Origin of the sequence: Rhodococcus sp. MTM3W5.2 (assembly GCF_001984015.1) — a bacterium.
In the GTDB taxonomy this organism is placed as follows: Bacteria; Actinomycetota; Actinomycetes; order Mycobacteriales; family Mycobacteriaceae; genus Rhodococcus_G; species Rhodococcus_G oryzae.
Map to the genome: position 1 here is coordinate 4,546,178 of NZ_CP019572.1, position 56,077 is coordinate 4,602,254.

Below are 56,077 nucleotides of genomic sequence, written 5' to 3' on the forward strand. Positions count from 1 at the left end.
CCGGCTGGTGCGCCGGAGGGGCGGCGGGAGCCGCGACCGGCGGAGCGAAGACGGGGCCGGGATCAGTGGTGTACGAGCCCGGGTTCCCGGCGTCGTCGGCCTCGGGGACGGAGCCGGCCGACTCCTCCTGCCCACCGTCGCTGTTCACCACGTTTCCCTGCTTCACCTGCGGCGGCGCGCTCCGACCCCTGGCCCGGTGCGGGGACACCGTCGGTGCTGCTACCGCACGCCGACAGCGTGGCGATACCGGCGAGCGCGAACCCCGCCACGGCGAGTGCGGCGAGCGTATTGCGGGAAGTGATGTTGCGAGCGATGGAGTGCCTCCTGGGTGTCGGGGAGCTGGTGGGCTCCTACAACCAGCCTCCGGCACCACCCGCCGCCCAGATAGGCACCCAAGGGTCACCGCCACCCACCCTCGAGAACCGAGCGGGTGTTTCGAACGCGATCAGAGGACCGCCGGTTCAGACCGGCGGCAGGAGCTTGCTGAACTGGTCGTTGGCCTTCTGCATCACGAACTCGTACGGCGGGGCGAACTTGCGCGCCCACCAGTAGCCGAACCGGATGTCGTTCGAGGTGTAGACCAGGTAGCGGTCCTTCTTGATGCCGCGGACGATGCACTCCGCGACCTTCTCCGGCGAGACCGCGCGCTTCTCGAAGCGGTGCACCAGCTTTCGGATCCGCGGATCATCGCGGTCCACCCCGGCGATCTGGACGGTTCCGACCAGCGGGGTCTTCACTCCCCCCGGCACGACGAGGCTGACGCCGATGCCGTGCCGCTTGAGGTCGAAGCGCAGGACCTCCGAGACGCCGCGGAGACCGAACTTGCTGGCGCTGTAGGCGGCGTGCCACGGCAACGCGAGCAGGCCCGCAGCGGAGGAGACGTTGACCAGGTGCCCGCCGCGGCCTGCGCGCACCATCGGCGGCACGAAGTTCTCGATGATGTGGATGGGCCCCATCAGGTTGACGTCGACCATCGACTTCCAGTGCCGGTGTTCGAGGTTCTCCACGGTGCCCCAGGCGGAGATGCCCGCGACGTTCATCACCACGTCCATGGCGCCGTGCGCACCGTCGATCTCCGTCGCCCACGCGGTGACGGCGTCGTAGTCGGACACGTCCAGCGCCTTCGAGGCGGTCACCGCGCTTCCTGCCATGACCACCGTCTCGGCCAGACCGACCTCGTTGATGTCGGTGAGGAACAGCTCGGCGCCCTCCGCCGCGGCGGCAAGGGCCGTCGCCCGGCCGATCCCGCTACCGGCCCCGGTGATCAGGCACTTCTTCCCCGCAGGTCCTTCACGATGGCCTTCCCTCACGTCGTCCGGTCGCTCACGCGGAGTCTAACGACAACGGCGCCCCGCCCGGGAGATCCGGGGCGGGGCGCCGTCAGCTGTCAGCGATCAGGAACCGAAGTTCGGGAGCGAGCCGCCCCCGCCACCGGTAACCGGCTCGTCCTGGACGGTGACCGTCGTGGACGCCTCCGAACCGAGGTAGCCAGGCGCACCGGAGTACACCGCGCGCACGTCACGGACGCCACTGGTGGTGAACAGGTAGCTCAGGCTGGCCTGCCCGTCCTTCACCGTGGCGGGGTTGCCGAGCGGCTCGGCGCCGCTGAAGAACTGGACGGTGCCGCCGTTCGCCCTCGGTGCGACGTTGGCCCGCAGGAACACGAAAACACCCTTCTGCGCGATCGCCGGGACATTCAGAGTGGTCGTGGTCGCGACATCAGCCGCGCCCGGATCCGTGATGTTCAGGGTCTGGGCAACGGAGGTGGAGCCGGCGAACCCGGGGGCGCCGGAGAACACCGCGGTGATGGTCTTGTTGCCCGGCACCGTGAAGTTCTGGGTGACGCTGGCCTTGCCGTCGGCACCGACCGGAGCGGTCCCCAGCACGGTGAGGCCGTTCTTGAACGTGAGGGTGCCCGCGCCGGGGAACGGCGAAACCTGCGCCTCGATGATCACGTCGACGTTGATCGGGGACGAGCTCGGCATGATCAGGGTCGTCTGCGTGGTCTGATCGCCCGGGTCGACGGTGACCGACTGCACGGCGGACACCGACTCGGTCGCGAACGGCGTCGCGAGGAACTTCGCGGTCAGATCGTGCGGACCGGCCTGGTTGGCGGCAGGCTTCCACTTGAACGAGGCAGCCCCCGCGGCGTCAAGCGCGCCTGAGCCGATCTCGTTCGTGCCGGAGAAGAACTTCACGAGGTCGCCCGCGCGGCCGCCGAGCACCTTGGACTTCAGCGTCGACTCGACGCCCGCCTTGAGCGGGCCGACCGGCTCGAGCACGGTCGTGCTGACGTTCTTTGTCACCACGTACGCCGGACCGAGGGTGAGGTTCTCCCCGAGGACGCGACGGCGCCGTACTTGATGCCGGTGTTCAGCGCCACCTCCCTGGCGCAGTTGGCCCCGATGACGTACTGGAACTCGAAGGTCGGTGAGGTGGACGCGTCCCAGCTGCCCGCGACCCGCAGCAGGCCCGCACCGTTGCTCGCCAGGGGAACGGGGAGGCCGGCGACCTTCGCCGAGTCCTTCTTGTAGGTGAGGCAGGTGTTGCGGTGATCCTCGAACCAGTTGACGGTGTCGGTTCCGGCGATCGTGGTGGACACCGTGACCACCTCGCCCTCGGCCGGTGCGACGTTGCTGATCGTGCGGGTGAAGTTCTTACCCCCGTCCGCCCATGTGATCGTCGCGGGCGCGGCGCTCGCGCCACCCGCCCCCAGCGTCACCGCGAACCCCGCGGTGACCGCGAAAGCGCCTCCCATCGCAATGGTGCGGCGCACAGACCTCCCCGACATGCATTTCCTCCCAAAGACGAGGGCGCCCACACGTGTTGGGGTTGCCCTGTTGTGTCGTCACGGAATCCGACTCACCCGCAGCGGAGCCGTCGGCGTGCACAGAATCGAGCAGAAGTAGACCACGCCGGTCCCGCGCCCGATGTCGTTTTGGCAGAAGAAAGTGGACGGTTGTGCAAGTCATCGCGACCCGGTCGCGTACGGCGCCGAGCGGCCGCGAACGGGCGCTCGAACGGAACGCATCTGCGCAGCTAGGGCACGCGCGTCCCGCTCGCCACAGGCGTCACAGCCTGGTGGACATCTCGTCCTGGTAGTCCCGGATCGTCTTCTCGATGCTGTCGGCATCCTCCGGATCCCCATGGCGGCGGGCCTCGTCCGCGCGATCCCGCAACGTCCTGATCGCCTTGCGCAATTCGTTGTCGGTCATCCTGTGATCCATGTCACCAAGTGTGCCCGGCTCGGCGACTCGAGGCCAGTGCTGAATCCGGCGCGATGGGCGGTCGCGAGCCTTGACGCTCACGCCGCACGCGACGAGTGTTGATCACATGTATTCGGGGGCCTCGCGCCCCGATGGATGGGTCGCGAGGACATTCGCGAAGTCGCATACGCACGAACCGCGCAACGGCTCGTGCGGGCACCCTCTGACCCGCGTGGAGACCACCGGCTCCCGGGCAGTCCGCACCCGCCTCGAACGTGGCCTACGCCGTCTCGCCCGTGCTCCAGATCGACCGATGTGGCGAGTCCGGCCTTCTTCGCACGCAGAGAAGAGGCAGCCATGAAGAGCGATCTGCACTCAGCGCCCCACGCCACCGACTCGCCCATACCGATTCCCGAGGTGGTCGCGGCGCTGCGCGCGACATACGCCTCGGGTCGCACCAGGCCCGCGACGTGGCGCATCGAGCAGCTGCGCGGCATCGAGCGACTGCTGGACGAGCGTGAGGGTGAGATCGCGGCGGCGCTCGCCGAGGATCTCGGGCGCAGCGCCGTCGAGGCATGGCTGATCGACATCAGCAACCCCAAGGTCGAGGCGGCCTATGCGCGCAAACGGGTACGAAGGTGGATGCGCCGCCGACCACAGCCACTGCCGCTCAACCAACTTCCGGCGCTGGGGTGGGTGCAGTACGAGCCACTCGGGGTGGTGCTCGTGATCGCGCCATGGAACGCCCCGGTTGTCCTCGCTCTGAATCCGCTGGTCGCGGCGCTTGCTGCGGGGAACTGCGCGGTGGTCAAACCGTCCGAGCTCGCCCCGGCCACCTCGCGCCTGCTGGCCCGACTGATCCCCACTACCTCGACGACGAGGCAGTCGTGGTGGTCGAAGGCGACGGGCGCACGACGCAGGAACTCCTCGCCCAAGGGTTCGATCACGCGTTCTTCACCGGCGGCACCGAAATCGGCAAGAAGGTGATGGCCGGTGCCGCCGCGCACCTGACCCCGGTGACGCTCGAACTCGGCGGCAAGAGCCCGGCAATCGTCACGAGAGACGCGGATCTCGCCGTCACCGCTCGACGCATCGCCTGGACGAACCTGCTCAATTCCGGCCAGATCTGCATGGCACCGGACTACGTGCTGGTCGATCGCGCCATCCGGGACGAGCTCGTCGAGCGGATCGCCACAACCGTCACCGAAATCCGGGCGCAGGAGCCGTCTCCGGGCTTGCGAATAGTCAACGAGCGCCAGTTCGAGCGGCTGACCGGGTATCTCTCGACCACCGGAGCCACCGTTGCGCTCGGCGGCAGCTCCGACCGGGCTGCGCTGACGATCGAACCCACCGTGCTGGTGGAACCGAGCCACGACGAACCGGTGATGACCGAGGAGATCTTCGGGCCAATCCTGCCGGTACTTGCCGTCGATTCACTGAACGAGGCCATCACCTTCGTCAACTCCCGGCCCAAACCCCTTGCCGCGTATATCTTCACGGGGTCGCGTACCGACCGTCGCCGAATGCTGTCCGAGGTGAGCTCCGGTGGCGCGGTAGTCAACCATCTGATGTTTCAGTACGTACCGCCTCAACTCCCGTTCGGTGGGGTCGGCGCCAGTGGCATGGGCTCCTACAAGGGCAGGTGGGGGTTCGAGGCGCTTAGTCACCGAAAGTCCGTGCTGGTCAAGCCTTTCAAGCCAGACCCTCGCTACTTCTACCCGCCTTACACGGACCGTGCGATCAAGGTCATGCGCAGGTTTCTCTAGCCCTCGTTCGTCTCACCTCGAGGAGTTTCACGATGAACACGAGCAACGCGTCACCTCAGACACTGTGTGAGGCCTTCCAGACCACCGCCGCGACCTACCCGGACGCCGTCGCGCTCCGAACCCCCGGCGACGGCGTGGTGATCACCTGGCGCCTCTACGCCGAACGAGTCCGCCGGATCGCCGCGGGCCTGGCGAAACTCGGTGTCCGCCACCGCGACACCGTCGGGCTCATGCTGACCAACCGCCCCGAGTTCCACCTGCTCGACACCGCTGCGCTGCACGCGGGCGCGACCCCGTTCTCGGTGTACAACATGCTCGCCGCCGAGCAGCTGAACTACGTGCTGACGAACGCCGGAAACAAGGTCATGATCTGCGAAGAGCAGTTCCTGCCCGTCCTGCGCGACGCGATCGCGGGCACCGCCGTCGAGCGGATCGTCTGCGTGGACGGGGACGCCGAGGACACGACGAGCCTGCGGGATCTCGAGGCGAACGGCGACCGGGACTTCGACTTCGAGGCCTCCTGGCGGGCCGTCGAACCAGACGACCTGCTCACCATCATCTACACCTCGGGCACCACCGGGCCGCCGAAAGGTGTGGAGCTCACGCACGCGAACATCCTCGCCGAGTACGACGCGGTGAGGGACATCGCGAATCTGGGTCCGGCCGACCGGTACCTCTCCTATCTGCCCGACGCGCACATCGCGAACCGGCTTTTTCACTACGGCAGCCTCAAGGGCGGCATCCAGATCACCACGCTCGCGGACGCGAAGCAGGCGGTAACGGCCTTGCCGGACGTTCGGCCCACGGTGCTCCTGGCCGTGCCGCAGGTTTGGTACAAACTCAAGGCAGCGATCGAGCTGGCGCTCATCGACGAACCCAGCACTGCGAAGAGACGTCTGGCGGACTGGGCCATCGGGCTCGGTCGCCGCAAGGTCCGATTGGAATCCGACCAGGCTCCGGTGCCGCGGACCCTGCGCATCCAGCACGCGGTCGCCGACCGCCTCGTACTCGGCTCCGTCCGCGCGAAACTCGGGCTGGACCAGGTGCGCGTCGCGATTTCGGCGGCCGCCGCGCTGTCGCCGGACACGCTGGAGTTCGTGCTCGGGCTCGGCATACCGTGCGTCGAGGCATGGGGCCTGTCCGAGACCACCGGCGGCGTCACCGTCAACCGACCGGACGCCATTCGGATCGGCACCGTCGGGCGGGCCGTCAAGGGTGCGGTGCTCAGGCTGGCCGAGGACGGCGAACTGTTGGTTTCCGGTCCCGTCGTCATGAAGGGCTACCGAAACGACCCCGCCAAGACCGCCGAGGCCCTCGACCCCGACGGCTGGTTGCACACCGGCGACATCGCGACCATCGACGCCGACGGCTACGTCACGATCGTGGACCGGAAGAAGGAACTGATCATCAACGCCGGGGGAAAGAACATGTCGCCGTCGAACATCGAGGGCACCATCCGTGCCGCCAGCTCGCTGATCGGCGGCGCGGTGGTCATCGGCAACGACCGCCCCTACGTCGTCGCCCTGCTGACACTGGACCCCGACGCCGCGGCCGCCTTCGCCACCCGCAACGGCATCCACAACGGGTCCCCCGGCGACCTCGCCTCGAACCCCGTGGTGCGCGCGGAGATCGACAGCGCCATCGCATCGGCCAACGCGAAACTCTCTCGCGTCGAGCAGGTCAAGAAGTTCACGCTGCTGGCGGCGATCTGGGAGCCGGGTGGTGACGAGTTCACCCCGACCATGAAGCTGCGCCGCAAGCCCATCGACGCCAAGTACGCCCGCGAGATCGAGGAGCTGTACGCCGGCTGACACGACGAAGGCGGCCCCTGACGACTAATCGTCAGGGGCCGCCTTCGCAGGATCTAGATCAGGATCCGAAGATCGATCCGAGGCTGCCCGCACCACCGGGGGTGCCACCGCCGGTGCCCGTCACGACGACGGATTCCTGGTCGGCGGACGCGTTCACGGTGCCCGCACCGGAGTACTCAGCGGTGATGATGCGCTGACCCTCGTTCGCGGGAGTCCACGAGAGGCTGGCCTGGCCGCCCGCGTTCACCTGCGCGGTGCCGATGACGATGTCACCGTCCTTGAACGTGACCGTGCCACCCGCGTCGCCGGGCGTGACCTGCGCCGAGATCGTCTGCGCCGCGCCGACCTTGGGAGCGCCACCCAGGGTGAGCACCGTGGTCGAGTTGGTGTTGCCCGCCGGGGCCTCCGCCACGGTCACTGTCGCGTTGGCCGTCGACCCCGTGACGCCGGAGCGCCCGGAGAACGTCGCGGCGATCGAGTGGCTGCCCGCGGTCGACGGCACCCAGGTGTAGGTGGCCACGCCGTTGGCATCCACCGGCACGTCGGCCAGCGTCGCAGCGCCGTCCTTGAACGCGACGGTGCCGCCCGCGCCCGTGGGAGAGACGGTCGCCTTCAACACGGTGGACCGACCGACCTCAGCGCCCGAGATCGGGGCGAGCACGGTCGAGGACACCGCATCGGCCTGCGAGACCTGCACGGTCTGCACCGGCGACTGCGAGCCCTCGGCCCGCGGGGTCGCCAGGAACTTCGCGGACAGGCCGTGCGCGCCGCGGGTGGCGGGCGTCCAGTTGAACGTCGCCTCGCCTGCACCGTTCAGCGCGGCCTGACCGATCTTCACCGTGCCGTCGAAGAACTCGACGGGATTGCCCTCGGCGCCACCGGTCACGGTCGCCTTCAGCGGAACCGACTGGCCGACCTGCACGTTGGCCGGGGTGGCCAGAGCGGTCGTGGAGGTGTTGATCCGCACCGAGACCGTGGGGCCCTTGTCCTGGTAGGTGCCGGAACCGAGCGAGCCGCCGTAGTGCACCGTCGTCATCAGCGGGACGTTGCGGTCACAGTTCGCGCCGACCTTGTAGGAGAACTCGAACGTCCGCAGATTGGGGCTGATGTGCGGGTACAGCGGCCACTCGATGCTGCTGCCCTTGACCTTCGCGAAGTCCGCGCCCTGGCTGTCCAGTCCGCGCGGCGAGCCGTCCACCTTCGCCGAACCGTCCACGTACGTCAGGCAGGCCGGGTGGACATCCTTGACCTCGTAGATGTACTCGACGACGCCGCCGGTCCGGTCGAACTGGGTGGTCGAGGTGATGATGTCGCCCTCGGCGGGGGTGGTGTCGCTGATCGTGCGGGTGATCCGCTCGCTGCCGTCGTCCCAGGTCACGCTCGCAGGCGCCGCGCCCGCGACACCCGCGCCCACCGTTGCCGCGAACCCGGCCGACAAGGCCAGCACGCCAGCCCCGCCAACCACGCGACGAATGCTCTTGTCAGACATACATTTCCCCTCTATGCGGCAGACCGCGGACACAGAAAGACGTCCAGGCCGTCCAGATTCTTGTAATGACCAGCGCCCCTCCGTCGCACGGCGATGACGTCCCGGGCCGCTGAGGCGACATGAAGTAGATCACATCCGGCGTGCGCCGAATGTCTGTTTCGCGAATGACATGGACAGCTGTCCGACAGCCTGTCGACCCGAGCGTCTACGTGCGGGGTGCCACCGCGTGGTCGGTGCGGTGGGACGGTTCGATGTCACGCCGTTTCACCAACAGAATGATGGCCAGGATCGGGTAGGCGAGGATGGGGGCGAACGACCCGATGTAGCCGTGCTGGTCCAGCACGATGGCGGAACCGCTGAGCAGTGCAAAGTCGAAGAGTCCGTGCAACACGGAGTTGAGCGCGTTGCTGCCAGAGACCCGGCGAGTGAGATAGAAGAAGTACCCGGCGAGGCTGACCATGATCGCCTGAGGGATCGCGGAAACGCCATGTCCGAAGATGTTCGACAGGTGGACAGCGCCGAAGATGAGGCTGGACCACAGGGCAACCCGGCCCTCCCGGAGGCCGTGATTGCGCAGCATGGTCACACCGATGCCACGGAACATTCCTTCCTCGCCCCATCCGACGAACTGGGTGGCGACGAGGAGGGCGATGATGAACAGCCAACCCTTCTCCGAGAGCGCGCTGTAGTCGATGCCCAGCAGGATGGAGGCGAGCAGAATGACGGGCACGATCCATACCCAGCGGTTGACCGGGCGGTCGTCCTTGATGGCAGGCCGCCACCATCCCAGAGCCGCGATGACCCCGTACGTGAACGCCAGAGCGAGCCCGAGGGGGATCACCATCGTGAAGACGACCCCGCGGGTGGTGAGGGTGTCACCCTCGTCGCCCCAACCCGCGATGAGGTGGCCGCCGAACTGGATGATCGCCAGGTACACGATGACGACAACGGCGAAGGCAAGGTAGGAAAGATGCCGCCCGGTGATGCGGGGGGCGGCCTCATGTTCAGGTGCGTTCACCGCATCAAGATTAAGGCCCGGACAACGCAAAAGGCGCTCCTCCCGGAGGAGAAGCGCCTTTCGACTGGTGGAGCTGAGGGGAATCGAACCCCTGACCTCTTCGATGCGAACGAAGCGCGCTACCAACTGCGCCACAGCCCCGAACCACGCTCCCGTAGGAACGCTCGGCAACTGTAGCAGCCCGGCCCGCCACAGAAAAATCGCCCGGTCCGGAGGGGATTCACCTCGCATCGGCGGCGTTTCCGACCCCGGTGAACGCGGGTCACTCGGGGCCGGCGACGCCCGCGCGAGTGGTGTCCAGGATGGTCTGCCCCTCCGGGACGGCCCGCCATTGATCGAACGGCTGCTCCAGTGCGAACCGGCCGTCGGCCTGCCGCACCAGCGTCCGGGTCTCGGCATTGCCCGGGTTGTTCAGCGACTCGAAGTACTCGACCGACCAGTGGAACCAGCGCATGCAGAACAGCCGCATGGTCAGCCCGTGCGTCACTACGAGAGTGTTCGGAGGGAAACCGGGCTTGGCGCGGTGCCGGTACAGCGTCTCCATGAAGGTGCTCACGCGATCGAAGACGTCGGCGCCCGACTCACCCTCGTTGAACCGATAGAAGAAGTGCCCGTATGTGTTGCGCAGCCCGGTCTGCCTGGCGATCTCGTCCGGGTCCTGATAGTTCGCCCAGTCCTGCTCGCGCAGACGCGGTTCCTCGATCCGGCGCTCGATCAGATCGTCGATGCCGAGCGCCTCGAGGGTCTGGTAAGCCCGCAGGTACGGCGAGACGTACACACAGACCTTCTGCCCGTCGAACTGTTCGCGCAGTCGCTCCCCCGCGACCCTGGACTGCTCCACACCGCGCGCGGTCAACGGGATCCGGTAGTCGGGCACCCGCTCGTAGATCCCTGGATCGATGTTCGCCTCGGACTCGCCGTGCCGGAGCAGCACGATCCGCTCCGGCCCGGCTCCGTCCGCCATCCGCGTCAGGCTACTGACCGACGACCCGGCGCATCTCCTGAGGAGCCGCCTCCTCCTCGAACCGGACGTCGTAGTGCTCGAGGTGCTCGAACACCGGGTCCTCGTCGTCCACTTCGAGCACCACCGCCCCTGGCCTGCGCAGCCGCGACGGGATCAACCGCAGCTCGTCGTCCTCTCGGGACTCCACGCCGAGCCGGGAGCGGCTCAGGCGTGCCATACGGCGACGTCGGATCTCCTGCTCGAACTGAACCTGCCTGCGCATGTACGCCAGGTACCCACCGAGGCCGACAAAGGCGGCCGCGGCGACCCACCACAGCATCGGCGAGATGATGAGCGCGAGCGCGGCCGACATGATCGCCAGCAGGATCAGACCGAGGACGGCACGCTGCCGGAAGCCGTACCGCGCGGCCCGCGCGAGGGCATCGGCCTCGGGGTCGAACCCGCCGCGACCGCGGCGCTGCGGGACGTACTCACGAGCCTCGGCCCGCTCGTCGTCCAACTCGTCGACTTCTACCTGGGTGTCCATGCGGTCCTCCGCATACCTGGGGCGAGTGGGTTCGCGGCGCCAGTTCGGGTCGCTGCGGTGTCCTGAGGCGGGTCCGCGGTGCTGCTGACGCGCGAGCTGGTCGCGGTCGAGCACACGGGTCGCCAGTGCTGCATCGGTGGTCTGACGGATTCGGGGGCGACGTTTCACCTGCATGGGCAGCAGGACGAACAGCCACATCCCGACCAAGGCGATCCACAGGATCGAGTTCGGCATACCGGCGACCTCCCTCCCAGTCGTCTACCAGCACATATGACTCAATCAGCCCATTCAGGCTAATTGCCACGGCGCGCAGTTCCCCGCAGACGCGCCGACTCAACTTTCCCAACTGTCACAATAGTCACTCGCTCCAGTGGTGTTTTGCACTACCCGTCCCCAAGCGGATCCGCCCGGGTCAGGGGTCACCCCCAGGCTGCCTTGCCCGCCCGGACCAACCGGTCGCTGACGGTGCCCTCGACCTCCTCGATTGTCATCGCCACCAGCAGGTGATCGCGCCACGCACCGTCCACGTCCAGGTACCGGCGCAACAGTCCCTCCTCGCGGAACCCGACGTTGCGCAGCACCGCCTGACTCGCCAGGTTCTCCGGGCGAACGGTGGCCTCGACCCGATGCAACCCGAGCGCACCGAAGCTGTGGTCGAGCCCGAGCGCCACCGCGGCGGTGGCCACCCCCTGACCGCCCACCTCCCTGGTCACCCAGTAGCCGATCCATGCGGACCGCAGCGCCCCGCGCACGACGTTTCCGATCGTCAGCTGCCCACAGAACTTTCCGTCGAGTTCGATGACCAGCGGCACCATCCGGCCCTTGCGCGCCTCCGAGCGCAGCGAGGCGCACAGCCCGGGCCAGTTCCCGATGTGATGGCGGTCCTCCCACGGGCCCTCACCGGTCGGCTCCCAGGGTTCGAGATGCTCCTGGTCGCGAATTCGGATACGGCTCCAGGCAGCGGCGTCGCGCAGCCGGATCGGGCGCAGCGTCACCCGTCCGGCGCCCACCGTCAGCGGGCCCAGATGCGCCGGCCAACCCGGGTGAATCGAGTACTTGCGCAGCGATGTGCCCAACCCTCAGCCTCGCTGCGCAAGGAAGGCAACGTCGACCTCGTCGCCGGTCCGGACCTCGGTGACCTCCGGAGCGACCAGGACGAGACAGTTCGCCTCCGCCAGCGTCGCCAGGAGGTGCGAGGACGCGCCTGGCGCCCCGCCGAGCGCCTGCACCAGGTACTCCCCCGTCGACTCGTCGCGCATCAGCTGCCCACGCAGGAAACCCTTGCGGTTCTCGATCGAGGTGATCGGCGCCACCGTGCGCGCAGTCACCACCCGGCGCATCGGCTGCCTACGGCCGAGGGCGATCCGGATCAGCGGCCGGACCATCACCTCGAACACGACCAGCGCACTGACCGGGTTGGACGGCAACAGGAACGTCGGCACCTCGTCACGGCCGAGCTGACCGAATCCCTGCACCGAACCCGGGTGCATCGCCACCCGCTCCACCTCGAGGTCGCCGAGGTCGCGGAGCGCCTCGCGGACCTGATCGGAGGCCCCGCCGCCGACCGCCCCCGCGATGACCACGATCTCCGATCGGATCAGCTGACCCTCGACCACCTCGCGCAGCCGACGGGGATCGGTGCCTGCGATGCCCACCCGGTTCACGTCGGCGCCTGCGTCGCGCGCGGCCGCGGCGAGCGCGTACGAGTTCACGTCATAGACCTGACCGGGGCCGGGGGTGCGGTCGATGTCGACCAGCTCGCCGCCGACGGAGATGACCGACAGCCGCGGTCGGGGATGCACCAGCACCTTGTCGCGCCCCACCGCGGCGAGCAGACCGACCTGGGCCGCGCCGATGATGGTGCCCGCACGCACCGCGACGTCGCCGGGCTGCACATCGTCGCCGATGCGCCGGACGTAGTCACCGGAACGGACCGGCCAGAGCACCTTCACGCGGTTCAGGCCGCCATCGGTGCGGTCGAGCGGCAGGACCGCGTCGGCGAGGGTCGGCAGCGGCGCCCCGGTGTCCACGCGCACCGCCTGACGCGGCTGCAGCCGGATCGGCTGGCGCGAACCGGCGGCGACCTCGCCGACCACGGGCAGCGTCACCTCGACGGGCTCGTCGTCCTCGCCCCGGTTCTCCCCGCCTGCACCGGCGACATCGACGCTGCGCACGGCGTAGCCGTCGATCGCGGCCTGATCGAATCCCGGCAGCGGGCGCTCGGTGACCACCTCTTCGGCACACAACAGACCCTGGGCCTCCGAGATCGCCACCCGGACCGGCCGGGGTGCGACCGCGGCAGCCGTCACTCTCGTCTGCTGCTCCTCAACCGAGCGCATGTAGTCACTGCCTCCCGACCCCACTAATGTCCCGTCTGCTGCAGTCTCTGAGTGAGCCAGTCGCGCAACGAAGGACCGTATTCTTCACTGTCCAGGGCAAAGTCAACCGCAGCCCGCAGGTAGCCTCCGGGATTTCCGAGGTCGTGTCTCGACCCACGATGCACCACCACGTGCACCGGGTGACCCTCCGAGATCAGCAACGCGATCGCATCGGTCAACTGCAGTTCGCCACCCTGACCCGGGGTGATCCGGCGCAACGCATCGAAGATCGCCCGGTCCAACAGGTACCGGCCCGCCGCCGCGAACGTCGACGGCGCGTCCTCCGGCTTCGGCTTCTCCACCATCCCCACGACCTTGAGGACGTCCGGATTCGTCGCGTCCGGCACCTCCTCGACATCGAAGACGCCGTACGCACTGACCTGATCCTTGGGCACGTCGATCGCACACAGCACGCTGCCGCCGCGCTTCTCCCGGACCCGGGCCATCGTCTCGAGCACCCCACGCGGCATCACCAGGTCATCGGGCAACAGAACCGCGATCGCATCCTCGTCGTCGTCGAGCACACACTCCACGCACCCGACGGCATGACCGAGCCCGAGCGGTTCCTCCTGGATCACCGACTCCACCTCGAGCAGACCCTGAGCCTTGCGGACCTTCTCGAGCAGATGCGACTTGCCGCTGGCCTCGAGCTTGCTCTCGAGCACCAGGTCCTCGACGAAGTGCGCGACGACCCCGTCCTTGCCCTCCGAGGTGACGATCACCAGCCGGCTCGCACCGGAATCGGCGGCCTCACCGGCGACGAGCTCGATGCCAGGCGTGTCCACCACCGGCAGCAATTCCTTCGGCACCGTCTTGGTCGCGGGCAGGAATCTGGTGCCCAGACCCGCCGCGGGCACCACCGCCGTGCGGAAGTGCCTGTTCTTGTTGGTGCCGGCCTGTGTCATGAGCACACCCTATCCATCTCGTCCGTGCGCACCGGATTCTAGGGTGAGCACGATGGGAACGCGGATCAGGGGAACAGGGTGGCATCGGTGACCGAGGTGACGACGAAAGCGCAGTGGCGGGCCAGGGTGCTCGCCGCCCGTCGTTCACGCGACGCCGTGACCAGGGAGGCGGAGGACCGCGCCCTCGCCGCGGCGGCCTCGGCGCTCGGCGACACGCTCGGACCCGACGCCACGGTCTGCGCGTATGTGCCGGTCGGGGTCGAACCGGGATCGACGGCACTCCTCGACGCCCTCCGACCTCGGGTCGGACGGGTCCTGCTGCCCGTTGCCAGGGAACCCGGCCCGCTGCACTGGGCGGAGTACCACGGCACCGAGGCCCTGGTCAGCGCGCCGTTCGGCCTGCGCGAACCCGGGCATCCACACCTACCGCCCTCGGTGATCTCGGAGGCGACGGCGATCCTGATCCCCGCGCTCGCGGTCGACGAACGGGGGGTCCGTCTCGGTCGGGGGCGGGTTTCTACGACCGAACCCTCGACCTTGCCGATCCGGCTGCCCGCCTGATCGCGGTGGTCCGTGACGACGAGGTGGTCGGCGAGCTGCCCGACGAGTCACACGACATCCGGGTCGGCTGGGTCCTCACCCCGGTCGGCGGGCTTCGTGCACTGGGAATAGGAAGCTGATTACCGGCGTTGGCACTCCTGACTGTAAAGTGCTAACGCCTGCCGTATCACCACCCAGGCCTGAGTACCCCGTGCGGAGGATCCTTCAGTGCCCACCTACTCGTATGCCTGCACCGAATGCAGCAACCGGTTCGACATCGTCCAGTCCTTCACCGACGACACCCTGACCGTGTGCTCCGAGTGCTCCGGCAAGCTGCGCAAGCTGTTCAACTCCGTCGGCATCGTCTTCAAGGGCAGCGGTTTCTACCGCACCGACAGCCGCGGTGGCGGCGGCACCGCCAGCGAGCCAGCCAAGTCCGATTCGTCGGCGTCCTCGACCCCGGCGAGCAGCCCGTCGACCAGCACGTCGACGTCCACCGCGAGCGCGGGCGCGACCTCGTCTGCCACCTAGCCCCTAGGTTCTCCACAGCCGTCTGATCCCTCCACAGGCGCGCCCTGCGGCGGCTCTGACGGCCGGCCGCGGACCCTAGCGTGGCCCCATGGACCGCGCACCGATCCCCGGCAGCCGTCGCGCCGAACGGCTAGACCCGACCTGGGGCGACCGGCTCTCCCTGCTGACCCGGCCGGGATCGGCCCGCATCGCCGTCGCCCGCCGGGTGCTCGCCGCCGCACTGGCCCTGACCGCCCTGATCCTGCTGCTGCGCGGCGACCCGTCAGACGATCAGGTGGCCGTCGTCGCGGCCGCACGCGACCTGACGCCCGGCCTCGTCCTCGGCGCCGACGACGTGCGGCTCGTGCAGTTGGGTGCCGCGACGGTGCCCACTGGCGCCCTGCGTGGCATCGAGGACGCCGTTGGCCACACCCTGACCGGCCCCGCCAGGGCGGGCGAGATCCTGACCGACCTCCGCATGCTCGGTCCGCGGCTGGCCAACGCGGCCACCAACTCGTCCGACGCCCGCGTGGTGCCGATCCGGCTCGCCGACCCCGAAGTGACCGACCTGTTACGCGAGGGCGACCGGGTGGACGTGCTGACCGTGAATTCCGACACCGAGGGGCCCGCGCCCGACGCCCGGGTGCTGGCCTCCGCCGCGACGGTGATCCTGGTGTCCCCCAAAGATTCCGGCCGTGGTGCACGCGAGCGCGTTGTGATGCTCGCGCTGCCTGCGGGCGAGGCGACGACGGTCGCCGCGGCCTCGCTGTCGACCGCACTGACGGTCACGTTCCATTGACGCCCGGACGGGCGTCCGGTTGCCCCGCCACCTCCGGTGTCCATAGCATTTCCCTGTCCGAGAGCATCACCAGCCGACGGAACGGAGACCCAACTCATGTTGAAGGGCTTCAAAGACTTCCTGCTCAAGGGAAACGTGCTCGACCTGGCCGTCGCGGTGATCGTCGGCGCGGCCTTCACCGCCATCGTCACCGCATTCACCGCAAATATCGTCGAACCCCTGATCGCCGCCCTCGGCGGCTCGAACGAGATGGGCTTCGGCTTCCAGATCACCGACAGCCCGGAGACGTTCGTGAACATCGGCGCCGTGATCACCGCGGCGATCAACTTCATCATCATCGCGGCCGTCGTGTATTTCATCCTCATCGTGCCCTACAACCACACCAAGGAGCGGTACATGAAGCAGGAGGAGAAGGAGGCAACGGACATCGAGTTGCTCACCGAGATCCGCGACCTGCTGGGCAGTGACACCGCCAGGCACCGGGGCTGAGGAGACGGACACACGTCGGGCCCGTACCGAATTCGATACGGGCCCAACGTTTCCAGATCAGGTCGGTGCAGTTTCGAGCGACCTGCAAGCAGTCGCTAGCGGCGTCTGATCAGCCGATGCTGAAGGGCTGGCCCCAGAGGGTGACGGTGCCCTTGACGTTCTCGGTGTCGACGGTGACGTTGACGTAGGAGCGGGCCTGCGCGTAGCCGGCGCAGCCCTCGACGCCCATGGTGGAGTCGGCCCAGGTGACGCTGCCAGTGGCGCCCTCGAAGGAGTGCTCGCCGGAGTGCGACTCGCCGCCGAAGTCGTCGGCGGACTCGAGGTCGAGGACCGAGAAGCTCGCTGCCTCGCCGGGTCCGATGGAGATGTTGCCCGCGCTGTCGGCGGTCATCGCTGCGTCGCCGTCCTCGTTGGCCCATGTGGTGCCGCCGCCGGCGTTGTGGCCGGTCTCGCCGCCGAGGGTGAGCTGGCAGGCCACGATGTAGCCGGGCTCGATGTCGCCGCCCTCGGCGCCGGAGCCGCCGGAGATCTCGACCTTCGCCGAGCCGGAGACCCACACGTTGCGGTGCAGCGGGGTCGCGCCCATGGAGCCGGAGATGTTCGCGGACTCGCCGGACATGGTGACGGTGACGACGGTGCCGTCGGCGAGGGTCTTGGTGATGGTGCCGCCGGGCAGCGGCACGAAGGTGTCGGCGTTCGCCGCACCCGCGGAGAAGAAGCCGAGGGCGATGGCGGCGGCGCTGCCGAGCGCGGCGGTCTTGAGCCCGCGACGCAGGCCGGTGCTGGAGACGTTCATGTTTCCCCTGTTCAGGGTCGGTCAGCTCGCGTCACCGCGAGCAAAAGGGATGGACGAAAGGAAGAGCGGAGGGCGCGCGTGTCAGCCGATGCTGAAGGGCTGGCCGTACAGGGTGGTCTTGGAGTAGTCGTTGCCGACGATCTCGACCACCGTGTACGAGCGGGCCTGCGCGTAGCCGCCGCAGTTCTGGATCTCGATCTGGGTGTCCTGGTACTGCACGGCGTACTTGCCGTTCTTCTTGATGTCCTTACCCGCGACACCGACGAACTTGACCTGACCGGCGGACACCGGGACCGTCAGCGACCCGGAGATCGACGGACCGTCCATGCTCACGCCCATCCCGATGGACCCACCCAGACCGGTGATGTCGACCTGGCAGCCCACGATGTAGCCGGTGCTGATCCGCGAGACCCCGTGCGTGGAGGAGTTGTTGGTGCCCTTGTCGTTGGTCGCCCCGTTCCACGGACCGGCCTCGCCCTCACCGGAGACACCGGTGACATCGGCGGTGACGGTGCCCGAGACCCACGCGGTGCGGCCGGCGCCGTTGGCGGCCAGCGACGGCGAGATCAGGACACTCTCGCCGGTACGCCCGACGACCGCACCCGGCCCGGCCTTCTGCCCGTCCGGCAGCGGCACAAACGTGTCGGCATGCGCCGCGCCGGTTGACATCAGGCCGATAGCCACGGCCGCGGCCGCACCGACACCAGCAATACGGATGCCGCGCTTACGGATCTCGCTCATTGAATCCCCTCACAGGTCTAGCGCTCACCTCTCGCCTGACCAGGCGGTGAGCACGGTTGCCCCGCAAAGCTAAATGGTTGAACACCCCACGAATAGATCGGAAACCTCACTTTTACACATCATTAACTGAGGGGGTGACCCAGGTAACAGCAAAAAGCCGGGGACGACGGAAATGTCCGTTTCGTCCCCGGCTTCTGCCGGCCGATCACACGAGCGTGATTGAGTCTCATCCCGTTCGTGATTGGGCCTTGACTGTTTTGTGATTCATCTCACCGATGGTTCGTCGGGCCTGAGATCAGCCGAGGCTGAACGGCTGACCCCACAGGGTGATGGTGCTGCTGACGTTCTTGGTGTTGGCGGTGACCTTCACGTAGGAGCGGGCCTGCGCGTAGCCGGCGCAGCCCTCGACGCCCAGGGTGGAGTCGGCCCAGGTGACGCTGCCGCTCTTGCCCTTGAAGCTGTTGGCGCCGGAGTGCGACTCGCCACCGAAGTCGTCGGCCTTCTCCAGGTCGAGGAGCTTGACGTTCTTGGCCTGGCCGGGAGCGATGGACAGGTTGCCCGCGCTCTTGGCGGTCTGCTTGACGCTCTCGCCCTCCCAGTTGGAGGACATTCCGGTGTCGGCGCCGCCCTTGCCGCCCAGGGTCAGCTGGCAGGCGACGACGTAGCCGGGCTCGATCTTGCCGCCGTCGGCGTTGGCGCCGGAGAGTTCGACCTTGGTGGAGCCGGAGACCCACACGTTGCGGTGCAGGGGGTCGAGCCCAACGACGGGGAGATGTTGGCGGACTCGCCGGTGCGCGTGATGGTGACGACGGTGCCGTCGACGAGGGTCTCGGTGATCGAGCCGTCGGGCAGCGGGACCAAGGTGTCGGCGTTCGCCGCGCCTGCGGACAGGAAGCCGAGGGCGATCGCGGCGGTGGCACCGACGGCGGCGGTCTGCAGCCCGCGGCGCAGGCCGTTCTTACTGGCGTTCATTGTTCCCCTCTGAGGGTCTGGGTTCGCGATAGCGAGAAAGTGTGTGGGCGAAGAAGATCAGGTCAGCCGATGCTGAACGGCTGGCCGTACAGGGTGGTCTTGGAGTAGTTGTCGCCGACGATCTCGACCACCGTGTAGGAACGGGCCTGGGCGAACCCGCCGCAGTTCTGGATCTCGAGCTGGGTGTCCTGGTACTGGACGGAGTACTTACCGTTCTTCTTGATGTCCTTGCCCGCGACGTTCACGAACTTGACCTGGCCTGCGGAGACCGGGACGGTCAGCGAACCGGAGATCGAGGGACCGGAGAGGTCGATGCCTGCGCCGATGGAGCCGCCGAGTCCGGTGATGTCGACCTGGCAGCCGACGATGTAGCCGGTGCTGATCCGCGAGACCCCGTGCGTCGAGGAGTTGTTGGTGCCCTTGTCGTTGGTGGCACCGTTGAACGGCCCCACCTCGCCTTCCTTGGTGATGCCCTTGACGTCCGCGGTGACCGTGCCCGAGACCCACGCGGTGCGGCCTGCGCCATTGGCGGCCAGCGACGGGGAGATCAGGGCGCTCTCGCCGGTGCGGGAGACGACCGCTCCCGGTCCGGCCTTCTGCCCGTCGGGCAGCGGCACCAGGGTGTCGGCCTGCGCCGCACCGGTGGACATCAGGCCGATCGCCACCGCCGCAGCGGCGCCTGCGCCTGCGATGCGGGCGCCACGGCGCAGGCCGGACTTGCGGTTCTCGCTCATTCGTTCCCCTCAAAGGTTCTGCTACTTCTCAACCTCGACCGCCGAGGCTGATGAGTGGTCCATACGGCCCGGCGAAGTATTGCCAACAATGGTGACCGCGAGGTGAACTCGAGGTGATCAATGCGGGGCTGAGATTCGCCGGAGATATTTCCCCGAATACGAGGGAAAAGCTCCCGGCAGACGCGCATTTCTGAGCTCCGCCGACCCTGTTCCTGTACTGACTCGCGGAGGAGATTAACCACGCCTGACCAGCATGGCAACGTTTGGAGAACCGGAGAACCGGGTGAACCGCACCACTTCGTCAAGGTTGTGTTTCGCCATTCGGCGAAACGTGAACGAAAGGGTTGACAATTTCGCGGGGGAGGTGTTCACCCAGCGTTTCATCGCCGTCAATGTCGCGGCTTCCTCGGCCGATATTCGCAATCGGACAAAACGGGATCAGCCGTGGTGTGGAGGAACCTGCCGCCGCAGCCAATCGTCGGCCGACGAGGACTCATCGGCCGAGCCGTCGGAACGTTCGTCCCTGGTGGTCTCGGGCAGGACATCGCCGAAGACGCGCGCCAGCCGGGCCCGATCGATCGGGTCCCGGCTGGGTGCGTTCTCGGCGCGGTCGGCGATGACTAGTCCTCTATCCCGGAGAGCTCGCCGATCACGTGACCGGCGAGCGGGCTGAGCGTGGCCATCCCGTCTCGAATGGCCGCTCGGGACGATGCCAGGTTCACCACGAGGGTACTGCCGGAGACCCCGACGAGTCCCCTGGACAGCCCGGCGTCGAGCGCTCCCGCCGCCAGGCCCGACGAGCGCAGCGCCTCGCTGATGCCCGGGATCTCACGGTCGAGCACCGCCGCGGTTGCGTCCGGCGTGACGTCGCGGGGCGAGACCCCGGTTCCGCCAACGGAGATGACCAGGTCCACACCACCGATCACCGCGGTGTTGAGTGCGTTGCGGATCTCCACCTCGTCCGCCGACACCGCGACGGTCGCATCGACGAGGAAGCCCGCCTCTCCGAGCAGTTCAGTGACCAGCGGTCCGATCGCGTCGACCTCTGCACCGTGGGCAGCGCGGTCGTCGACGATCACGACGAGGGCCCGCCCGGCAAGTGTGGCTTCGATGTCCATGACTCCTACGGTAGTGCCCGGCACCACGGCAGGACCCGACCGCCCGTGAATCCGACGGACCGCGACGGACGAACGGCCGTGCCCGTCGGCACGACCGTTCGTCGGGTACATCAGCGACCGCCCTGCGTCGGTGCGGTGCCGAGGGTGACCTCGACTGTCTTTTCCCCGAGTCCCTTGGCATCGGTGTAGGTGATCTTCACCTTGTCCCCCGGCGCGTGCGAGCGGACCGCCGCGATCAGGGCGTCACCACTGTCGATGACGCGATCGTCGACCCGGGTGATCACCGCGCCCCCGGGGATTCCTGCCTGCTCGGCGGGACCACCGGGCGAGACGTCCTTGACGCCTGCCCCGTGCGAATCATCCTTGGAGGGAACCGTGACTCCGATGATCGCCTGCGAGGCCTTGCCGGTCTTGCTCAGCTCGTCGGCGATGCGCCGGGCCTGGTCGACCGGAATCGCGAATCCGAGGCCGATCGAGCCGCCCTGCTGGCCGCCCGCCTGGGCGCCGCCGAGCGTGGCGATCGCCGTGTTGATACCGATCAGCCTGCCCTCCATGTCGACGAGCGCCCCGCCGGAGTTGCCCGGGTTGATCGCCGCGTCGGTCTGGATGGCGTCGATGACCGTGCTCTGGTTCGCGGCTTCCCCGCTGGTGGACACCGGCCGGTTCAGCGAGGAGATGATGCCGCTGGTGACGGTGCCGGCCAATCCGAGCGGCGACCCGATCGCCACGACGCCCTGACCGACCTGGAGGTCGGCGGAGTTTCCCAGCTCGATCGGGGTCAGGTCGCTCTTGCCGTCGACCTTGATCACCGCGAGGTCCGACATCGGGTCCGTGCCGACCAGCTTGGCGGCGGCAGTGGATCCATCGGAGAACGCGACCATGATCTTGCCGTCCGGGCCCGCGCCCGCCGCGACGTGATTGTTGGTCAGGATCAGCCCGTCCGAGGACAGGATGACGCCCGAGCCCTCGCCCTCGGCCTGTCTGCCCGCGACCTGGATCTGCACCACGCTCGGCAGCACCTTCTGCGCCACCGCCTGCACGGAGCCCGCGGGCGCGTTCGCCGCCGGCTTGGCATTGGCCTGCGGGGCGTTCAGCGAGTTCGTGACCGGACCGGAACTGTCGCCAGCTGCCCAGGCACCCGCGATCCCGCCGATACCGCCGCTGACAAGGGCAAGCGCGATCGCACCGGTGGCGAGGGCGACGCGGGAGGGCCGGGGTTTGGTGGCCGTGGACGCACCAAGCGCGCTGCCCGCGTCCGCGGTCGGGGCGGCGGCGCCTACCCCGCGGTCGGGTACTGCTCGGTCGGCCGGTAGGCGCCGTACGGTGCCTGCGCGTACCCCTGCTGCTGATAGGGCTGCTGGTACTGCGGGTACGCAGCAGTCGCCTCGGCCGACGCCTGCTCGTGGCCTGCCTGCGGCATTCCGACGGTCGGGGGGGTCGACTGGTGGCTGGGCTGCGACGGCGCCTGCTCTTGGCCCGGCTGCGGCTGGTTCGGCTGACTGCTGCGGTCGTCGGTCATCGCGATTGGTATCCGTTTCTCCCCTGCGCGCCCTCGGCGCACTGTGTTCGATCTCGTTACTCACGACTCTGCCCGAGCGGTCTGAGAGGGTGCTGAGATCAGGCTGTCAGTTTGCCGAGACCCTTCCGCTCGCCTGTCCGCCCGGCACGAATTCGGCCTCTCCAGGCAGCACGATCGTGATGAGCGCACCCCCGAGCTCGGACCGGCCCGCCTCGACCGTGCCACCGTGCTTGACCACGACCTGCCGGACGATGGCCAGCCCCAGCCCGGATCCGGGCATCGATCGGGCGGCGGTCGACCGGTGGAACCGCTCGAACACCAGCTGTCGGTCCTCCTCCGGGATGCCGGGGCCCGCGTCGGCGACGGTCAAAGCGAGGCGACCGCTGTCGAGCTGCTGCATCCGGACCTGGACTGCCTGGCCGGGCGGACTCCACTTGGCCGCGTTGTCGAGCACGTTCAGCACGGCCCTCGCGAGGCCGGCGCCGTCGCCGTAGACGAACCACGGGATCGTGTGTGCCTCGAAGTCGACCTCGTTGCGCCGCCTGCGAACCCGTTCGAGCGAGCGTTCAACGGTGTCGCTGAGATCGATCCTCTCGTGCACGGTCTCGGGCGCATCCTCCCTGGCCAGATCGACGAGATCGCCGACCAGGGTGGAGAGCTCCTCGATCTGTGCGACCACGTCCTCGCGCAGTTCCGCCATGTCCTCGTCCGGAATCTGCGGCGCCCCAGGGCGTCCCGCAGCGATGAGCAATTCCATGTTGGTGCGGAGCGAGGTCAGAGGCGTACGCAGCTCGTGGCCCGCGTCCGCGACCAGCCGGCTCTGCCGGTCTCGCGACTCGGCGAGCGCCCGCAGCATCGTGTTGAACGACACGGTCAGCCGCGCCAACTCGTCGTTGCCGGTGACCGGGATCGGGGTGAGGTCGTCGGTTTTGGCAACCCGCTCGGCGGCCGCGGTGAGACGCGCGATCGGTCGTAATCCGGTTCGTCCCACTGCCATTCCGGCCAGGGCGGCGAGTCCGACTCCACAACCGCCGACGGTGAACAGCACCCACGCGAGCCGATCGAGCACCTCCCCCGTCGTGGCAAGGCGTTGTGCGATCACCAGGGTGCTGCCGAGATTCGTCCGCTGGGTGAGCACGCGCTGGCCGTCGACGGTGCGCAGCGAGCTGTCGTGTTCGCCCTTGGCCACCGACATCTCGGCGTTCCCGATCGGCGCGTTGGAGCCGGGCGGCATGTACACGTTCTGGTCAGGGAAGATCAGCGCGACGCTGATGTCGTCGGAGTAGAAGGTGGCCAGCGAGATGTACCGGAAGTCCATCGCGTCGAGGTTGTTGTCGATGAGGGTGGCCGAGCGCGTACGCAGCTGCGAGTCGACCTCGGCGTAGAGCGCGCGGGAGACCACCGCGTACGCGGCGATGGCCATGACCGCCACCGCGATCGCCACCACCGAGGCCGCGAGCAGGGTGACGCGCCAGCGCAGCGACACCGACCGCGTCAGCGGCATCGGTGGCCGCATCTCGGGCATCGGTGTCGGCTCACCGTTGGTGCCGTTGCCGTTCGTGGCCGTGCCGTTCCGACCGAAGGGGGCAACCATCACGGGGGCGTCTCCCGGAGCACGTAGCCCACACCGCGCACGGTGTGGATGAGGCGAGATTCCCCTCCGCCTCGGTCTTTCGCCGCAGATACCCCACATACACCTCCAGTGCGTTGCCCGAGGTCGGGAAGTCGTAGCCCCATACCTCCTCGAGGATGCGGCTGCGGGTGAGCACCCGGCGCGGATTCGCCATCAGCATCTCGAGCAGTGAGAACTCGGTGCGGGTGAGGCTGATCGAGCGGCCCGCCCTTGTGACCTCGCGGGTGACCGGGTCGAGGGTGAGGTCCTCGAAGGTCATCGCCTCCGATTCGGCCCCCACGTCGGGCGTGGCACGGCGCAGCAGCGCGCGCAGCCGGGCGAGCAACTCCTCGAGCGCGAATGGCTTGGGCAGGTAGTCATCCGCCCCCGCGTCGAGGCCCGCGACCCGCTCCGACACCGAGTCCCGCGCCGTCAGAACGAGGATCGGGAGGTCGTCACCCGTGCTGCGCAGCCGCCGGCACACCTCGAGCCCGTCGAGCCGCGGCATCATCACGTCCAGCACCAGCGCGTCGGGTCGCGCCGCCGCGACCTTCTCGAGCGCATCGACGCCGTCGACGGCGAGGTCGACGGTGTAGCTGTTGAAGGTCAGGGATCGGCGGAGGGATTCCCGCACGGCACGGTCGTCGTCGACCACCAGGATGCGCATGGTCACAGTTTGACCCCACGAACTGAGATCACGCTGAGAGGGGTCTGAGCGGCGACGGTCAATTGTGACCCCTCAGCTCTCGGACACCCGGGGGCCTGGCAGGTTCCAGTGCCGCCACAGCGCGAGCAGTCGCACCGTCGAGGCCGACACCGTGCCCACCACGAGCCCGAGGTTCGGCGTGAGCCCGAACTCCAGGCACGCCACCGTGACCGTGGACCCGATCAGCGCGGGCACCGCGTACAGGTCGCGGTGCAGCAGCAGCGGCATCTCGTTGACGAGCATGTCGCGCAGCACGCCGCCGCCGATCGCGGTTGTCGCCCCGATCAGGCACGCGGCCTGGTTGCTGGCGCCCGCGGCGAGCGCGATGACCGCACCACTGCTGGCGAACAGCCCCATGCCGATGGCGTCGAGCACCAGGATCTCGCGGCGCAGTTTCGAGAACGCCGGGTGCAGGAAGAACACGATCACGGAGGTGACCAACGCGGTGGTGAACGTCGGCCAGGTGTTCAGCGCGGTCGGCGGGTGGATGCCGAGGAGCACGTCGCGGATGACACCGCCGCCGATGGCGGTGAACACCCCGAGCAGACAGACCCCGAAGATGTCGAGGCGCTTGCTGACGCCGACGAGGGCGCCGGAGGCGGCGAACGCCACGACGCCGATCAACTCCAGCACCTTGAGCAGCACCGGTCCAGGGTGCCACGGCGGCGTGCGGTCAGCCGTCAGCCGGTCCGGGACCGGCCGACGGCCATCGGGTCAGCGCGCGCCGGGTTCGTAGATCCCGAGCCGCACCGCGCGGACCAGTCGCCGCGGCACCCGGTGGGTCACCCCGCCGACGGTCACCTCGACCAGGTCCGGTGCGGTGGTCTTCCACTGGGCTCGGCGGCTGCGGGTGTTCGAGCGCGACATGCGTCGCTTCGGGACTGCCATTTCCTGTTCGCTCCTTCTGTGGTGTCGGGTGAGGCCGTCAGCGCGTGCGCTTGCCGTACCGGCGCTCGAATTTCTCGACGCGGCCCGCGGTGTCCATCAACCTGGCGGCTCCGGTCCAGAACGGGTGCGACTCGTTGGTCACGTCGACCACGACGAGGGGGTAGCGGTTGCCGTCCTCCCAGTCGATGCTGCGGTCGCTGACGATCGTGGACCTGGTCAGGAACGTCGACCCCGTGGCCGAGTCCTGGAACACCACCGGGTGGTAGTCGGGGTGGATGCCGTTCTTCATGCGCGGTCCTCTCTGTTGGTCTCGCCGGGTAGCGAGTCGATTGCCTGCGGTCCTGGCACGCCGTCGGTGCCCCCGTCCTCGCAGGGGTCCTCGTGCCATTCCCCGAACGGGTCCGGCCAGCCGGCCCAGTCGGACTCGCGGCGCAGCTCCTCGTCGGTGACGAGGGCCCACCGCAGGGTCCGGTCGATGTGGTCCGGATCGGCGGCGTGCACGAGCACGATCAGCGAGGTGTCGCGGTCGCCGAACCGCTCGTCCCAGCGCAGCGCCGCCAGGGCGCGGCGGGCGGTCGACACCGACTCCTGCTCCTCCGCGGTCATGGCCGCGAGCCAGCGTCCTGCGGCCGCGACCCGCAGCCCGCCGCCCGCGGATTCGAGCCAACACACGTGCTCGGGCTGGGTGGCCAACCACAGCCGACCGCGCGCGGTGACCACGCCGTCGAGCAGCACGTCGACGGCCTCGTGCAGGCGTTCCGGATGGAAGGGACGATCGGCGGTGAACTCGATGATCGCGACGCCACAGTCCTCGTCGAGCGGCGGTTCCCCACGCAGCAGGGCCGAGTGCGCGTCGCCGACCTCGCCTCGCCTGGCGCCCGCGGGAATCCGCGCGAGCAGCCGCTCGGCCTCGACCGCGCCCCCCTCGGCCACCCAGTCGATCGGCGCCGACGGCGCGAGCCGGGTCAGCACGGCATGCAGCTTCGCCTGCGCCCAGCCGTCGGCCGCGCGACCGGAGACCACCAGGGCGTCGGCGTGGTCCACCTGCCCGACGACCAGCTGCGCGACCGTGCGCTCGTCGTCGCCGCCCGCCGTCAGTCCCCGATCGTCCAACCCGTCGTCGCCGGTCGCGTCGTCGAGCCAGGTCGCGGCGTCGATGCAGGTGACGACGGCCTCGACCCGCACGTCGCGCGATGCCGGACCGTCGATCTGCCCGACCACCCCCGCGACCGCGACGTGCTCGATCGCCCAGCACAGCGCCTCGGGTTCGAGCGCCCGGTCCAGGTGCAGCACGATCCGCCGGACCGAACTGCGGGCGTGCAGGCGACGCAGCAGGGGCAGCAGGTCCTCACGGAGCGTGCAGGAGACGCAGCCGTGGGCGAGCTCGAGGATGTGGGTCCGAGCGATGCCGTCGGTCCCGGTGACCGTGCGGCGCAGGATGCCCTCCCGCAGGTGCCCGAGGTCGTGGTGCACCAGCACGGTCCCGTCGTCGAGTAGGGCCCGCGCGGTGGCGTCGACGGCGTCCGTCCACCCTGACACCAGAACCAGCGGCGTCCGCCGATCACTCACCTTCAACACCTCTTTCGATAACGATTGTCATTAGCTGAAGGCAACGCTACAGTGAACTCACGCTGTTGTCGAAAATGATTGTCATCTCTATGCGAGAGGGCTCAGGAGGAACACCATGTCGGCGCACTGCCAGGTGACCGGACGCAAACCGGGATTCGGTAAATCCGTGTCCCACTCCCACACGCGGACCAACCGCCGCTGGGACCCGAACATCCAGAAGAAGACCTACTACCTGGCCGGCGAGGGCCGCCGCATCACGCTGACCGTCTCCGCAAAGGGCATCAAGACCATCGACCGGGACGGCATCGAGGCCGTCGTTGCCCGGATCCGCGCACGGGGAGAAAAGGTCTGATGGCGCGCAACGAGGTCCGCCCGATCGTGAAGCTCAAGTCCACCGCCGGCACCGGGTACACCTACGTCACCCGCAAGAACCGCCGCAACGACCCGGACCGGATGGTGCTCCGCAAGTACGACCCGGTGGTCCGCAGGCACGTCGATTTCAGGGAAGAGCGCTAGGCATGGCCAAGAAGTCCAAGATCGCAAAGAACGAGCAACGCAAGCTCGTGGTCGCACGGTTCGCCGAGCGCCGGGCCGAACTGAAGGAGATCATCCGGCGGCCGTCGAGCAGCGACGAGGAGCGTGCGAGCGCCCGCACCGCCCTGCAGCGTCTGCCGCGCGATGCGAGTCCGGTACGATTGCGAAATCGTGACGCTGCGGACGGACGTCCGCGAGGTCACCTACGGAAATTCGGCCTGTCTCGTGTGCGTGTGCGCGAGATGGCCCATCGTGGGGAACTGCCAGGCGTCCGCAAGTCCAGCTGGTAATTCGAGCCGTAAGGGAAGCAATGGCAGTCAAGAGAGCCCCGTCCAAGAAGCCGCGCGGCGCTGACGCGGGCCGCAAGCCCAAGAAGAACCCGCTTTTCGCGGCGAAGATCACGCACGTCGACTACAAGGACGTGAACCTGCTCCGCACGTTCATCTCCGACCGCGGCAAGATCCGCAGCCGTCGCGTCACGGGCCTGACCCCGCAGCAGCAGCGTCAGGTTGCCGTCGCGGTGAAGAACGCCCGCGAGATGGCCCTGCTGCCGTTCACCAGCACCAGCCGGTAGTCAGCGCAGAAGCCGAGGCCGCGCAGTCCGCAAGGACTGCGCGGCCTTCTGCATTTCCGGGCCGCCGCACCGGTCAGCTGCGGACCACCTCGAGCAGCTCGGGCTCGACGACGTCGGCCAGCCGATCCCACGGCACCGTGATCACCACCAGCCCGATCGCATGCGGGCCCACCTGGTAGTCCGAGAAGTGGATCTCCATCCCGGCGGGCGTCGGCAGCCAGTTCGCGAAGTTGAGCTCGGTGGGCGCGATCCCCTCGCGCTCGAACTCCGCACCGGCCGCGGTGGCAGGAAGCAACCGCGCGGACTCCCCGGAGAGCCGGTTCAGCCCGGCCTGCAGGTCGGGAAACAGCGCCGCCAGCGTGATCGGCTGGGCATCGTCGACGCCCACCACCACCGTGGCGACCAGCGGGGTGGGGTGCGCCCCGGGCGGGTTGGCATTCCACGAGGTCACCAGCAGGCCGCTGACCACCCGACCCCCGATCCGGGCGAACGCCTCCCTGCCCTCCAGCGTGAACCGTTCATCGCCAGGGCCGTCGATCTGGTCCTGCAGCGCCGCCGCGACGGATTCGTTGAACTCGGCGGCCACCGCGGGATCGCCGCCCTCGATCCGGGGGAGCGTGACGTCGTAGCGAACGCGCCCGGTGTCGCCATTCGACCGGCTGGTCGTCGCGATGTACGGCCCGGCGGCCTGCGGACCGTCGGCCGTGGACGGCGTCACCTCCTGCGTCGCAGCAGGCGGGGACGACTGCACCGCTGACGGCTCGGGCACCGCGGTCCCACCACCCCCGAGGAACAGGCGGCAAGGCCGGCCAGGAGCACGAGCGCCACGGCTCCTCGGCGCAGGACACGAGACGCTCGCATGGGTGCACTCCTCTCGACGGGGTGGATCCATGATGCGCCCCATGCCTGTCCCGCGAGGCGCACCGGAGTTCTCCGCGTGGCGGACGACTAGACTCTTGCGGGTTCTACGAGGAGGTCCGCGGGGTGTCAGGTGTGTTCGCGGGCTTCACCGTCATCTTCGTCGTCATCGCCATCGGCTACATCCTCGGCCGGACACGGGTGCTCGGCGAGCACGGCGAATTCGTGCTCGGGCGGTTGGTGTTCTTCGTCGCCACCCCCGCGCTGCTCTTCGACACCCTCGCCACCGCGGACCTGGCGACGGTCTTCTCCCCCACCCTCGCGGTGGCCGCGGCCACGGCCTTCGCGGTCGGCGGCGTGTACCTTGCGATCGCGCTCGGCTGGCTGCGCAGGCCGCTGCCCGAATCCACGATCGGGGCGCTGGCCGCCTCCTACGTGAACTCCGCCAACCTGGGCATCCCGATCTCGGTGTTCGTGCTCGGCGACGCGTCGTTCGTGGCGCCGCTGCTGCTGTTCCAGATCGTGGTGTACTCCCCGATCGCGCTGACCGCGCTCGACCTGGCGACCACCCGCAAGGGCACCTCGATCCGCGACACCCTCATCACCCCGTTCCTCAACCCCATCGTGGTCGCCGGGATCGCCGGACTCGTGGTCGCCATCGCAGGCTGGACGCTGCCGGAATCGCTGATCCAGCCGTTCCGGCTGATCGGCGGCGCCTCCGTGCCTGGCGCGCTGCTGGCCTTCGGGCTGTCGCTGTACGGGGTCCGCGTGCTGCAACGCGGCGTCAGTCCCCGCCGCGAGATCGCGCTCGCCTCGGTGCTCAAGATCCTGGTCCAGCCGGTGTTGGCCTACCTGATGGCCCGCTTCCTGCTCGGCCTCGACGGCCACGACCTGTTCGCGGTGGTGGTCGTCTCCGCGCTGCCGACCGCGCAGAACGTGTTCGTGTACGCCAGCCGCTACCAGCGCGGCACGGTGCTCGCCCGCGACACCGCCCTGGTCACTACCCTGGCCTCTATCCCCGCCATCGCGCTCGTCGCCCTGGCGCTGGCCTGACCCGCCGAGACTCGCCTGCACGGCCGCCCACCGCGCTCGGCGCGTTACGGTGAGGTCATGCGCACCCTCGTCGTCGCGGCCCTGCTGAGCCTGGCCCTGGCCGGTTGCGCCGGCGGCGACTCCTCGGACCCCGAAACCGCCCCGAGCTCACCCGCGGTGACCACGCAGGCACCGATCGTCGATGTGACGAGCCCGGCGCCGCCGCCGGTGAACGACCCCGACGCCGAGCCCGGCATGATGTTCACGGCCGACCCGACCATCGTCGATGCGCACCCCACCCCTTCGAGTCCTACACCGTGGTCGGCGAGGCAGGCGACCGCGTGGCCGTGCACTTCACCGCCGGGGCCCCCGAGTGCTACGGCGCCGATGCCACCGTCACCGAGTCCGCCTCCAGCGTCACCATCGCGTTGCGCGCCGGCACAAGGGCCGACGCGGTGGACCGGGTCTGCGTCATGATCGCGGTGCAGGCCACCCTCGAGGTGCAGCTCGCCGCGCCCCTCGGCAACCGACAGGTGATCAGCGGCTAGCGCCAACCGACCCGATCAGCGCCGACGCAGGCGCATGTAGTCGCTGACCACCGCCGCACCGAGCCCGTCCAGGTCCGGGGCCACCACCCGGCCGCCGACCCGCTGCGCCATCTTGTCGACCACCCTGGCCAGTCCCGGGTCGTCGCCGAGCCGGAATATCGTCACCGCAGCGCCGAGCCGCGCGAGGTTGTCGAACTCGCGGACGGTCAGCCCCAACGTCTTCGGGTGTGGCGGATAGTCGAAGAAGGCGTGCCCGTCCGGTTCCAGGTGCGCCGTCGGTTCCCCGTCGGTGACGATGAGGACGACCGGTTGCGCGTTCGGATTGCGCCGCAGGTGCCTGCCCGCGAGCAACAACGCGTGATGGAGGTTGGTGCCCTGGTCCCATGCACCGTCGAGCCCCGCGAGCTCGGCCGGGGTGAGCTGCTGCGCCAGTCGGCCGAACGCGATCAGCTGGAGGTCGTCGCCGCGAAAGCGCGTGGTGATCAGGTGGTTCAATGCCAGGGCAGTGCGCTTCATCGGCACCCACCTGCCGTCCATCACCATCGAGAACGAGGTGTCGACGAGCAGCGCGACCGCGGCGTGCACGCGCTGCTCGGTCTCGGCGACCTCGACGTCCGAGACCTGCAGCTGGATCCGATCCGACGTCAGCGGATTCCCCTGCTGCGCGGCACGGAGCACCGCGTTCGTCACCGTCCGGGTCACGTCCCAGGGTTCGGTGTCGCCGAACTCCCAGCCCCTGCTGGCCCCCGTCGGCTCCCCCGTCGCGCCTGCCCGCTGGGTGTCGCGTTCGCCGCTCCGACCCGAGAGCCGCTGCGCCACATCCCGGAACGCCGACTGCCCGAGCTGGCGCATGGCCTTCGGGGAGAGCCGCCACTGGCCGTCGGCCCCGCGGGCGAGGAAGCCCTGCCGCTGCAACGCCCGCTCCAGTTCGGCCAGCGTGCGGGCGTCGGCCGCCGCGCCGTCACCGAGCTGTCGGGCCAGTGCCTCGGGATCGATGTCGTCGAGTTGTGCGCCCGCGTACTGCTGCGAGAGCTGCTCGGCGAGCTGCTCCAGCTCGGCGATGTCCGCAAGGGCCCCGTCCCCTCCCGAGGCCCATGCCGTCGTCGCCGCGAAAGCGCTGGGTGCCGTCCCAGTCCTCCCCGGGACGCGCCGCCCGCAGGTTCGCGTCCAGGCGGTCCAGCTGATCGATCAGGCTGGGGCTGCCGAACGCCTGCTGCGCCAACGCGTCCAGCTCGGCGCGCTGCTCCGTGGTGAGCGAGTTGCGCAGCCGCTGCGCAGCTGCGGCCCGCCGCGCAAGCGAATCGAGCAGCTCCTCGGTGTTGCGCGGGTTCTCCGGGAAGTAGTCGCCGTGCGCTGCCATGAACTCGTCGAAGTCGGACTGGGTGTCCTCACCGCGAGAGTACTTGTCCAGCAGATCGTTCAGGTCGTGGAGCATCGCGTCGATGCGGTCGCGGTCCTCGTCGGTCGCGCCGGCGAGGGCCTCCTTCATCCCCGCGAACCGCTCATCGAGCAACTCCCGTCCGAGTAGCTCGCGGATCTTCTCGTAATCCTCGCGGGCCGACGCGTCCCGCCAGCGGTACTCCGACAGGTCCCGGACGGCCTGCGCTGTCGACGAGGGGAGCTCGTCGAGCTGCAACTCGGAGAATCGGGCGTCGTCGTCCAACGCGCGCGCCAGCTCCTTGCGCTCGGTCAGCAGCGCCCGCTCCAGCAGCTCTCGGACCTCGTCGAGGGTGCCGCCGAGATGATTGCGCTCCAACAGCTCTCGCCTGCGCCGATTCGCCCGCGCCGCGAGATCGTCGAGCCCGCGGGTGTCCGCGGTACCGCGGCGCATCAGCTCCCGCAGCGCCCGTCGGGGAGACGCGCCCTCGAGCACGTCGTTGCCGATCGCCTCCAGCGCCTCCCGCAGGTCGACCGGTGGGAGCAGCGGGTCCGGTCCACCCTGGTACGGCCCGTACCGCGCCCGGTGCGGATCACCCCGGCCCCCGGACCGGGGACGCCGGGAACCCGGCCGCGGCGGCTCGGTCATCCGCTGTACACCAGCTGTCCGTCGTCGTCGGGGAACTTCGCGATGCGCCGGGCCAGGTAGAGCCCCTCCAACGCCAGCTCCACCGCGGACGCCCGCGCCCCCGTGCTCTCGGCGCCGAAGCGCTCGGCCACCTCGTCCAGCACATCGATCTCGGGCAGCTCGCCGAGCAGGTCCTTCGCGGTCACGCGGTCGCCGGTGACCACGGGTCCGCCCGCCTCCACCGCCGCCACAAGGGGCGCCAGGTCCACGCCGCCGAGCCGCTCGCGCACCGTGTCCGCGGTCGCCCGGCGCAGCAGGTGTTCGAGCACGTCCAACTCGCGGCCCTCCTCGCCGGACTCGAACTCCACCTTGCCGCGCAGCACCTCGATCACCGTGCCCAGATCGACCGGCCGTGCCACCGGATCGGACTCACCGAGCACCGCCCCGCGGTGCACGGCGGCCGCGCTGACGGTCTCGGCCCCTGCCACCGCGAACCGGGCGGACACCCCCGATCGCTGGTCAACCGAGGCGGACTCGCGCAGCAGCCGGGTGAACCGGGCCAGGATCTCCAGGAGGTGGTCGGGCACCTCGGCGCGCAGGTGCGCCTCCTGCTCGATGACCGCGATCTCGTCCTCGAGCGCGGCCGGGTAGTGGGTGCGGATCTCGGCGCCGAAGCGGTCCTTGAGCGGGGTGATGATGCGGCCGCGGTTCGTGTAGTCCTCCGGGTTCGCGCTTGCCACCAGGAGCACGTCCAGCGGCAGCCGCAGCGTGTACCCGCGCACCTGGATGTCGCGCTCCTCCATCACGTTCAGCAGCGAGACCTGGATCCGCTCGGCCAGGTCGGGGAGCTCGTTGATGCCGACGATGCCTCGGTGCGCACGCGGGACCAACCCGAAGTGGATGGTCTCCGGATCACCCAGGCTGCGGCCCTCGGCGACCTTCACCGGATCCACGTCACCGACCAGGTCCGCCACCGAGGTGTCCGGGGTCGCGAGCTTCTCCGAGTAGCGCTCATCGCGGTGCCGCCAGGCCACCGGCAGCTCGTCCCCCATGGCGGCGGCTCGGCGGATCGAGGCGGGCGTGATCGGCTCGTACGGGTGCTCGCCCAGCTCCGAACCCTCGATCACCGGGGTCCACTCGTCGAGCAGCAGCGGCAGGGTGCGGAGCAGCCGGGTCTTGCCCTGGCCACGCTCGCCGAGCAGCACGACATCGTGGCCTGCGATCAGGGCCCGCTCGAGCTGCGGCAGCACCGTGTCGTCGAAACCGACGATCCCCGGCCACGGCTCGCGGCCGTCGCGCAGCGCCGCGAGCAGGTTCTCTCGCATCTCGTCCCGAACCGGTCGCAGCACGTGTCCGGACGCGCGCAGTTCGCCGACCGTGCGCGGATAACCATCGGGGCGGTGGCAGTCACCACTTCACGCTACGAGCGTTCGGCGAATTCGGCACGCGTGTGGCCAAATCGGCATCTACCGTGCTGCGGGCCGCGTAGCCGATTCGAGACCTCGGATCGCGGACACCGCGGCACACCGAGGGGTAGTTTTCCGCGGGTGCGGGTTGCACTCGGCAGTCCGCCGCGTCGAGATGCGGAGCGCCCATCATGACTGCGGAGCACGATCACAACACCACCCCACCTGCGAACAAGCGCCTGCTGGCCCTCGCCGTGGTCCTGCTGCTGCTGCCGATCGTCGCCATCCTGTGGGTCTCGAGCTACGCGCGCAGTGGCCCCGAACTGGGCGGCGTGCCCTTCTTCTTCTGGTACCAGTTCCTCTGGGTCTTCCTCTGCGCAGGCGCCACCTGGTCGGCCTACAAGATCGTGTTGAAGGCCCGCCCGCACCGGCCGATGACCGAGGGGCCCGCGCCCAAGGTCACCGACGGCGGGTCCGACCGGTGACCACGCTGGCCGCGAGCGACACCGGCGTCAACGGCGTGGCTCTGGCCGTCCTGATCGCTCTGTTCTCGCTCGTCACGGTGATGGGATTCCTGGCCTCGCGCTGGCGCCGGGCGTCGAACCTGCAGACCCTCGACGAGTGGGGGCTCGGCGGCCGCAGCTTCGGCACCTGGGTGACGTGGTTCCTGATCGGCGGCGACATCTACACCGCGTACACCTTCATCGCAGTGCCTGCCGCGATGTTCGCGCTCGGCTCGGTGAGCGGCTTCTTCGCGATCCCGTACGCGATCGTGGTGTACCCGATCATCTTCGTCTTCATGTCGCGACTGTGGTCGGTGAGCCACCGGCACGGGTACATCACCACCGCGGACTTCGTCGGCGGCCGGTACGGCTCCCGCTGGCTCTCGCTGGCGATGGCGCTGACCGGCATCCTCGCGACCATGCCGTACATCGCGCTGCAGCTGGTGGGCATCCAGGCCGTGCTCGAGGTCATCGGCATCGGCGGCGCGGACAACGTGATCGCCAGGGACCTGCCGCTGCTCATCGCGTTCGCGGTGCTGGCCGCCTACACCTACTCGTCGGGCCTGCGCGCGCCCGCGATCATCGCGTTCGTCAAGGACACGCTGATCTACCTGGTCATCATCGTTGCGGTGATCTACCTGCCGTCCCGCTACGGCGGCTGGGGCCACATCTTCGACGCCGCCGAGCAGAAGATGACCACCCCGAACCCCGCCACCGGCAAGCCGACAGGGACGTTCATCCCGAACAGCCAGCAGTACTGGGCCTACGCGACATTGGCGCTCGGCTCGGCGCTGGCGCTGTTCATGTACCCGCACTCGATCACTGCCACCCTGTCGTCAAAGTCCCGCAACACCATTCGGCGCAACGCCGCGATCCTGCCCGCCTACACGTTCCTGCTCGGTCTGCTCGCCCTGCTCGGCTGGGTGGCGATCGCCGCGGGCACCAAGCCGATCGGACTGGATGGCAAACCCAATGCGCAGCTGGTGGTCCCGCAGCTGTTCGAGGACGCCTTCCCCGCCTGGTTCGCCGGGGTCGCGTTCTCGGCGATCGCGATCGGCGCGCTGGTGCCCGCGGCGATCATGTCCATCGCGGCGGCGAACCTGTTCACCCGCAACGTGTACCGCGAATGGTTCAGGCCCGGCGCGACGCCCGCGCAGGAGGCCAAGGTCAGCAAGCTGACCTCGCTGTTCGTCAAGTTCGTCGCGCTGATCTTCGTGCTGACCCTCGACAAGCAGAACGCCATCAACTTCCAGCTGCTGGGCGGCATCTGGATCCTGCAGACGTTCCCCGCCATCGTGTTCGGGCTCTACACCCGCTGGTTCCATCGGTGGGCGCTGCTCGCGGGATGGGCGGTCGGCATGGTGTACGGCACGATCGCGGCGTACAACGTCTCGTCCGCCACCGCGGCGCATTTCGCCGGATCGCTCGCCTCGATCCCCGGTATCGCGCAGATGGGCTACATCGCGTTGACGGCGTTCGTGGTCAACATCATCGTCGCCGCGGTGCTCACGCTGGTCATGCGGGCGGTCAAGGCCCCGGAGGGGGTGGACTCCACCATCAGGGGCGACTACTTCGCGGACGCCGGCGATCCCCGGGTCGCACCACTGCCACCGACCCCGACGGAGGCCACCCCCAGCCCGTGACGGGACGGTCCGGAATGCGACGGGCCGACACCGTCGACTCCTAGACTCTGCCCATGGAGACCTGGCTGCTGCCCGCCCTGCTCGGACTCGGACTTGCCGCCGCCACCGGCCTGCGCACCTTCCTGCCGCTGTTGATGCTCAGCGCGGCCGCGCACTTCGAGCTGTTCGGCATCTCCCTCGGCGAGAGCTTCGCATGGGTCGGATCGACCGGCGCGTTGGTCGCCCTTGCTGCCGCCACCGCAGCCGAGCTGCTCGCCGATCTGATTCCGTTGGTGGACAACGCACTCGGAATGTTCGGCACCATCTCGAGGCCGATCGCGGCGGCCATCGCGGCGGGCGCGGTGTTCACCGACCTCGACCCGTCGACGGCCGTGATCGCGGGCATCATCGTCGGCGCACCCACCGCGCTCGCGTTCAGCGCGGCGCAGACCGGAACCCGCGCCGTGAGCACCGCGACCACCGGCGGTCTCGCGAACCCGGCGCTGTCGGTGATCGAGGACGGCGTCTCGTTCGGCATGGTGCTGGTGGCCTTCCTGCTTCCGCTGCTCATCCCGCTGGTGCTGGGACTGATGCTGTGGTTCGCATGGAAGGGCGCGCGCCGGGTGCGGGCGCTGCGGACTTAGGGCTCCACGCCCGCCGTTCACAGCACCCGACACCCGTCGGCTCAGCCCGGGATCTGGCCTGCCAACCCGTTCCGCTTGAAATCGGAGAACTGGCGGCTGTCCGAGCAGAAGCCGCAATTCGGACCGAAGAACTCGGCGCGGGCGTTCGCGTCGTCCATCAGCCAGTACCGGAGCCAGGCCGTGGACGGTGCGCGCATGTCACCGCCCGAGATGCCGGTGCCGAAGTGGGTGGCGCCGCGCAGTTCCGCGTACTCGGCCGGGACGTGGTCGGCGTCGTTGTACATCCCCTTCACCAGGATCGGCCACACGATCGCGTCGAACTGCCCGGCGAGGAACAGCACGGGCTCGTCGATCAGATCGACGTCGTTGAGCGGTCCCGGCTGGATCGCGACGACGGTGTCCACCCGGGGTCGACGGCGGCGTTGATCGCGCCCGATCCCCCTGGGAGTGTCCCGCGGATCCGACCCGGTCCAGGTCCACCTTGCCGTGGAAGACGCTGGCGGGGTCGGCGTTGAGGTTCTCGATGAGGTCGATGCCGCTGCGCATGGTGATCGCGAAGTTGCTCGCGGGGTGTTGGCGGCGACCACGATGAAGCCGTGGCTGGCGTAGTGCCGCAGCAGGAGGGTGTACGCGCCGGGGAGCACCCCGGTGCCGTTGCCCCAGATGACCACGGGGTGCTTCTCCCGCGCGCCCCCATGTTCTGCGGGTAGTACAGCGTGTGCACCGCACCGATGCTGACCTCCGGCGCGTAGGGACCAGGCGCGGACCAGTTCCGCCCGACGCTCGGGATGCCCTCGGCCTGCGCGGGCGCGGCGACGGCCGTCAGTGTCACCGCGGTGAGCGCGGCCGTGACGGCGGCGGCCAGCCAGGCACGGAGGATGGAAGTGCGAGTACGCATGCGCGAACACCTTCCCTTTCGATTGTCGCCCGAGGGCGGGTTGCGCACCGGCACAGCATGTCTCCGGGCCGGTGACGGGGAGTTCCTGGCGTGAAAGCTATGCCGCGCTCCCGCCGCGTGCGGGCGAAAATCCGATCTCCGCGCCTGCCTTGTGCCCGAGCACAATGGGGCGCCCCCTGCACTGGCTCGGCTGCCCAGATCGGCTATCGGCGGGCGGCCTCGACGGCCAGGGCCAGCTCGATCATCGCGCGCGGGTCGGTGATGGATCGGGCGGTGAGGTCCTCGATCCGCCGCAACCGGTTCAGGACGGTGTTGCGGTGGCAGAACAGCATCGTGGCCGCGCCCGCCGCCGAGCCGCCCGCGTCGAGCCAGGCGGTGACGGTGTCGAGCAGCAGGTCGCGTTCGACCGGCGGCAACCGGAGCACCGGGCCCAGCACCACCGTTCGGAGTCGCTCCGCGAGGTCCGGCTGGGCGGCGACCAGTGCGACCGGCAGTCGCCGATCGAGCACCACCACCTCGTCGGTGTCGGGGGCGCAGGTCTGCAACGCGATCTCGGCGAGCCAACGGGCCCTGGCCAGCTCGGCCAGCGAACCCACCACCGGGCTGATCCCGGCGGCCACGCCCTGTTCCTCCAGCAGCCGGGCGGGCTCGGCCACCTCGTCCGACCCGAGTGAGATCAGCCCCACCTCGTGATCTGCGCGGATCCGCCACAGGATGTGGAAGCCCCCTGTCGCCGAGTAGCCCCTGTCCCGGGGCAGACCGGCACCCCGCCCGACCGACCGCACCACGGCCACCGCGTAGCGGCCGCGCTCGGCCAGGCCGAGAAACGCCGACGCCTCCGCGACGAGGCCCGCTCCCCCGCCGACGGGGAAGTCGGCTCCCGGCCCGCCGAGCAGGACGTCGAGCACGGCGTTCCGCCGCTCGCCGTCCCGCGCCAGGCGCTCGGATTCCGCCTCCTGGTAGGCATCGGCGACCGCGCCGACGAGGAGGTCGACGATGTCCCACAGGTCGCCGACGCACGGCAGCAGGTCGGGCAGCGAGGCCGGGTACTCCTCGGCCACCGTCTCGATCATGGCCTGCCAGAGCAGCCGGCAGCCGCGCCGGTACGCGTCCTGCAGCGAGGACAGCGGCAGGCCCTGCTCGGCCCGGGTCCGGCCGGTCCATGCGGCGGCGGAGAGGTCGACGGGGCGATCCTCGGAGCGGTCCAGCATCGAGGTCATGGCCTGGCCCAGGTTGTGCAGGATCGTGTCCCGCAGCTCCGCGGGGGCGACCAGCCCGGCGTAGGCGCCGTCCTCGGCGAGGATCTGATCGGCCAGCCCCTCGGCGATCGCGGGCAGTCGCCCTGAGAGCGGCCGTGCCACCGCGGTCAGGATGTGTGAGGCGTTGTCCCCGTCGCGCACCCAGCCGCCGCCCTTCTCCACGAGACCATCCCGCCGCCGCAGGCGCGGTGCGCGATGAGCGGATGGTAGCTCGCGGGGCGGCGCCGACGGGCTCGTTCCCCGGCCCCACGCTCTGGTAGACAGTGGGCCATGGCCGACACCGAGATCACCTTTGCCAGCGGCGACGTCACCCTGCACGGCAGCCTGCGGCTCCCCGACGGCGTGTCGGGACCGGTGCCCGCGGCCCTGCTCCTCGCCGGCAGCGGGCCGACCGACCGCAACGGGGACAGCGCCCTGATGCCCGGGTCCATCGGCACCCTCCGCTTCCTCGCCGACACGCTGGCGGACGCCGGCTTCGCGAGCCTGCGCTACGACAAGCTCGGCAGCGGGGAAACCGGACTGGGTCCGTACGAGGTCGAGGACGTCGCGGGGCTCGGCTTCTCCACCTTCATCGAGGCGGCCGCCGACGGGCTGGATTACCTTGCGGCGCAACCAGATATCGACCCGGACCGGCTGCTGGTGATCGGGCACAGCGAGGGCGCGCTCGTCGGTCTGGCGCTGGCCGTCGCCGACGACGCCCCTGCCCTCGTCGGCCTGGGTCTGCTCGAGCCGCTCGCGGTCCGGCTGCTGGACCTGCTGACCCGACAGATCAACGCTCAGGTGGAAGGCGCCCTCGGCGCCGGGGCGCTCCCGCTCGAACTGGCCGACGAGCTGCGCACGGCGCTGACCGAGGCCGTCGAGTCGTTGCGCGCGGACGGCACCCTCCCCGACGACCTGCCCGAGCCGCTGCGGATGGCCGGGTTCGTACCGGTCAACGCCAAGGCGCTCGCCGAGGAGGACGCGCTCGACCCGCGCGTACTGGCAGGCACACTGCCCGCGGGACTGCCGGTGCTCACCAGCTGCTCCGCGCGGGACACCCAGGTCGCGGTCGCCGACGTGGACGCGCTGGACGCGGCCCTGTCCGCCGCCGCGTTGACGTCGGTGCGGATGACCACGGCCAACCACGTGCTCAAGGAGATCGGCGAGCGGGACTCGACCGGCGCCGACTACATCGAGGACCTGCCCTACTCAGCGGAATTCGGCACCGGGTTCCGGAACTGGCTCGCTGGGCTGTAGTCCGCGTGGGCCGGCAGCGTTCCTAGAGGGCGGGCTCGGTGTGGGTGGGAGCCGCCCCTTGCTTGGCGGGCAGGCGTTTGTCCAGCCAGGCGGCGGCGGCGGCGAGGGCGACGAACAGCAGCCCGATCACGAGACCGTTGATGAGCACTCGCAGGTAGCCGAGCTCGTGCACGTCCGCAAACGGGTACGGGTACCAGTCCGAGGAGAGCGGGCCACGGATCGCGGTGAAAAGCATGTATGCGAGGGGAACAGGACCGCCAGCTTGACGACTCGCGGTGAGGTGAGCCCACGCGGCCCGAACGCCAACCACCCCACGACCGCCATGATCGGGACCGCGACGTGCAGCAGCTTGTCGGCAGTCAGTGCCCAGGTGTCGAACACGAGCAGGCCATCCAGTGCGACGTAGGTGACGATGCCGGTGACCGTGATCGCGACCAGACCGGTCAGCCTGAACACCGAGAACACGGTCGAGGACCGGTTCGGGTTGATGGCAAGGAGCAGACTCGTCGCACCCACGATCAGGTTCGACTGGATCGTGAAGAACGCGAAGACATTCAGGGCCCGCCCGAGTGGGCTACCGCCGAACTTCTGGAACGACTCGCCGGTCTCGGCGACGAGGGGCATGTTGTTCTGCCAATCCAGCACCACCTGAATGATCACACCCACAACTACGCACACTGCCGTGGCAGCAAACCAGACACGCGCCCATCTCACATCCATGGCCGCACCCTATCCAGTCCGCGCTTTTCCCCGCGCGATTCATGGACGACACGCTTCACGGTGCACTCGTCTGCCCCTCACCGCGACTGACCGCCGAGAGCCGTCGCGAAATCCGAGATGCGCTCGCGCTCGGCGTGCTGTAGCGTTCTCGCCTAACCAACGACGCCTAGACCGAAGGGACGGCCACAATGACGCACTACGCGCACCTCAGCGCCGTACCCGCGTGGCATTGCCACATGTCGGCCAAGCGCGTATCCCGAGAACGATCCTGACGTAGCGGATCCGTTCTCGGCACCCAGGGCACACGCCCGGGTGCCGTTTCTTTTACTACCCCCAGCATTTTCAACAGCAAGGAATCCACATGAAGCTTCGTATCAGCCAACTGTCCACGGCGCCGCCGTTGACCTCCCTGCCCGCCGACCTCACCGGCCACGCGGTCACCCTCGACCTGTCCCACACCGACGCCGCTCAGCGCGCGGCCGCGACCGACCTGGCCCGCGAGCTGCTCGACCGCGGCGCGGCCCGGATCGTGATCTCCGGGTCGGCCGCCTGACGACGGCGTCGAGTGTGCACTGACCGGGGCATCGCCCGGGTAGGAACGACGAAAGGTGCACACTCGGCGGGAAGCGAGCGTGCACCTTTCGTCAGAACCTCAGTGCGCGAGAAGAACCTCAGTGCGCGAAGTGACGCGCCCCGGTCAGGTACATCGTGACGCCTGCCTCGCGGGCGGCCTCGATCACCTCGTTGTCGCGAACCGAACCGCCCGGCTGCACGACCGCCTTGACGCCCGCGGTCGCGAGCACCTGGAAGCCGTCCGGGAACGGGAAGAACGCGTCGGAGGCGCCCACCGAACCGGCGACCCGGTCCCCTGCGCGCTGCACGGCCAGGTGCGCCGAGTCGACGCGGTTGACCTGACCCATGCCGACGCCGACCGAGGCGCCGTCGTGGGCGAGCAGGATCGCGTTCGACTTCACGGCACGGCATGCGCGCCAAGCGAATTCGAGATCCTTCAGGGTCGCGGCGTCGGCCGCGTCACCGGTGACCAGGGTCCAGTTGGCCGAGTCGTCGCCCTCGGCGTCGAGCACGTCCCGCTCCTGCAGCAGCGCGCCGCCGGAGATGGGGCGCAGCTCCACGCCGGTCGCGTTCGGGACCGCGGCCTCGAGCACCCGCACGTTCTTCTTGCGGGCCAGCACCTCGACGGCACCGGGGGCGTAGGAGGGCGCGATCACGACCTCGGTGAAGATCTCGGCGACCTGCTCGGCCATCTCGACGGTCACCTCGCGGTTCGCCGCGATGACGCCACCGAACGCGCTGACCGGATCGCAGGCGTGCGCCTTGCGGTGCGCCTCGGCGATGTCGGCACCGACGGCGATGCCGCAGGGGTTGGCGTGCTTGATGATCGCGACCGCGGGCTCGGCGTGGTCGAAGGCGGCGCGCCAAGCGGCGTCACCGTCGGTGTAGTTGTTGTACGACATCTCCTTGCCGTGCAACTGCTTCGCCTGCGCGAGGCCCGCGGGGGCAGCCGGGTCCTCGTACAGCGCCGCGGCCTGGTGCGGGTTCTCGCCGTAACGCAGGACCGCGGTGCGGTTCCAGCTCGCGCCTGCCCACTCGGGGAACTGCGAGTCGGACTCGACAAGGGTCGAGGTCATCCAGCTGGCGACCGCGACGTCGTAGGACGCGGTGTGCTGGAAGGCCTGCGCGGCAAGGGCAGTGCGCTCGGCCATGGTGAACCCGCCCGCCGAGATCGCGGCGAGCACGTCCTCGTACTTGCCCGGGTCCACGACGACCGCGACCGACGGATGGTTCTTGGCGGCGGCGCGCACCATCGACGGACCGCCGATGTCGATCTGCTCGACGCACTCGTCCGGGGTGGCGCCGGACGCGACCGTGGCGGTGAACGGGTACAGGTTCACGACCACCAGCTGGAACGCCTCGACGCCCAGCTCGACGAGCTGATCGAGGTGCTCGTCCTTGCGCGTGTCGGCGAGGATGCCTGCGTGCACGCGCGGGTGCAGGGTCTTGACGCGACCGTCGAGGGTCTCCGGGAAACCGGTCAGGTCCTCGACCTTGGTGACGGGGATGCCGGCATCGGCGATCTTCGAGGCCGTGGAGCCGGTGGAGACCAGCTCGACCCCGGCCTGGTGCAGCCCGGTGGCCAGTTCCACGAGGCCGGTCTTGTCGTAGACGCTCACCAATGCGCGGCGCACAGCCTTACGTTCGGTCACTTCGGGATCACGGCCTTTCGTCCATCGGAAATAACACCTCGGGTGGCGACGGCGGCGAGAACCTCCGCCAGCAGTCGCCGTTCCACCGTTTTGATCCGCTCGTGCAGGCTCGACTCGTCGTCGGACTCGAGCACGGGCACGGGCTCCTGGGCCAGGATCGGTCCGGTGTCGACCCCCGCATCGACCAGGTGCACGGTCGAACCGGTGATCTTCACGCCGTAGGCCAGGGCGTCGGGCACCGCGTGCGCGCCGGGGAACGAGGGCAGCAGGGCGGGATGGGTATTGATGATGCGGCCGCCGAAGCGGTCGAGGAACTCGGGGCCGAGGATCTTCATGAACCCGGCCGAGACGATGAGGTCCGGCTGGTGCGCGTCCGTCGCCTTGGTCAGCGCCCGGTCCCAGGCGGCCCGGTCGGCGTGGTCGCGCAGTCCCACCCGGAAGGCGGGGATGCCTGCGGCCTCAGCGTGCCCGGCGGCGTCGCAGTCGCGGTCCACTCCGACCGCGACGATGCGGGCGGGATAGTCGTCGACGGCGGCCGCGATCAGCGACTGCAGCAGGCTCCCGGTACCGGAAGCGAGGACCACGACTCGGACCGGCTCGGTCGAGCCGGGGCGGAAGTACTCACGCGAGGCAGTCAGCGCTCTACTCCTGTGTGCGGGCCAGCGACCGGAGTGTGCCCCGGCCGGGAAGAAGCCTAGTCGCTGCTGGTCCGGGTGCCGTCGGGCAGGTCCGCTTCGGCCGGATCGGACGTGACCTCCGCCACCTCGGCGTCCACCACCGCCTCGTCGATCTCGGCGTCCACCGCGTCGGTGGCCTCGACCCCCTGATCGCTCGCCGCCGCGACCCGGTCGCCGCCGGAGTCGACCACCTCGGCCTCGACCACCACCTCGCCCTCGATGTACGAGCCACCCGGCAGCTCCTTCGCCGGTTCCGGCACCGGGCGATCGAGCATTCGGGCGGCAAGCGTGTAGGTCCGCGGCGGATCGGGCTGTTCGGCGGGCTTCGACTGCTCCCGGCCTGCACCCCCGCGCTTGGCCACGACCAGCGCGGTCAGCGAGCCGAACACCGCGAACCAGGCGAAGGACAGCCCGGTGAACGTCGCGAGGTCCACCCCGACCGTCCCGAAGGAACCGAGCTCCCCGCCCGCGGCGAAACCGAGCAGGCCCAGCGCCAGGGCCGCCGCGGCGGCCGCGACCAGCACCTTGCGCACCGCCACCGCCGGACCGCCCGCGCGGTGCGCGCAGTCCCGTCCGAGCTGGATGCCGAGGGCCGCGGGGATCAGCAACAGGGCGGGCCAGCCGCCACCGCTCGGCCCGGCGGGCACCGCCCCGAGCAGGGGCAGCGCCGGCAGCGGCCCGCCGACGACGGTGAACACGCTCAGCGACGCGTCGCCGAGGTGCGCCGTCGACCCGACCAGCATCGCCGCGCTGCCGACCGCGAGGTTCGGCAGGTACAGGATCGAGAGCAGGGTGAGGCCGAGCGCGCCGCCGAAGCCGTCACCCGCCTCGAGCAGCTCACCCACCTCGGCCCACGACGAGATCAGCGCCACCGCGGTCAGGGCCGCACCGGACGCCAGCAGCGCCAACCCGACCCTCAGCGCGGGCCTTGCGGACGCGCGCACCCACTCCGGTACGCCGAGCCGGGCGCAGATCGGGCGCCACAGCTTGCTGCCCATCCCGATGCCCGCGCCGATCAGGTGCACGCCCAGCACCCAGCCGAAGGCGGCCAGCGCGTTGGGCGGGGCCAGTGCGATCACCGACGACGCATCCTTGATCACGGCCAATGCCAGCGCGGTGACCAGCAACGGACCGGCGAGCGCGGCGCCGAGCACCCAGAGTTGTTCGTGTCGCGGGGTCTGCTCGGTGACGGCGTGCGCGCAACCGCGCGCGACCGACCAGATCATCAGGATCGTCGGGACCAACGGCAGCACGCCGAGCGAGGCGCCGCCGATGGTGAGCTGCACCTGGTGCACGGCCAGCCAGCTCGCCGCGACGGCGCCACTGGTGCCGGTGAGATCACTGTTCGCCGCGACCAGCGTCACGAGGATGCAGGCGGCGATCAGCGCCAGCGCGACCAGAGCGGGCCGCAACGCCACCGCGAGCAGGGTGCGGATCTGCTCGGGGTTCGGCGTCGGCCTCGGTGCCGCCGGTGTCCGCCGTCTGCTCGGACTGCGGAGGGTGTCGCTGCTGCGCAAGGAACTCATCTCCTCGAGGGTGGCATCTGTGTTCGGGGCGATCTGCCAGGCGCGCCGACAGGTCAGGAAACGACGACGCCCCCCGGCTCACCGGGGGGCGTCGAGCGTGGGCGTCGCTAGTCCGCGTCCCGCTTCGGGGCCGATCCGAAGGCCTGGGTGGGAGCGGCGGTGCCGTCGTCCGCGGCGGGTGCCGGGGTCTCGGGCGACTGCGGCGCGCCGCCGGTGGCGGCATCCTGTGGGCCGGACTGCTGCGGCTGGCCGTAGCCCTGCGGCGCCTGGCCGTAGCCCTGCTGCGGCGCGGGCGGGGCGTACGGGTTCGTGGGCTGCGCGTAGCCCTGCTGACCGTAGCCACCGGGATACGGCTGCGGCTGGCCGTAACCGGTCTGCGGCTGTCCGTAGCCGGGCTGCGGCTGTCCGTAGCCGGGCTGGGCCTGCGGCTGGGTCTGACCGGGTGCCTGCGGCTGGCCGTAGCCCTGGGGCGCCTGGCCGTACGGCTGGCCGGGCGCCTGCTGCTGGCCGTACCCCTGCGGCGGCTGGCCGTAGCCCTGCGGGTAACCCTGGGGCGCGTAACCGGCAGGCTTCGGGGCGGGCACCTTGAGCATGCCAAGCGAGAACAGCAGCACGGCCACCGCGACTGCGGCCTGGACGAACGCCAGGATCAGGCCGGTGACGCCGCCGACGGCCAGCGAGACGCCCTCGGACAGGCTGAACATGAAGAACAACGCGATGAGGAATCCCACCACCGACGCGGCCGCGGCCGCTCCCTTGTACGGCTGCTCGGGCAGCAGCGACAGCCCGGCCAGCAGCCCACCGAAGAGCAGGAAGGCCAGCGCCAGGATCGGGTAGCCGGCCTCGAAGGAGCTCTGCGTCAGGGTCTCGTCACCGAAGGTGGTCACCTTCGCGAACGGGGCGAACCCGAGCAGGAAGTTGATGATGGCGAGCCCCAGGACGCCGAGGGTGAGCAGGTAGGGCAGGCCCTTCGACCCGAGTCCCCCGGACGGCGGCTCGCCCGGACCGTAACCGGACCCTGCAGGCGTGAAAGTCATGACATCTCCTAGGGAGGGTCTGCATTGTGCGACTGGTCAATTCCTCAATGAACGCTAGCGTATTTCTCTGTGTGAACCCTGAGCCCGCGGCGCCCGCCCGTCGGACAAAAAGAACGAGGGGCACCTTCCCGCGCGGTGGCGCGGGCAGGTGCCCCTCGTTCGGTGAGACCGGAGCGGCGTCAGCCGCTCAGTTCACTCAGGCCTCGACGACCAGGCTCTGCAGGATCTCGCGCGCGAGAGCGGCGGTCTCGGACGGCGTCTTGCCGACCTTGACGCCTGCCGCCTCGAGGGCGTCCTTCTTGGCCTGCGCGGTGCCCGAGGAGCCGGAGACGATGGCGCCTGCGTGGCCCATGGTCTTGCCCTCGGGGCGGTGAAGCCCGCGACGTAGCCGACGACCGGCTTGGTGACGTTGGCCTTGATGTAGTCGGCCGCACGCTCCTCGGCGTCGCCGCCGATCTCGCCGATCATCACGATGATCTTGGTCTCGGGGTCCTTCTCGAACGCCTCGATGGCGTCGATGTGGGTGGTGCCGATGACCGGGTCGCCGCCGATGCCGATGGCGGTCGAGAAGCCGTACTCACGGAGCTCGAACATCATCTGGTAGGTCAGGGTGCCGGACTTGGACACCAGGCCGACCGGGCCCTTGCCGGAGATGTTGGCCGGGGTGATGCCGACCAGCGCCTCGCCCGGGGTGATGATGCCGGGGCAGTTGGGGCCGATGATCCGGGTCTTGTTGCCCTTCTCGACGTTGTAGGCCCACGCGAACGCGGAGTCCTGCACCGGGATGCCCTCGGTGATGACCACGAGGAGCGGGATCTCCGCATCGATGGCCTCGACGATGGCGTCCTTGGAGAAGGCCGGGGGGACGAACGCGATGGAGACGTCCGCGCCGGTCTTCTCCATGGCCTCGGCGACGGTCGCGTAGACCGGCAGCTCGACGGCGGAACCGTCGGCGGCGGTGTGCGAGACGGTGGTGCCGGCCTTGCGGGCGTTGACGCCGCCGACGACCTGGGTGCCCGCCTTGAGCATCAGGGCGGTGTGCTTGGTGCCCTCGCCGCCGGTGATGCCCTGGACGATGACCTTGGAGTCCTTGGTCAGGAAGATTGCCATTGTTCTAGTCCCTTTACTTCGCTGCGAAGGCGAGTTCGGCGGCCTTGTCGGCGGCCTCGTCCATGGTGGCGACAACGGTCACCAGCGGGTGGTTGGCCTCGGCGAGGATGCGACGACCCTCTTCGACGTTGTTGCCGTCCAGGCGCACGACGAGCGGCTTGTTGGCCTCGTCGCCCAGGGTCTGCAGGGCACCGACGATGCCGTTGGCGACCGCGTCACAGGCGGTGATGCCACCGAAGACGTTGACGAAGACGCTCTTGACCTGGGCGTCGTTCAGGATGACGTCGAGGCCGGCGGCCATGACGGCCGCCGAGGCGCCGCCACCGATGTCGAGGAAGTTGGCCGGCTTGACGTTGCCGTGCTTCTCGCCCGCGTACGCGACCACGTCGAGCGTGGACATGACCAGACCCGCGCCGTTGCCGATGATGCCGACGGAGCCGTCGAGCTTGACGTAGTTGAGGTCGTTCTCCTTGGCCTTGAGCTCGAGGGGATCGGTGGCGTCCCGGTCCTCGAAGGCCTCGTGGCCGGGCTGACGGAAGCCGGCGTTCTCGTCAAGGGTGACCTTGCCGTCGAGGGCCAGGATCTGGTCATCGGGGGTGCGCACGAGGGGGTTGACCTCGACGAGGAGCGCGTCCTCCTTGATGAAGACCTCCCAGAGCTTCTGGATGGTCACGGCCGCGGCGTCGAGCACCTCGGCCGGGAGCTTGCCCGCCTCGGCGATGCTGCGCGCGAACGCGAGGTCGACACCCTTGACGGCGTCCACCGGGATCTTCGCGAGGGCGTCGGGGTTCTCCTCGGCGGTGACCTCGATCTCGACGCCACCCTCGACCGAGCACATGGCCAGGTAGGTGCGGTTCGTGCGGTCGAGCAGGAAGGAGATGTAGTACTCCTCGGCGATGTCACTCGCCTCTGCGACCAGCAGCTTCTTGACGACGTGTCCCTTGATGTCGAGCCCGAGGATGGACTCGGCGTTCGCGACAGCCGCATCGACGTCGGCGGAGTACTTCACGCCGCCGGCCTTGCCACGGCCTCCGACCTTGACCTGCGCCTTGATCATCACGGGCTTGCCGATTTCCTCGGCAATCTCACGTGCGCCGGCGACAGTGTCGGTAACACGTCCTGCCGACGTGGGCACGCCGTGCTTGGCGAAGAGTTCCTTCGCCTGGTATTCGAAGAGATCCATCTGCTCACCGTCTCGTCAGTGTTGACGCCCGCTCGAGGGGTAAGAGCGGGTCCGTCCCGGACTTTATCTAGTTGAATCAATCGTCTATCGACCGCATTGATGCTATGTGGCATATCTCACGGCACAAGGGGGCGTGAGCGTCAGCTCACCGGCGATTTCGACGAACCACCATGAAAGCGGTCACCGCCAGCAACGCCACCGCGACGAGCCCGCAGACCGCCCCCGCGCCCATGGCGGGCTCGGCAACCCGGGCGCGCGTCAACGGCCACGCCATCAGGTATACGGACATTCCGGTCACCGCGCCGATCATCAGGGACGCACCCCGTGCCGCCCTGGACCGCATTGCGACGAGCACCGCCGCCACGATCACGACCGCGAGGAGTGCGCGACCCCACAGGTCCCAGCCCCACGGCCACTGCGCGAACGAGTCCGGGCCGAAGTCGCGACCGCGATACAGCGGCAAACCCAGGGCGGCCACCGACGCGAGCGCCGCGACCGAGCCGACGATCAGCACCGGCACCTGGACGGGCACGTCGACCGAGGTGTCGATGCCGTCGCGCTCCGCCGACCCCGCGCAGAGCGCGAGGAGTCCGGTCGCGGCCGCCGCGACCGCGGACAGGGCGAGCAGCGCCGCGCCGGGGCCGGGTCCGAACCCCGGCAGGTCGCCCGCGACCACCACCGCCTGCAGCGCCGCGGCGACCGCCATCACCTGAGCGGCCCACAGCACCCCGACCGCGGGGCGCACCAGGCCCGCGAACTCCGAGAGCAGCAACCAGACGCAGGCGACCACAAGCACCACACCCGCAAGCAGCACCACCCTGGTCGCCAGGATCCGCGGCTCCGGCACCCCGCCAGGAACCGACAGCACGGGCAGGAGCGCGCCGACCGCGCCGAGCAGCCCGGCCCCGATCCCGGCCACGGCGGTGGCGACGTGCCAGCGCCCGACCCGGGCCCGTTCGGCCGCGGCCGCCCTCGCGCGGGCGGCGGACTTGGAGGTGCCCGCCGCCACGGGCGCCGCCGTGGCAGCGGCGGCGGACTGCGCCAGGAGCTGCGCCAGCCCCCGGCGCGCCCTGGCGGCCGCCGCGGCCGGGATCACGCAGCCGACCGCGATGAGGACCGCGCACGCCGCGATCGCCACCACCGACCCTGGACCGATCGAGACGCCGTCACCCGCCACCAGGCCCGCGACCAGTCGCACGCCGACCACACCCAGCGCAGCCACTGCGGCCCCGACGATGGCGCCCGCCGCGCCCAGCGGCGAGATCGCGGCCAGTGCCGCTGCGACCACGATCAGCACCGCCACCCCGACCAGCCCCGCGCCCAACGCAATCGGGGGCGCGGACTCGATGACGGCGGGCACGAGCAGCACCGGGTCGGTGGATCTCAGCGGCGGCGCGAAGAGTGCCGCGGCGAGGACCACCGCGGCCGCCACCGCGAGAATCGAGAGTCCGGCGCCGATCCGGCGGCCGACGCCCGCCCCGTCGTGATCCGGGTAATCGGAGTGGCCGTAGCCGTCGGCGTTCGAGGCCCTCGCCGCCGCGACGAGTCCGAGGAACCCGGCCAGCGCCGCGAGGACGTGCCCCGCCAGGATCGCGTAGGCACCGGGACCCGCGCTGAGCGAGGCGGCGGTCAGCGGACGGAACAGCTCGAGCCGGTTCGCGTTGATCGGGTCGTCGAGGAGCTGGAGGTCGAGCACCACCAGCCCGACCGAAACGCCGCCTGCGCCTGCCAACACAGTCCCCGCGACGGCAGGCCTGCGGCCCGCCAGCGCCAGCACGGCCAATGCCGGCGCCAGCGCCGCACAGACGAGGGCGGTAACGGCGGCAGCGGCAACGGCGGGCCCGGTCTCCTGGCGGATGATGCCGAGCACCGGGGCGACCGCCGTCGCGGCGACACCGAGCAGGGCGAGCACAACCGCCGCGATCGCGACCGGACCCGGGCCGCGGGACGGCTCAGACGAGCCGAACCCGTCCTGGGCGTCGATGCGTTCGGGCTTGGCCCGAGAACTGGTTCTGAGATCGGGTGAGGGCGCCACGCGGACGACGCTAGTGGGTCATCGGTGTCGGTCTCGACCGAACTTCACAAGAATCCAGCTCGCCCCGTTACAGCCGCCTTCCGGCGTATTCCCAGGCCCGGCCGTAATCACTCTGTGATGCATCTCACATATCCCAATGAGATGGCGCTAGGAGTTGCGGCGCTCGCAACCGTTTCGTTACCGTCGCTTGGGTCAAAGTCACAGACAGATCACGAACAGGAAGGCGGCAAGTGTCCAGGCATCGCGCACCCTTCCAATCCAGCCGCTTCGCCCCGCAGGAGCAGGCCACCGAGGCCTCAACGACGGTTTACTCGATTTCCGCAGGTCACGCCGTAGAGCCTCGCTACAAGGCCCCGGTTGAACCCAGTAGATCGAACTTCGAATACGCAGGCGACAACGAGACCACGCAGACTTATTCGCATCGCGTGCCGGATCGTTACATCGGATCCGCGAATCTCGGAACACCGCGCTCCACGAACTACCGCTCCGCCTCGCTCGACCAGCTCGACACCTCTTTCGATTCGGATCTCGCAGCTCCCGCTCGCCGCGGTGGAGCGCACCGGATCCCCGCTCCCCCACCGCCCTCAAGGGCCGCGCCGCAGTCATCGCGGTCGCCGCAGGCGCCGTCGTCGCCGCGGGCCAGGCCGGACTGAGCGGCCCCAGCAGCACCGATACCGCCGAGCTCAATCTGGCCGCGGACGACAGCTCCACGGGCACCGCCGCCACCGCCGAGCCGCAGGCCGCCCAGTTCGCCGCCGACACGGCCGCGAACACGGGCTCCCAGGCCCCGCAGGTCCTCAACATCGCGGCACCGACGGACCTCAGCCAGTTCTCGAACCTTCTCGCCAAGGGCCAGCGATTCAGCGAGGAGCGTGCCGCCCGCGAGGCCGCCGCCCGTCGCCCCCTCTTCGTACTGCCCGCCGTGGGCTCCTACACCTCCGGCTACGGCGCCCGATGGGGCACGCTTCACGCGGGCGTCGACATCGCGAACGCCATCGGCACCCCGATCTATGCGGTCGCCGACGGCGAGGTCATCGACTCCGGGCCCGCGCAGGGCTTCGGCATGTGGGTGCGACTGCGGCACGCCGACGGCACCGTCACCGTCTACGGCCACATCGACTCGTCCAACGTCTCGGTCGGCCAGAAGGTCATGGCGGGCGATCAGATCGCACGGATGGGCAACCGCGGCTTCTCCACCGGACCGCACCTGCACTTCGAGGTGCATCTGGGCGGCGAGAACAAGATCGATCCGCTCCCCTGGCTCGCAACCCGCGGCATCAGCCTCGGCGTCGAGCGCGACTAGGAACGACCCTCACCCCGGCATTCGTCCGGCGGAACGGCGCTGCCTGCATTAGCCTTCGGTGCGCCAGACTCCGTTGACGTCTACGTAGCAAGGGGTTCGCGTGAACTACTTCCGAGGGTCCGTCGTCGCCGCCGCTCTCACCGGCGCAGTCTCGCTCGCACTGGCGCCCACCGCATCGGCCGCCACCTATCAGATCACCGCCATGCCACCGATCGGAACCGTGTACTCGGACAACCTGGTGACGCTCGCCATGGCCGTCAGCCCCGTCCCGGCCGGCGCGGACGCGACCACCCCGGTCCTGGTCCACATCACCGAACCGGACGGCGACGACCGGACCCTCACCGTCCCCTGACCCTCGGCGGGGCAACGGTGGCCACCCGGGTCAACGAACCAGGACGGTACGTCGCGGTCTTCACGTTCGACGCGCCCGGCGGCGACCCTGCCACGACCACACTGCAGTTCGACGCCATCCCGTCGCCGTTGGGAAGTTCCTCCTAGCGGCGGCTAGAGCTTGACCATGGGGCTAGAGCTTGACCATAGGGACTCCGCCGATGAGCATCAGGCGCACCTTGCCCGCGGACCCGAAGTCGACGGTGACCGTCGCCGTCGGCCCGCTGCCCTTGGTCTCCAAAACCGTTCCGAGACCGTACTTGTCGTGGCTGACGCGATCGCCGACGGCGAGCACCAGGTGGTTGTTGCGTGCCCGGGCGGCACCGAAGCTCGGTGTGGCGTTGCCCGACCCGCCGTAACCCTGACCGCCACCGAAGCCGCCGCCACCGCCGTAGCCCTGGCCGCCGCGGGGACGCCCGCCCCCGATCGCGCCACCGGCGCCGGTACCCGGATCCTCCCGCCGCCAGTGAAGCAGGTCGGACGGGATCTCCTGCAGGAATCGTGATTCCGGGTTGGTGATCGGCTGTCCCCACGCCGAGCGCATGATCGCGCGGGTGAGGTACAGGCGATGGCGGGCCCTGGTGATGCCGACGTAGGCCAGCCTGCGTTCCTCGGACAGCTCCGCCGGGTCGCCGAGCGCGCGCATGTGCGGGAACTGGCCGTCCTCCCAGCCGGTCACGAAGACCACCGGGAATTCGAGGCCCTTCGCGGTGTGCAGGGTCATCAGGGTCACCACACCGTCGCCGTTGTCGGGCAGCTGGTCGGAATCGGCCACCAGGGACACCCGCTCGAGGAACGCGGCGAGCGAGCCCGGGTCCGGCTCGCCCTCGGTGGGGTCGAGATCGCCGTCGGCCGCGGCCGCCAGCGCGCCCTCGAGGCTCTCGTCGATCTCCGTCTCCACGCCCGCGGCATTGCGCGCATCGGAGCTGAATTCCTGCGCCACGCTGACCAACTCGTTGAGGTTGTCCAGTCGCGCGCCGTCCTGCGGATCGCTACTCGCCTCGAGCTCCGCCCGGTAGCGGGTCCGGTCGAGCACGGCCTCGACCACCTCGCCGATGTCGATCAGCCCGGCATCGTCGGGCTGCAACGTCTCGCGGATGTCGTCCATCATCTCGAGGAACGCCGAGATCGCCTTCTGCGAGCGGGTGTTCAGCAGCGGCACCACGCCGTCCGCCGCGTCCCGCAGCGCCTGTGCGAAGCCGACGCCGCGCTGCTCCGAGTGCACGGCCACGCAGGCCTCGGCCCTGTCGCCGATGCCGCGGCGCGGGGTGTTGAGGATCCGGCGCAGGCTGACGGTGTCGTCGGGGTTCTGCAGCACCCGCAGGTACGCGACCACGTCGCGAACCTCCTTGCGCTCGTAGAACCGGACGCCGCCGACCACCTTGTACGGCAGGCCGAGGCGGATGAAGATCTCCTCAAGCGCCCGCGACGAGTTGTTGGTGCGGTAGAACACCGCGACCTCGCCGAACTTCGCGTCGCCCGCATCCACCAGCTTGTCGATCTCGGAGGCGACGAAGTAGGCCTCGTCGTGCTCGTTGTCGGCGACGTAGCCGGTGATCAGCTCGCCCTCGCCGGACTCGGTCCACAGCCGCTTCTCGCGCCTGCCGGTGTTGCGGGAGATCACCGCGTTCGCGGCCGACAGGATGTTCTGGGTGGATCGGTAGTTCTGTTCGAGCAGGATGGTCCTGGCGTCGGGGTAGTCGCGCTCGAACTCCTCGATGTTGCGGATGGTGGCGCCGCGGAACGCGTAGATCGACTGGTCCGCGTCGCCGACGACGCACAACTCTGCGGGCGGGACCAGGGTCCCGCTGTCCGCGATCCCGCCGACCAGCTCGCGCACCAGCACGTACTGCGCATGGTTGGTGTCCTGGTACTCGTCGACCAGCACGTGCCGGAACCGGCGCCGGTAGTACTCGGCCACCTGTGGGAAGTTCTGCAGCAGTGCGACGGTCTCGCCGATCAGGTCGTCGAAGTCCATCGCGTTGGCCGCGCGCAGTCGAGCCTGGTAATGGCCGTACACCTTCGCGACCAGCCGGACCAGCTCGTTCGGGTCCTTGTCGGCGTCGGCCGCGGCCCGCTCCGGGTCGATCAGCTCGTTCTTGAGGTTCGAGATGTGGGTGGCCAGCAGTCGCGCGGAGTACCGCTTCGCGTCGATCTCCAGGTCCTTCGAGATCATCGTCAGCAGCCTGCGCGAATCGTCCGCGTCGTAGATGGTGAAGTTCGAGTTCAGTCCCGGCAGCAGCGCGGCCTGCATCCGCAGGATCCGCACGCAGCTCGAGTGGAACGTCGAGACCCACATGTTGTTGGCCCGGGGCCCGACGAGGTGCGCCACGCGCTCGCGCATCTCCGCGGCGGCCTTGTTGGTGAACGTGATCGCGAGCACCTGCCCGGGCGCGACGTCCCGCTCGGCGAGCAGATACGCGATCCGACGGGTCAGCACGGCGGTCTTCCCCGAGCCCGCGCCCGCCACGATGAGCAGCGGCGAACCGGCGTGCACCACTGCCTCGCGCTGCTGCGGGTTGAGCCCCTCGAGGAGGGCCGCCGAAGGGGTGCGCGACGGCGCCGTCACAAAGCGTGCGTGACCTGCTGCTGAGAATGTGTTCATCGTCGTCAACGCTACCGCCGCGCACCGACAGCGGCGCCCCCGGACCGGCCCGCGCCCCCGCCGATGGTCAGCCCCTCACACCCGTGGCAAACTGTGATTCCTGATCTGACACGAGGAGAAATACACATGGGCGGCTCAGTTCCATCGGATGCCACCGACCCCGACCTCCCGACCAGCGAGGCCGAGATCGAGGAGCTCCGACTGGAGATCGACCGACTGGACGCCGAGATCCTCGCCGCGATCAAGCGCCGCAGCGAGGTCTCCCAGATCATCGGCCGCACCCGGATGGCCTCCGGCGGCCCCCGCCTCGTGCACAGCCGCGAGATGAAGGTCCTCGAGCGCTTCAGCGACCTCGGCCAGGAGGGTCACACCCTGGCGATGCTGCTGCTGCGCCTCGGCCGCGGCCGGCTCGGCCAGTAGGACCCGGCCGGCTCGGCCAGTAGCACCGCAGCCCGCCACTACTGCAGCGCGATGTACTTGGTCTCCAGGTACTCCTCGATGCCCTCGCTACCGCCCTCGCGTCCGAACCCGGAGGACTTGACGCCCCCGAACGGCGCGGCGGCGTCGGAGATCACGCCCCTGTTCACGCCGACCATCCCGGTCTCGAGCGCCTCTGCCACCCGCAGCGCCCGATCCAGGCTCTGCGTGTAGATGTAGGCGGCCAGCCCGTACTCGGTGTCGTTGGCGGCGGCGATGCCCTCCTCCTCGGTGTCGAACCCGGCGATCGCGGCGACCGGACCGAACACCTCCTCGCGCAGGATGCGGGCCTCGACGGGCACGTCCGCCAGCACGGTCGCCGGGTAGAAGTAGCCCGGCCCGCCCGGTGCCTTGCCGCCGAGTCGCACCTGCGCCCCCACCGCGATCGCGTCCCGCACCAGCTCGCTGACGGTGTCGAGCTGGGCGGGGTTGATCAGGGGTCCGAGCTTCGAATCCGGGTCGGTGCCCGGCCCGAGGGTCATCGACCGCATCCGCTCGGTCAGCCTGGCACTGAACTCCTCGCGGACCGAGTTCTGCACGTGGAATCGGTTCGCAGCGGTGCAGGCCTCGCCGCCGTTGCGCAGCTTGGCCAGCATCGCCCCGTCCACCGCGGC

Annotated in this window: 51 protein-coding genes, 1 tRNA gene and 9 pseudogenes (2 of these 61 cut by a window edge); 20 read left to right on the forward strand and 41 right to left on the reverse strand. The window is 69.4% G+C overall.

Going from position 1 to position 56,077, the window contains the following annotated elements; translation table 11 throughout:
* The 5 genes from BTZ20_RS20545 to BTZ20_RS27400 form a co-directional block, all read right to left on the reverse strand.
* Positions 1–148, reverse strand: the 5' end (the start) of a protein-coding gene (locus BTZ20_RS20545) for a hypothetical protein (protein WP_145982375.1). It extends 263 nt beyond the left edge of the window; only the first 148 of its 411 coding nucleotides appear in the window; its start codon is at positions 146–148; its stop codon lies off the left edge, out of view.
* 313 nt (positions 149–461) lie between these two features.
* Complete coding sequence (locus BTZ20_RS20550; protein ID WP_077042631.1) at positions 462–1,310, reverse strand: SDR family oxidoreductase; 849 nt, start codon at positions 1,308–1,310, stop codon at positions 462–464.
* Between the two features lie 84 nt (positions 1,311–1,394).
* A complete protein-coding gene (locus BTZ20_RS20555) occupies positions 1,395–2,306 on the reverse strand; it encodes an Ig-like domain-containing protein (protein ID WP_145982376.1) in 912 nt (303 codons plus the stop codon).
* Positions 2,303–2,776, reverse strand: coding sequence for a hypothetical protein (locus tag BTZ20_RS20560; protein ID WP_077042633.1), 474 nt, complete (start codon positions 2,774–2,776; stop codon positions 2,303–2,305). Before BTZ20_RS20560 ends, BTZ20_RS20555 begins: the two co-directional genes overlap by 4 nt.
* A 295-nt stretch (positions 2,777–3,071) precedes the next feature.
* Positions 3,072–3,215 (reverse strand): hypothetical protein, encoded by a 144-nt coding sequence (locus BTZ20_RS27400; RefSeq protein WP_169310522.1) that lies wholly within the window; start codon positions 3,213–3,215, stop codon positions 3,072–3,074.
* 348 nt (positions 3,216–3,563) lie between these two features.
* On the opposite strand from BTZ20_RS27400, the pseudogene BTZ20_RS20565 reads away from it, so the two are divergent.
* Together BTZ20_RS20565 and BTZ20_RS20570 are read left to right on the forward strand one after the other, a co-directional pair.
* A pseudogene (locus BTZ20_RS20565) lies at positions 3,564–4,972 on the forward strand (aldehyde dehydrogenase family protein).
* Between the two features lie 32 nt (positions 4,973–5,004).
* Positions 5,005–6,783 (forward strand): AMP-dependent synthetase/ligase, encoded by a 1,779-nt coding sequence (locus tag BTZ20_RS20570; protein WP_077042634.1) that lies wholly within the window; start codon positions 5,005–5,007, stop codon positions 6,781–6,783.
* 58 nt (positions 6,784–6,841) lie between these two features.
* Here the strand turns inward: BTZ20_RS20570 and BTZ20_RS20575 are convergent, their stop codons facing one another.
* The 8 genes from BTZ20_RS20575 to BTZ20_RS20610 form a co-directional block, all read right to left on the reverse strand.
* Positions 6,842–8,272 carry an Ig-like domain-containing protein gene (locus BTZ20_RS20575; RefSeq protein ID WP_077042635.1) on the reverse strand — a complete coding sequence of 477 codons (1,431 nt, stop codon included), beginning with the start codon at positions 8,270–8,272 and terminating at the stop codon, positions 6,842–6,844.
* A gap of 205 nt (positions 8,273–8,477) precedes the next feature.
* Positions 8,478–9,290 (reverse strand): CPBP family intramembrane glutamic endopeptidase, encoded by an 813-nt coding sequence (locus BTZ20_RS20580; protein WP_077042636.1) that lies wholly within the window; start codon positions 9,288–9,290, stop codon positions 8,478–8,480.
* A gap of 65 nt (positions 9,291–9,355) precedes the next feature.
* A tRNA-Ala gene (locus tag BTZ20_RS20585) sits at positions 9,356–9,431 on the reverse strand.
* Between the two features lie 121 nt (positions 9,432–9,552).
* Positions 9,553–10,254, reverse strand: coding sequence for a phosphoglycerate mutase family protein (locus BTZ20_RS20590; protein ID WP_077042637.1), 702 nt, complete (start codon positions 10,252–10,254; stop codon positions 9,553–9,555).
* Positions 10,255–10,264: 10 nt separating this feature from the next.
* Positions 10,265–11,014: a gephyrin-like molybdotransferase receptor GlpR gene (glpR, locus tag BTZ20_RS20595; RefSeq protein ID WP_077042638.1), complete on the reverse strand. Its 750-nt coding sequence runs from the start codon at positions 11,012–11,014 to the stop codon at positions 10,265–10,267.
* Between the two features lie 185 nt (positions 11,015–11,199).
* Positions 11,200–11,856: a GNAT family N-acetyltransferase gene (locus tag BTZ20_RS20600; protein WP_169310523.1), complete on the reverse strand. Its 657-nt coding sequence runs from the start codon at positions 11,854–11,856 to the stop codon at positions 11,200–11,202.
* Positions 11,857–11,859: 3 nt separating this feature from the next.
* Positions 11,860–13,119 carry a gephyrin-like molybdotransferase Glp gene (gene glp, locus BTZ20_RS20605; protein ID WP_077042639.1) on the reverse strand — a complete coding sequence of 420 codons (1,260 nt, stop codon included), beginning with the start codon at positions 13,117–13,119 and terminating at the stop codon, positions 11,860–11,862.
* Positions 13,120–13,142: 23 nt separating this feature from the next.
* Positions 13,143–14,063, reverse strand: a complete 921-nt coding sequence (locus tag BTZ20_RS20610) for a UTP--glucose-1-phosphate uridylyltransferase (RefSeq protein WP_077043867.1) — start codon at positions 14,061–14,063, stop codon at positions 13,143–13,145.
* A gap of 96 nt (positions 14,064–14,159) precedes the next feature.
* Between BTZ20_RS20610 and BTZ20_RS20615 the strand changes: the two are divergent.
* The 4 genes and pseudogenes from BTZ20_RS20615 to mscL all read left to right on the forward strand — a co-directional run bounded on the left by BTZ20_RS20615 (position 14,160) and on the right by mscL (position 16,401).
* Positions 14,160–14,743, forward strand: a pseudogene (locus BTZ20_RS20615) (5-formyltetrahydrofolate cyclo-ligase).
* 88 nt (positions 14,744–14,831) lie between these two features.
* Positions 14,832–15,134, forward strand: coding sequence for an FmdB family zinc ribbon protein (locus BTZ20_RS20620; RefSeq protein WP_077042640.1), 303 nt, complete (start codon positions 14,832–14,834; stop codon positions 15,132–15,134).
* Between the two features lie 88 nt (positions 15,135–15,222).
* Positions 15,223–15,912, forward strand: coding sequence for an SAF domain-containing protein (locus BTZ20_RS20625; RefSeq protein WP_077042641.1), 690 nt, complete (start codon positions 15,223–15,225; stop codon positions 15,910–15,912).
* A 96-nt stretch (positions 15,913–16,008) separates the two neighbouring features.
* Positions 16,009–16,401 carry a large conductance mechanosensitive channel protein MscL gene (mscL, locus tag BTZ20_RS20630; protein WP_077042642.1) on the forward strand — a complete coding sequence of 131 codons (393 nt, stop codon included), beginning with the start codon at positions 16,009–16,011 and terminating at the stop codon, positions 16,399–16,401.
* A 109-nt stretch (positions 16,402–16,510) separates the two neighbouring features.
* Here mscL and BTZ20_RS20635 read toward each other — a convergent pair whose 3' ends face one another.
* The 12 genes and pseudogenes from BTZ20_RS20635 to mrf all read right to left on the reverse strand — a co-directional run bounded on the left by BTZ20_RS20635 (position 16,511) and on the right by mrf (position 27,065).
* Positions 16,511–17,197: an MspA family porin gene (locus BTZ20_RS20635; protein ID WP_077042643.1), complete on the reverse strand. Its 687-nt coding sequence runs from the start codon at positions 17,195–17,197 to the stop codon at positions 16,511–16,513.
* 81 nt (positions 17,198–17,278) lie between these two features.
* Positions 17,279–17,938 carry an MspA family porin gene (locus tag BTZ20_RS20640; protein WP_077042644.1) on the reverse strand — a complete coding sequence of 220 codons (660 nt, stop codon included), beginning with the start codon at positions 17,936–17,938 and terminating at the stop codon, positions 17,279–17,281.
* 295 nt (positions 17,939–18,233) lie between these two features.
* A pseudogene (locus BTZ20_RS20645) lies at positions 18,234–18,910 on the reverse strand (MspA family porin).
* A gap of 62 nt (positions 18,911–18,972) precedes the next feature.
* Positions 18,973–19,644: an MspA family porin gene (locus BTZ20_RS20650; RefSeq protein WP_077042645.1), complete on the reverse strand. Its 672-nt coding sequence runs from the start codon at positions 19,642–19,644 to the stop codon at positions 18,973–18,975.
* Positions 19,645–20,264: 620 nt separating this feature from the next.
* Complete coding sequence (locus BTZ20_RS20660) at positions 20,265–20,762, reverse strand: molybdenum cofactor biosynthesis protein B (RefSeq protein ID WP_037176160.1); 498 nt, start codon at positions 20,760–20,762, stop codon at positions 20,265–20,267.
* A gap of 110 nt (positions 20,763–20,872) precedes the next feature.
* A pseudogene (locus BTZ20_RS20665) lies at positions 20,873–22,281 on the reverse strand (trypsin-like peptidase domain-containing protein).
* 106 nt (positions 22,282–22,387) lie between these two features.
* Positions 22,388–23,875: a sensor histidine kinase gene (locus tag BTZ20_RS20670; protein ID WP_077042646.1), complete on the reverse strand. Its 1,488-nt coding sequence runs from the start codon at positions 23,873–23,875 to the stop codon at positions 22,388–22,390.
* A pseudogene (locus BTZ20_RS20675) lies at positions 23,875–24,560 on the reverse strand (response regulator transcription factor). The gene BTZ20_RS20670 and the pseudogene BTZ20_RS20675 overlap by 1 nt, the downstream one beginning before the upstream one ends.
* A gap of 72 nt (positions 24,561–24,632) precedes the next feature.
* Complete coding sequence (locus tag BTZ20_RS20680) at positions 24,633–25,244, reverse strand: trimeric intracellular cation channel family protein (RefSeq protein ID WP_077042647.1); 612 nt, start codon at positions 25,242–25,244, stop codon at positions 24,633–24,635.
* A gap of 69 nt (positions 25,245–25,313) precedes the next feature.
* Positions 25,314–25,487, reverse strand: coding sequence for a 50S ribosomal protein L32 (gene rpmF, locus BTZ20_RS20685; protein WP_077042648.1), 174 nt, complete (start codon positions 25,485–25,487; stop codon positions 25,314–25,316).
* Between the two features lie 37 nt (positions 25,488–25,524).
* Complete coding sequence (locus BTZ20_RS20690; RefSeq protein ID WP_077042649.1) at positions 25,525–25,776, reverse strand: type B 50S ribosomal protein L31; 252 nt, start codon at positions 25,774–25,776, stop codon at positions 25,525–25,527.
* Positions 25,773–27,065 carry a ribosome hibernation factor-recruiting GTPase MRF gene (gene mrf, locus BTZ20_RS20695; protein ID WP_077042650.1) on the reverse strand — a complete coding sequence of 431 codons (1,293 nt, stop codon included), beginning with the start codon at positions 27,063–27,065 and terminating at the stop codon, positions 25,773–25,775. Before mrf ends, BTZ20_RS20690 begins: the two co-directional genes overlap by 4 nt.
* Positions 27,066–27,171: 106 nt before the next feature.
* Here mrf and rpmB point away from each other — a divergent pair, with 106 nt between their 5' ends.
* Genes rpmB through rpsR form a run of 4 tightly spaced genes read left to right on the forward strand, consistent with a single transcriptional unit; the run spans position 27,172 to position 28,164 of the window.
* Positions 27,172–27,408 carry a 50S ribosomal protein L28 gene (gene rpmB / locus BTZ20_RS20700; RefSeq protein WP_072751748.1) on the forward strand — a complete coding sequence of 79 codons (237 nt, stop codon included), beginning with the start codon at positions 27,172–27,174 and terminating at the stop codon, positions 27,406–27,408.
* Complete coding sequence (gene rpmG / locus BTZ20_RS20705; RefSeq protein ID WP_077042651.1) at positions 27,408–27,572, forward strand: 50S ribosomal protein L33; 165 nt, start codon at positions 27,408–27,410, stop codon at positions 27,570–27,572. Before rpmB ends, rpmG begins: the two co-directional genes overlap by 1 nt.
* Positions 27,573–27,574: 2 nt before the next feature.
* Positions 27,575–27,880, forward strand: coding sequence for a 30S ribosomal protein S14 (gene rpsN / locus BTZ20_RS20710; RefSeq protein ID WP_077042652.1), 306 nt, complete (start codon positions 27,575–27,577; stop codon positions 27,878–27,880).
* A gap of 20 nt (positions 27,881–27,900) precedes the next feature.
* Complete coding sequence (gene rpsR / locus BTZ20_RS20715; protein WP_027500792.1) at positions 27,901–28,164, forward strand: 30S ribosomal protein S18; 264 nt, start codon at positions 27,901–27,903, stop codon at positions 28,162–28,164.
* Between the two features lie 73 nt (positions 28,165–28,237).
* On the opposite strand, the gene BTZ20_RS20720 is transcribed toward rpsR, so the two are convergent.
* The gene (locus tag BTZ20_RS20720; RefSeq protein ID WP_223263443.1) at positions 28,238–28,933 is read right to left on the reverse strand and encodes an RsiV family protein; all 696 of its coding nucleotides are present in this window, start codon (positions 28,931–28,933) and stop codon (positions 28,238–28,240) included.
* A 215-nt stretch (positions 28,934–29,148) separates the two neighbouring features.
* On the opposite strand from BTZ20_RS20720, the gene BTZ20_RS20725 reads away from it, so the two are divergent.
* On the forward strand, positions 29,149–30,075 hold the full coding sequence (locus BTZ20_RS20725) for an AEC family transporter (protein ID WP_077042653.1): 927 nt from the start codon (positions 29,149–29,151) through the stop codon (positions 30,073–30,075).
* A gap of 44 nt (positions 30,076–30,119) precedes the next feature.
* Here BTZ20_RS20725 and BTZ20_RS26930 read toward each other — a convergent pair whose 3' ends face one another.
* Complete coding sequence (locus BTZ20_RS26930) at positions 30,120–30,335, reverse strand: hypothetical protein (RefSeq protein ID WP_189636521.1); 216 nt, start codon at positions 30,333–30,335, stop codon at positions 30,120–30,122.
* Between the two features lie 36 nt (positions 30,336–30,371).
* Between BTZ20_RS26930 and BTZ20_RS26935 the strand changes: the two genes are divergently transcribed.
* A complete protein-coding gene (locus BTZ20_RS26935; RefSeq protein ID WP_145982379.1) occupies positions 30,372–30,602 on the forward strand; it encodes a hypothetical protein in 231 nt (76 codons plus the stop codon).
* A gap of 15 nt (positions 30,603–30,617) precedes the next feature.
* Here the strand turns inward: BTZ20_RS26935 and BTZ20_RS20735 are convergent.
* Positions 30,618–32,628 (reverse strand): annotated as a pseudogene (locus BTZ20_RS20735) (vWA domain-containing protein).
* Positions 32,625–33,974: a sigma 54-interacting transcriptional regulator gene (locus BTZ20_RS20740; RefSeq protein WP_077042654.1), complete on the reverse strand. Its 1,350-nt coding sequence runs from the start codon at positions 33,972–33,974 to the stop codon at positions 32,625–32,627. Before BTZ20_RS20740 ends, BTZ20_RS20735 begins: the two are co-directional and overlap by 4 nt.
* 230 nt (positions 33,975–34,204) lie before the next feature.
* Here BTZ20_RS20740 and BTZ20_RS20745 point away from each other — a divergent pair, with 230 nt between their 5' ends.
* From BTZ20_RS20745 to BTZ20_RS20755, 3 genes are read left to right on the forward strand one after another with little or no spacing between them, the layout of a single operon-like run.
* On the forward strand, positions 34,205–34,498 hold the full coding sequence (locus BTZ20_RS20745) for a DUF3311 domain-containing protein (protein ID WP_083742771.1): 294 nt from the start codon (positions 34,205–34,207) through the stop codon (positions 34,496–34,498).
* Positions 34,495–36,159, forward strand: a complete 1,665-nt coding sequence (gene mctP, locus BTZ20_RS20750; protein ID WP_077042656.1) for a monocarboxylate uptake permease MctP — start codon at positions 34,495–34,497, stop codon at positions 36,157–36,159. Before BTZ20_RS20745 ends, mctP begins: the two co-directional genes overlap by 4 nt.
* A 53-nt stretch (positions 36,160–36,212) precedes the next feature.
* Positions 36,213–36,782: a DUF4126 domain-containing protein gene (locus BTZ20_RS20755; RefSeq protein ID WP_077042657.1), complete on the forward strand. Its 570-nt coding sequence runs from the start codon at positions 36,213–36,215 to the stop codon at positions 36,780–36,782.
* Between the two features lie 41 nt (positions 36,783–36,823).
* Here BTZ20_RS20755 and BTZ20_RS20760 read toward each other — a convergent pair whose 3' ends face one another.
* Together BTZ20_RS20760 and BTZ20_RS20765 are read right to left on the reverse strand one after the other, a co-directional pair.
* Positions 36,824–37,453, reverse strand: coding sequence for an acetylxylan esterase (locus BTZ20_RS20760; RefSeq protein ID WP_262982502.1), 630 nt, complete (start codon positions 37,451–37,453; stop codon positions 36,824–36,826).
* 430 nt (positions 37,454–37,883) lie between these two features.
* Positions 37,884–39,101, reverse strand: coding sequence for a helix-turn-helix domain-containing protein (locus tag BTZ20_RS20765; RefSeq protein ID WP_083742772.1), 1,218 nt, complete (start codon positions 39,099–39,101; stop codon positions 37,884–37,886).
* A 108-nt stretch (positions 39,102–39,209) separates the two neighbouring features.
* Between BTZ20_RS20765 and BTZ20_RS20770 the strand changes: the two genes are divergently transcribed.
* Entirely contained in the window at positions 39,210–40,175 is a 966-nt protein-coding gene (locus BTZ20_RS20770; RefSeq protein ID WP_077042658.1) for an alpha/beta hydrolase family protein, read from the forward strand.
* A 22-nt stretch (positions 40,176–40,197) separates the two neighbouring features.
* Here BTZ20_RS20770 and BTZ20_RS20775 read toward each other — a convergent pair.
* A pseudogene (locus BTZ20_RS20775) lies at positions 40,198–40,895 on the reverse strand (Pr6Pr family membrane protein).
* Positions 40,896–41,256: 361 nt separating this feature from the next.
* On the opposite strand from BTZ20_RS20775, the gene BTZ20_RS20780 reads away from it, so the two are divergent.
* Positions 41,257–41,448, forward strand: a complete 192-nt coding sequence (locus tag BTZ20_RS20780; RefSeq protein ID WP_027500842.1) for a hypothetical protein — start codon at positions 41,257–41,259, stop codon at positions 41,446–41,448.
* Between the two features lie 118 nt (positions 41,449–41,566).
* On the opposite strand, the gene purH is transcribed toward BTZ20_RS20780, so the two are convergent.
* From purH to BTZ20_RS20815, 7 genes and pseudogenes are all read right to left on the reverse strand, one after another.
* Complete coding sequence (gene purH / locus BTZ20_RS20785; protein WP_077042659.1) at positions 41,567–43,120, reverse strand: bifunctional phosphoribosylaminoimidazolecarboxamide formyltransferase/IMP cyclohydrolase; 1,554 nt, start codon at positions 43,118–43,120, stop codon at positions 41,567–41,569.
* Positions 43,117–43,758: a phosphoribosylglycinamide formyltransferase gene (gene purN, locus BTZ20_RS20790; protein WP_077042660.1), complete on the reverse strand. Its 642-nt coding sequence runs from the start codon at positions 43,756–43,758 to the stop codon at positions 43,117–43,119. The genes purH and purN overlap by 4 nt, the downstream gene beginning before the upstream one ends.
* Before the next feature lie 56 nt (positions 43,759–43,814).
* A complete protein-coding gene (locus BTZ20_RS20795) occupies positions 43,815–45,323 on the reverse strand; it encodes a DUF6350 family protein (protein WP_223263445.1) in 1,509 nt (502 codons plus the stop codon).
* A 107-nt stretch (positions 45,324–45,430) separates the two neighbouring features.
* A complete protein-coding gene (locus tag BTZ20_RS20800) occupies positions 45,431–46,360 on the reverse strand; it encodes a DUF5336 domain-containing protein (RefSeq protein WP_077042661.1) in 930 nt (309 codons plus the stop codon).
* Between the two features lie 196 nt (positions 46,361–46,556).
* Positions 46,557–47,470, reverse strand: a pseudogene (gene sucD / locus BTZ20_RS20805) (succinate--CoA ligase subunit alpha).
* Positions 47,471–47,483: 13 nt separating this feature from the next.
* Positions 47,484–48,653: an ADP-forming succinate--CoA ligase subunit beta gene (sucC, locus tag BTZ20_RS20810; protein ID WP_027500848.1), complete on the reverse strand. Its 1,170-nt coding sequence runs from the start codon at positions 48,651–48,653 to the stop codon at positions 47,484–47,486.
* Between the two features lie 145 nt (positions 48,654–48,798).
* On the reverse strand, positions 48,799–50,688 hold the full coding sequence (locus tag BTZ20_RS20815; protein ID WP_223263446.1) for a hypothetical protein: 1,890 nt from the start codon (positions 50,686–50,688) through the stop codon (positions 48,799–48,801).
* Between the two features lie 314 nt (positions 50,689–51,002).
* Between BTZ20_RS20815 and BTZ20_RS20820 the strand changes: the two are divergent.
* Both BTZ20_RS20820 and BTZ20_RS28510 read left to right on the forward strand, forming a co-directional pair.
* A pseudogene (locus BTZ20_RS20820) lies at positions 51,003–51,991 on the forward strand (M23 family metallopeptidase).
* A 100-nt stretch (positions 51,992–52,091) separates the two neighbouring features.
* Complete coding sequence (locus tag BTZ20_RS28510) at positions 52,092–52,343, forward strand: hypothetical protein (protein WP_223263447.1); 252 nt, start codon at positions 52,092–52,094, stop codon at positions 52,341–52,343.
* 171 nt (positions 52,344–52,514) lie between these two features.
* Here BTZ20_RS28510 and pcrA read toward each other — a convergent pair whose 3' ends face one another.
* On the reverse strand, positions 52,515–54,986 hold the full coding sequence (pcrA, locus tag BTZ20_RS20830; protein WP_077042662.1) for a DNA helicase PcrA: 2,472 nt from the start codon (positions 54,984–54,986) through the stop codon (positions 52,515–52,517).
* A 126-nt stretch (positions 54,987–55,112) separates the two neighbouring features.
* Between pcrA and BTZ20_RS20835 the strand changes: the two genes are divergently transcribed.
* Positions 55,113–55,406, forward strand: coding sequence for a chorismate mutase (locus tag BTZ20_RS20835; protein ID WP_077042663.1), 294 nt, complete (start codon positions 55,113–55,115; stop codon positions 55,404–55,406).
* A gap of 38 nt (positions 55,407–55,444) precedes the next feature.
* Here BTZ20_RS20835 and BTZ20_RS20840 read toward each other — a convergent pair whose 3' ends face one another.
* Positions 55,445–56,077, reverse strand: the end of a protein-coding gene (locus tag BTZ20_RS20840; RefSeq protein WP_077042664.1) for an NAD-dependent succinate-semialdehyde dehydrogenase. The gene runs 819 nt beyond the window's last position; 633 of the gene's 1,452 nt are visible here — the last part of the coding sequence; its start codon lies beyond the right edge, outside the window; the stop codon is at positions 55,445–55,447.

Excerpts from the sequence above, each read along its gene's own strand:
- BTZ20_RS27400 (WP_169310522.1), bottom strand. The coding sequence starts at position 3,215 with ATGACCGACAACGAATTGCGCAAGGCGATCAGGACGTTGCGGGATCGC.
- BTZ20_RS20570 (WP_077042634.1), top strand. The coding sequence starts at position 5,005 with ATGAACACGAGCAACGCGTCACCTCAGACACTGTGTGAGGCCTTCCAG.
- BTZ20_RS20575 (WP_077042635.1), bottom strand. The coding sequence starts at position 8,272 with ATGTCTGACAAGAGCATTCGTCGCGTGGTTGGCGGGGCTGGCGTGCTG.
- BTZ20_RS20590 (WP_077042637.1), bottom strand. The coding sequence starts at position 10,254 with ATGGCGGACGGAGCCGGGCCGGAGCGGATCGTGCTGCTCCGGCACGGC.
- glpR (WP_077042638.1), bottom strand. The coding sequence starts at position 11,014 with ATGCCGAACTCGATCCTGTGGATCGCCTTGGTCGGGATGTGGCTGTTC.
- glp (WP_077042639.1), bottom strand. The coding sequence starts at position 13,119 with ATGCGCTCGGTTGAGGAGCAGCAGACGAGAGTGACGGCTGCCGCGGTC.
- BTZ20_RS20610 (WP_077043867.1), bottom strand. The coding sequence starts at position 14,063 with ATGACACAGGCCGGCACCAACAAGAACAGGCACTTCCGCACGGCGGTG.
- BTZ20_RS20625 (WP_077042641.1), top strand. The coding sequence starts at position 15,223 with ATGGACCGCGCACCGATCCCCGGCAGCCGTCGCGCCGAACGGCTAGAC.
- mscL (WP_077042642.1), top strand. The coding sequence starts at position 16,009 with ATGTTGAAGGGCTTCAAAGACTTCCTGCTCAAGGGAAACGTGCTCGAC.
- BTZ20_RS20635 (WP_077042643.1), bottom strand. The coding sequence starts at position 17,197 with ATGAACGTCTCCAGCACCGGCCTGCGTCGCGGGCTCAAGACCGCCGCG.
- BTZ20_RS20640 (WP_077042644.1), bottom strand. The coding sequence starts at position 17,938 with ATGAGCGAGATCCGTAAGCGCGGCATCCGTATTGCTGGTGTCGGTGCG.
- BTZ20_RS20650 (WP_077042645.1), bottom strand. The coding sequence starts at position 19,644 with ATGAGCGAGAACCGCAAGTCCGGCCTGCGCCGTGGCGCCCGCATCGCA.
- BTZ20_RS20660 (WP_037176160.1), bottom strand. The coding sequence starts at position 20,762 with ATGGACATCGAAGCCACACTTGCCGGGCGGGCCCTCGTCGTGATCGTC.
- BTZ20_RS20670 (WP_077042646.1), bottom strand. The coding sequence starts at position 23,875 with ATGGTTGCCCCCTTCGGTCGGAACGGCACGGCCACGAACGGCAACGGC.
- rpmF (WP_077042648.1), bottom strand. The coding sequence starts at position 25,487 with ATGGCAGTCCCGAAGCGACGCATGTCGCGCTCGAACACCCGCAGCCGC.
- BTZ20_RS20690 (WP_077042649.1), bottom strand. The coding sequence starts at position 25,776 with ATGAAGAACGGCATCCACCCCGACTACCACCCGGTGGTGTTCCAGGAC.
- rpmB (WP_072751748.1), top strand. The coding sequence starts at position 27,172 with ATGTCGGCGCACTGCCAGGTGACCGGACGCAAACCGGGATTCGGTAAA.
- rpmG (WP_077042651.1), top strand. The coding sequence starts at position 27,408 with ATGGCGCGCAACGAGGTCCGCCCGATCGTGAAGCTCAAGTCCACCGCC.
- rpsN (WP_077042652.1), top strand. The coding sequence starts at position 27,575 with ATGGCCAAGAAGTCCAAGATCGCAAAGAACGAGCAACGCAAGCTCGTG.
- rpsR (WP_027500792.1), top strand. The coding sequence starts at position 27,901 with ATGGCAGTCAAGAGAGCCCCGTCCAAGAAGCCGCGCGGCGCTGACGCG.
- BTZ20_RS26930 (WP_189636521.1), bottom strand. The coding sequence starts at position 30,335 with ATGGTCGGGTCGGCCGTGAACATCATGCCGGGCTCGGCGTCGGGGTCG.
- BTZ20_RS20745 (WP_083742771.1), top strand. The coding sequence starts at position 34,205 with ATGACTGCGGAGCACGATCACAACACCACCCCACCTGCGAACAAGCGC.
- BTZ20_RS20755 (WP_077042657.1), top strand. The coding sequence starts at position 36,213 with ATGGAGACCTGGCTGCTGCCCGCCCTGCTCGGACTCGGACTTGCCGCC.
- BTZ20_RS20770 (WP_077042658.1), top strand. The coding sequence starts at position 39,210 with ATGGCCGACACCGAGATCACCTTTGCCAGCGGCGACGTCACCCTGCAC.
- BTZ20_RS20780 (WP_027500842.1), top strand. The coding sequence starts at position 41,257 with ATGAAGCTTCGTATCAGCCAACTGTCCACGGCGCCGCCGTTGACCTCC.
- BTZ20_RS20795 (WP_223263445.1), bottom strand. The coding sequence starts at position 45,323 with ATGAGTTCCTTGCGCAGCAGCGACACCCTCCGCAGTCCGAGCAGACGG.
- BTZ20_RS20800 (WP_077042661.1), bottom strand. The coding sequence starts at position 46,360 with ATGACTTTCACGCCTGCAGGGTCCGGTTACGGTCCGGGCGAGCCGCCG.
- sucC (WP_027500848.1), bottom strand. The coding sequence starts at position 48,653 with ATGGATCTCTTCGAATACCAGGCGAAGGAACTCTTCGCCAAGCACGGC.
- pcrA (WP_077042662.1), bottom strand. The coding sequence starts at position 54,986 with ATGAACACATTCTCAGCAGCAGGTCACGCACGCTTTGTGACGGCGCCG.
- BTZ20_RS20835 (WP_077042663.1), top strand. The coding sequence starts at position 55,113 with ATGGGCGGCTCAGTTCCATCGGATGCCACCGACCCCGACCTCCCGACC.